Genomic DNA, 57,671 nt, shown 5'->3' on the forward strand with positions numbered 1-57,671 from the left:
CATCCCGATCTCGCCGCCTGACACACCGCCAAGCGAACAGCCTAGAACACCAGGATGAGGGGTCCCTTTTCGACGCCGATCACCCCGCTAACGGGGTCCCTTTTCCACGCCGATCCACATTCCTCGGCGCGCTTGCGCATCATCTTGTCGGTCATCGGCGTCGCGATGAAGGCGGGCGACACGGTGTTCACCAGCACGTTGTCGCAGCCATAGGCCTTGGACAGCCCCTTCGCGAGGCTGAGAATCCCGGCCTTGGACGCGCAATAGGCGAGCTCGTCGATATAGGGCTGCACCGCGTCCTCCGATGCGAACAGCACGATGCGGCCCCAACCCTTCGTGCGCATCGCCGGGATCGCCTCACGGCACATGCGCACCGCACCCATCAGGTTGATGTCCAGCGTCTCCAGCCAGCCCGCGTCGTCCACCTCCAGGAAATCCCCGGTCGCACCGGTGACGCCCGCGGCGTTGACGTAGATATCGGGATCGCCGAGTTTTTCGCGCACCTGGCGCCAGATCGCCGTCACCTCGTCCACCTTGGTCACGTCGCCCGTCACCGCTACGATCTCGCCGAGCGGGGACAGCTCGCGCACTGCATCGTCCAGCGTGCCGCCCGGCTTGTCGGTGACCGCGACGCGTACGCCCGCTTCCAGCAGCAGCCGCGCGGTTTCCTTGCCCATCCCCGAATCCGCGCCGCTGATCAGTGCGATCCGTCCTGTGATACCAAGATCCATGGTCTTCTCCTTAACGTCGGTTGGCGAGGAAACGGTCGGCCGTGCGCAGCGACAGCGCCATGATCGTCAGCGCCGGATTGGCGGCGAGCGCGCTCGGGAACACAGAATTGTCGCAGATGAACAGGTTCGCGATATCGAAGCTGCGGCCATCGGGATCGACCACCGCACGGTCTCCGCTGACGCCCATCCGGCACGTGCCGATCGTATGCGCGGAGCGATCCACCGCCAGAATGTCGCGGGCCCCTGCCGCTTCCCAGATCGCGGTCATCGTCGCGCGCGCATGGGCATCGATCGCACGTTCGTTCTCGCCATAGCTGAAATCGATCCGCGCCTTGCGCAGGCCATAAGCATCGGTCTCATCCGACAGCGTCAGACAATTGACGTCGGACGGCAGGCATTCGCCGTTGATGCCGATGCCGCCCAGCCGGTTGTAATCGTCGAGCAGATCGACCAGCGCCTGCCCCCACAGGCCGGCCCCGCGCGCCAGATTGGTCGCCACCGTCACGGGCAGCACGCCCAGGCTCTGCATCAGATACCCACCCGCGGCATCGAGGTCCGCGGGGCGCATCATATCCTCGCTGATCAGCGACGAAGGATAGCCGCGGTTCATCCGCATATCCGCGTCGAACCGACCCCACACCTGCGTCGCGACATGCGCCATGAAATTGCGCCCGACCTGCCCGCTGGAATTGGCGAGGCCGAGGTTCAGCAGCAGCCGCGGCGTTTCCACGCCGCCCGCGCACAGGAACACGGCGTCGCAGCGCTGACGGAGGCGCTGTCCACGGCGATCGTAGACGACCGCCGTCACGCGGCCGCGGCCGTCGCGCTCCAGATCGATCACCCGGCATTCCGCTCGCACTTCGGCACCATGCGCCACGGCGAGCGGCAGCCAGCTCGTATCCGCGCTGGCCTTGGCGGCGACGCGGCAACCCTGGTGGCAGGTGCCGCAATTGATGCACGCTTGCCGGATGCCCCAGTGCGGCTGGGCGCGGTCCTGCGACACGAGCGCAGCCGGCGCATCGGTCGCCACAATGCCCAGCGCCGCACAGCCACGCGCCATCGCGTCGGCGGACGCGTTGCGCAGCACGGGCGGCAATTCATACCGCCGCGCCGGGTCCCAGGGATAAGTCGCCGGGCCGGACACGCCGATGCACCGCTCGACCGCCTCGATATAATGGGTCAGCTCGGCATGCGCGATCGGCCAGTCCTCGCCGTGGCCACTCAGCGATCGCAGCCGAAGGTCCCGCGCATCGGGACGCGGGCAGAAGGCGCCCCAATGCAGCGTCGATCCGCCGACGCCCATGCCGCTGTTGTTGGCGCCGAACGCGGTGGCGTCGGCACCGCCGCTCAGCCGTTCCTCCATCCAGTAGATGTCAGCCGCCAGCTCGTCGGCGACATGCTCGTCCGGACGAAAGGCACGCCCCGCTTCCAGCACGACGACCGAGACGCCCGCCTGTGCCAGCCGGGCCGCCAGCGGCGCTCCGCCGGCTCCGCTGCCGATGACCACGACGTCGACCGGATCATTGCCGGTCCCGAGGGCAGCACTCACGCGCGCGTGCCCTCGAGCTGTTGCCAGGGTTCGATCGTATCCGCGGCGGTGCGGACATAGCCCTGCTTACGCGCGCCATCGCCGCCGATCGCAAATCCGTCGTAACCGATGCGCGCCATCGTTTGAGGCAGCGCCATCCATTGACGTGCGATCTCGCTGCGCGCCTCCGCGAACCACAATTGCATCTGATGGCGTGACAGCGTTCCGCCGGTTTCGGCCGCCTCGCCCGCGACCAAGCTCCGCAAGCAGTGCTCACGCGCCGCGGGGTCGGCATCCGCAAATCCGCCCCCCATCACGTCGAGCGTGTCGAGCGCCGCAGGCCAGCACGTGGCATCCGCGGGCAGCTCCGCACAGCGCCAGCCGTCACCCTGCCCCGCCGCCAGCATTGCATCGATCCGCCGGGCGAGCTCTGCCGGATCGCCCGCCCCCGGCAAGACGGCCTTGATCAACGCCGCCAACGTCGCCGCCTGCCGTTCCGACAGCAGCGTGATCGGGCCCGGCACCGCGTGACGCGCCGTCAAGACCGCGCGCGTGCGGGTACTGACGCGATCGGACGCCAGCAGCGCGATCATCGCCGGCGGCAATGCGTGGGCAAAGGCCGCGGACACGTGGTCCGCAATCGCCTCGGCAACCGCATCGGGCTGTTCATAGGGCAGCAGATGGGCCGCCCCCTCGATCACCCTAATGCGACCGGCGGGATAATGCGGCAGATTAAGGCGGCGCTGCGCATCCTCCCCCAGATCGCCGTCTTCCCCGCCTGCCATGATCAACGCGGGCACCGCAATCTGACCCGCGGCCTCCCGCCAGTCCTCGCGGCTGCCGCGTTCCAGCCAGCCCGTCCAAGCCTTGCGCCCGGAACAGCGGACATCGGCGATGGCCCGTTCGCGGAGTGGTTCGGGCAACCGTGCAGCGGTGTTGTCGTCCACGAATTGCGCAGCCTCGCCCGCATCGATCGCGCCATCGGCAAACCAGTCGAGCATCAGTTTGCGTCGATCCTCGTCCATCGGCTCCGGCGCGGGCGGGGACGCCGCCAGCAGAACCACAGCGGCGAGACCGGTGAAGCGCGCATCGCCATCTCGGGCACGCGCCGCGGCCAAGGTGGCGATCTTGCCGCCCATGCTGTGGCCGACCACCGCCCAGGACTGCGGCTGATGTCGGGCCACTTCGCCGCCGAACCAGTCGATCAGCCCCGCGACATCGCACTCGCTGTCCGCACTGCCACCAAAGCCCGGCAGGTTGAGCGGAATACACTCATAGTGTTCGCCAAGGGCGGCGATGACGCCATCCCATTCGCGCGCGCTCGCACCCAGCGCGTGGAGGAAAAACAAACGGGCCACGCGCGTCGACTTTCATGTAGATCAGCAACTTATATTGAAGTCGCGCGGCAAGCATTCGGTTCCAGAAACAGTCGAAATGATGCTTGCCGATTACCGGTCGCGGCCTCAGGTCCTTGCCTGCGGCCGCGACCGGACGATCATTCGCCGGTCGGCGATGCGGCGTTGACGGGATCGGGCACCGATACCGCCCGCAGCGTCTGCTCCTGCGCGTCCGGATCGATCCGGCGCGTGCGGCCGATATGCGGCACCTTCACAGACTGGCCGGTGTCCAGCGCCTTCACGATCGCCTCGATGATCAGCAGGTCGGCCAACCCCTCCTCGCCGTCCGGCTCCGGGCTCCGATCGTCGAGGATGCAGTCGGAGAAATATCTCAGCTCGCCGCCGAACTGGTCCGTCGCCTTGAACGTCTCGTGGCTTTCCTTGTCCCCGATGCGTCGCCGGTGCGCGAGGCCCTGACCGAAGCCAAAGGCGGGATCCATCTGGATCGATCCCTTCGTGCCCGCGATCGTCAGACTGTCGACCTGGTTCGCATAATAGCTGACCGTGAACTGGGCCAGGCGGCTACCCGGCATGCGCAACGTCACCGCGAAGGTATCGTCCAGATCACCAAAGCCCGATTCCGGGTGGCGCGTCGCGACCGCCGAGATGACCTCCAGCGGCTCCGCCTCGAACAGATAGCGGATCGCGTTGATCGGATAGGGCGCCATGTCGAACAGCGGCCCCGCCTCGATCCCGTTCTTCGCGCGATGATTGGCCGGATCGACCATCTGCGTGAAGCAGGCGGTGAAGGCGATCAGGTCACCCAATTCGCCCGCACGAATGCGTCGAATGGCATCCAGCGTCGCCGGTTCGAAATGCAGGCGATAGGCGGTCATCAGTTTCGCGTTCCCCTTGACCGCCACCGCCATGATCTCGCGCGCCTTGGCCGACGACACGTCGAGCGGCTTTTCGCTGAGGACATGGATACCCGCTTCCAGTGCCGGCACCGCGAATTCGGCATGCCGCCAGTTCGGCGTCGCCAGATAGATGGCATCGATCTCGCCCGATGCCAGCAAGGCCGGAAATTGTTCGTACCCGTACAAATGCTTGACGCCATATCGCTTGCCGAGCTTCGTCAGTTTCTCCGGGTCGCCCGAGACCAGAGCAGTGATCGTCGAATTACCGGTATGCGATACACCCGGCATCAACGCCTCCTGCGCAATGTCGCCCAGGCCAACGATAGCGTAGCGGACCTTGCGGCCACCAAAGCCGAGTGCCGAAGCGATGCTCATGCGAAACTCCTGATCGGGGAAAGTCAGGCGCAACCGCTCCAGCGTGGTATATGGTTCCCCCGACCGGACAGTGCGCCCCGGCCAGCGGACGGCCGCACTCGCCGCCCCCACTAGGTCTGGATCCCTCCCCTAAAGGCTCGTTTTGTCCGTTTGGTGGTTTGGTGGCGCAGTCGAATCGCAGGACACATCGAACGCATGAAGACAGGGAAACCCATGTATGCCGTTCTTGGAGCGGTAGCGGCGGTCGTGCTGGCTGCCCTGGTCGTAATCGGCTTCCTCGGCGATCGGATGCCGGAACGGTCAGACGGGAAGACTGCCCTCGGCAAACCGCTGTCCGAGCAACAGCAGATGGCACGACGTCGCGCCACGATTACAGCGGTGGGTGCCGTCACCGCGATGTGAAGGAGCCGCGCTTCACCATCATCTGACGCATTGGGCATTGACCGACGCGGCAACGTCCTCCAGTTCAATCCAAGCGTTGTAGAACTGCAAAAAACTCAAGCAGCTGAGCGGTTTACCAGCCGCCTCATAGCGTCGACGATTTCGTCGCGGTTTATGGGTTTGGGATAGAATTCGGTTCTTTCGGGGAGGAGGACGCTGTCTCGCGTGAAATAGGCGGCGGTGAGGATGATTTCGATCGGTGGCCAGCGCTTACGGATCGCCGCCGCGATCTCGATGCCCTTGCGGCTGCGCGGCATGTCGAGGTCCATATACACCAGACGGATGTCCAGCCGCTCTTCCAGCAGCCGGATCGCATCGGCGCTGCTCATCGCCTCGACGGCTTCGAACCCCGCCTTCTCGACCATGCCGATCGCGTCCATCCGCAGGATCGGTTCGTCTTCGACCACAAGGACGGGCCAACGGGTAAGGGGTTCGGACTGTCCCATGTCGTGTGCTGACGCGCTACGCCTCTTGAACCTGATAGAGCGGGGCCGTCGCAGTGACCGTCAGGCCCTGCGCCTCGTACCGGAGTTCAACGCCGCCGGAGCCGGTTAGACCCATGCGGATCAGCCGCGATCCGAATCCCTTGCGCGTCGGCTGCGTCGCCGGCGGCCCGCCCCGCTCCGTCCAGCACAGGTCAAGAATGTCCGTGTCGCCCTCACGCCGCACCACCCAATCCACCGCCACCCGGCCCGCCGGCGCCGTCAGCGCGCCATATTTGGCGGCGTTCGTCGCCAGTTCGTGCAGCATCAGCGACAGCGACAGCGTCGCCCTGGGCCCGATGATCACGTCGGGGCCGGACAGCACGAACCGATCCTCGCCAAAGGTCGCCAGCGCGCCGATCGCGACGTCGCCCAATTTGGCCGTGGACCATTGGTCGCGCGTCAGCACGTCGTTTGCCGCCGCCAGCGCGGACAGCCGCTTGCCGAAGGCGGTGACGGCCTCCTGATCCTCGACCTTGTCGAGCGTCTGATGCGCGATCGCCTGCACGACGCTCATCGTATTCTTGATCCGATGCGCCAGTTCCTCGTTGAGCAGCATCTGCTGCTCCGTGGCCGCGTCACGGTCCCGCCGGGCCACGACTTCCGAGGTGGTTTCAGTGACGACGAGGAAGATGCCCGCAACCCGGCCATCCGCATCCCAAAGCGGGCTGTGCGAGTGCGTGAAGAAGGCTTCCTTCGAAACGCCGTCGCGGTCCGGCGTGTAGCGGCCGTTTTCGATGAACACCGTTTCGCCCGCCAGCACGCGATCGAAGATCGGGGTCAGCTGGTCCCACATCTCCGACCACCATGCGCGCGCCGGCTGCCCCAGCATCCCAGGGTGCTTGCGGCCGAGGCTGCGCGCATAGGCATCGTTGTAGAAGGTGAACAGCTCCGCCCCCCAATGCACCATCATCGGGAAGGCGGAGGACAACACGATCTGTACGGCGGTCTTCAAGGGGGCCGGCCAGCCGAGCGGATCGCCGAGCGGATGCGCGATCCAGTCGATCGCCCGCAACGTCGCCGCGCAATCGCCCCCCGATGCCGGGAACGGTAAGCGGGGATCGTGGACGGCAGCGATGGTCACGGACCGGGTCTAGCCATCCCGCGGCCCTTTGGCAGCGTCTTTTTTTTGGAAACCCACGCATGACGGGGCCAGCAACATCCGGCGGCACCCACCCGAATGTAATCTCTCCGCTTCGGCTCCAATAGCGGCGTATCGGCGCCAAGCATCGACTACATCGCGCCATGAGCGGAAGGCAGGGGGCGGTTGCAGGATAGCAATCGCCCATCCCATCGCGGCTCTCCGCCAATATACATCCAGTTCAGACTATATTTCATTACATGACGAAGAGGTTTTGCCGTTTGCTTGCAATTGTCGATCAGCCCATAACCGACTTGCGGGTTAATTCGAGTGATGTATACTGCCGATACGGGTCTAACGGTGAGACAAATGCCAGCTGCACATTGCGTGTCTTCACTGGAGGGGATCATCCTTCAGGCCGACCAGGCCTTTCTTGATCTGCTCAAGCGCGGGGAGAGCGATGTCATCGGCGCCTCGTTTCGCGACATTACCGACCCGCGCGATTTGCAGCGCAGCGTCGATATGCTTGCGATGCTGGAGGACGGCGCCGCGCCGCTCCGGTTTCAGAAGCGCTATCTGCGCCCGGATGGCACGTCGATCGCGGCCAATCTGCTCGTCACGCGCTTCTCCGACCCCGATCGCCTGATCGCCACCTTGTTCTGGCGGGATAACGGGCGGCAATTGCCGCCGGCCCGGCTATGGGCTACCGCCCTCAGCATCCGCCATGTCCATGAGACGCGCGTCAGGCTGTTCGGACCCGATCTGAGCACGGACCCGATCGGATCGATCCTGATAGGCGTCTATCTGCCGGAAGCGGAAGGGCGCAGCATCGGCATCAGCCAGATCGCCGCCTATGCCGGCATCGCCCGCTCGACCACGCAGCGCTGGGTCGCGGTGCTGCAGCAACGCGGCATCATCGAACGGGACGGAGACCCGACGATCGACCTGTTATTGACCCAATCGGGGTTGCAGCGGGTCGAAGCGATGCTCGCGACCGTTTACGATGCGCCCGACGCTGCGGTGATGGTGGCCTGAACCATCTGCATCACGTGATCGAGCTGCGCCGCCGCAGCGGTTTGCCCCTCCGCATCCAAAATGGTCATCGCGGCCTCGAGGTGATCGAACGCCTTTTGCATGCTGCATTTGTCCACGGTACACCTCAATCCTAAACACCCGTGGTCGGGTACGTTTTCGCAAGTGTACGGGACATGACCGGGCGACACCACTGTCTTCGTGCGCGACTCGTCGCGTTCGCGCCGACCGTTCCCTCCCTGAAAGCCGGTCGTCGGATCGGTCACGCCCGGCGCGACGTCGCACGGGGATGCAGCGCGTCCAGCGCGTCCGCATTGTCCCGCCCCCAGGCGTAGAGCAGTTCGACGGGCTCCACGAAGCGCCGGCCCAAGTCGGTCAGGCGATATTCGACGGCGGGTGGTATGGCGCTCTGCACGTGCCGGCTCAGCAATCCGCTCGCCTCCAGATCGCGCAGCGTCTGGGTCAGCATCTTCTTCGATATGCCCGGCAGGCTTCGGTGCAGCACACCGGTGCGCGCGGCGCCGCCATGACGGGCCGACAGCGTGTGGAGCACCATGCTGGTCCACTTGGTCGCAAACAACTCCAGCACGCGGCGCGGCGCGCAATCCTCGCGCCATTCCTCATCGGGCGTTCCCGGCTGCATGGTGGTTACCTCCTGGTGCCTGGGTACGCGAATGGTGCCGTCTAGAAGCCCGTCGGGGCCGTGCCTAGCTTCCGCCTATCAAGGAGATAGCTATGGCGAAGACGGCATTGGTGGTTGGCGCGAGCGGGATCGTCGGCAGCGCGACGGCGGCATTGTTGGTCGAGCAGGGCTGGACGGTCCATGGCCTCGCCCGTCGTCCGTCCCGCCAGCCGGGCGTACAGCCGGTCGCCGCAGACCTGCTGGACGCGCGCGCCACGACCGCGGCGCTGCGCGGCATCGCCCCCGACGCCGTCTTCATCACGACGTGGCTGCGGCAGGACAGCGAGGCCGAGAACATCCGCGTCAACGCGGCCATGGTGCGCAATCTTCTCGACGGCCTCGCCAAGCCGACGGGCCCCCGCCATGTCGCGCTGGTCACCGGCCTGAAACATTATCTCGGGCCGTTCGAGGCCTATGGACAGGGCACGCTGCCGCAAACGCCGTTCCGCGAGGAGCAGGGACGGCTCGACGTCGAGAATTTCTACTACGCACAGGAGGACGAGGTGTTCGCCGCCGCCGCGCGCGACGGCTTCACCTGGAGCGTCCATCGCCCGCATACCGTGATCGGTCTCGCCGTCGGCAATGCTATGAACATGGGCACGACGCTCGCGGTCTATGCGACGCTGTGCCGCGAGACGGGGCGGCCGTTCACGTTTCCCGGATCGGCGGCGCAGTGGTCGGGCCTGACCGACATGACAGATGCGCGGCAGCTCGCCGGCCACCTCATTTGGGCGGCGGACACCGATGCGGCGCACGACGAGGCGTTCAACGTCGTCAACGGCGACGTCTTTCGCTGGCAGTGGATGTGGCACCGCATCGCCGACTGGTTCGGCATCGCGGCGGCGCCGTTCGATGGCATCGTGCGGCCGCTGGAACAACAGATGGCGGACGATGCCGCGCTGTGGCGTGCAATCGCGACGCGCGAGGGGCTGGCCGAGCCGGACCTCAACCGTCTCGCATCCCCCTGGCACACCGATGCCGACCTCGGCCGGCCGATCGAGGTGGTCACCGACATGAGCAAAAGCCGCCGGCTGGGGTTCACCGGATATCAGCCGACCGACGATGCCTTCTTCGCCTTGTTCGAACGCCTGCGCGCCGACCGGCTGATCCCGTAAAGCTGGATCGGCGCACGAGCCGGACACGCGACGATTCCCGGGTCGTCGCGACATCTCTGTCGCATGCCGTCCGTCACCGGATCGGCGGAGCGGCATCCCATATCGCCCCGCCTCTCCCGCCCGCCTCTCCCGCCTCGCCACCCCGCCCCGCCCCTGCGTCGCGACGGGGCGAAAGAGGGGTTGATCCTATGCCCCGGAGGCGTATCTGGCGCCATCGGTCGCGGCGGTCGCGACTCGATTCCACGGCGCGCGTCGGCGCGCCGAAGAAGGACAGCAATGAAACCTCGATCTACCCCCATGTCCAGCGAGGGCGACAGTAGGAGCTTTGCTCCGCTGATCGGCATCGCCGGACGTGACCCGGTCGCGGAGTTCGTGCCTACCGCCTGACGCGGTGCCGCGATCTCCTGGACCGGACAGCCACCGGAACCAAGGAGGTCGCCCATGACCATCTATCTCGCGCGTGTCGAACGGCACGTGGACACCACCCGCGTCGAAGCCTTCAGCCGACGCACCCGCCTCGCCGCGTCCCGCCCCCTGCACGCGACGGAAGATGACCCGCGCCGACGCGTGGCGGCGTTCCGCGCCGCCTGATCTGCCGCACCCCTGAAAGATTACCCGCACGCGGAGTTCGTGCCATGACCTTGCATGCCTTGGCCCTGACCGGCCCCGGCGGTGCGCGCCCGCCGGGCGCCACCGCTCATCTCGACAGCGCCCATACGGGCGACATCATCGGTGCGTTCGGCACCATCGCCGAAACCGACACCGGCGCGCGCCGTGGCTGGCGGCGCCGTCTGCTGACGCTGGCCGCGATCGTCGGCCCCGGCCTGATCGTCATGGTTGGCGACAATGATGCCGGCGCGTTCGGCACCTATACCGAAGCCGGCCAGAATTACGGCACCAGCCTTTTGTGGACGTTGCTGCTGCTCGTCCCCGTCATCTATGTGAACCAGGAAATGGTGCTGCGCCTCGGCGCGGTGACCGGGGTCGGCCATGCCCGGCTGATCTTCCAGCGCTTCGGCCGGTTCTGGGGGGCGTTCAGCGTCATCGACCTGTTCCTGCTCAATGCTTTGACGATCGTCACCGAATTCATCGGCATCGCGCTGGGCCTCGACTATCTCGGCGTGCCGCGGCTTGCCGGCGTGGCGATCGCGTCGATCCTGATCGTCGCCGCCGCCAGCACGGGCAGCTTCCGCCGGTTCGAACGCTTCATGATGGTGCTGGTGTTCGGATCGCTGTTGCTCGTCCCGATCGCCGTCGCGATCCACCCGCCGGTCGGGCAGATCGCGCGCGACATGGTGAAGCCGCACATGCCCGCGGGCGGGCAGCTTGCCGACGTCATGCTCCTGATCATCGCGATCGTCGGCACCACCGTCGCGCCCTGGCAGCTGTTCTTCCAGCAAAGCTATCTGATCGACAAGCGGATCGGACCGCGCTTCATGGCCTATAGCCGGATCGATCTGTGGGTTGGCATCGCCGTGGTGATCGTCGGCGCGGTCGCGATGATGGCGTTCACCGCCGCCGCGTTCGCCGGCACCGCGGGCGTGGGCCACTTCACCGATGCCGGCGCAATCGCCCACGGGATCGAGGCGCATGCCGGTCGGCTGATGGGCATCCTGTTCGCCATCGCGCTGATCGATGCCTCGATCATCGGCGCGGCGGCGGTGTCGCTCAGCACAGCCTATGCCATCGGCGACACGTTCGGCATCCGGCATTCGCTGCACCGCTCGCCGAAGGACTCGATCCCCTTCTACCTCGTCTTCGCCGGGTTGATCGGGGTTGCGGCGGCGCTGGTGCTGATCCCGGGCACACCGCTGGGTCTGCTTACCAATGCGGTGCAATCGCTCGCGGGCGTCCTGCTGCCCAGCGCGACCGTGTTCCTGCTGCTGCTGTGCAACGACACGGCGGTGCTGGGGCCATGGCGCAACGGGCGCTGGCTGAACCTGTTCACCGGCGCGGTGATCGCCGTGCTCGTCCTGCTGTCGGTCATCCTGACCGCCTCGGTGCTGTTCCCGACGATCGGCGCGGCGGCGATGCTGTGGATTTTGGGCGGGGGATCGGCGCTGGCGCTGATCGGCTGGGTCGGCCTGCGCCTGCTGACCGGCGGGACGGCGGAGGCGATCGACCGTCGCGGCCGCGCGGACTGGCGAATGCCGCCGCTCGATACCCTCGCGCCCGCCAAGCTGGCGCGCGGCGAGAAGGCCTGGCTCGGCATCCTGCGGCTCTATCTCGTCGTCGCCGGCGGCTTCGTGCTGGTGCGCATCATCCACCTCGCGCTGACACATCAGCTGTAACCGGCACCGTCCAAGGGGACTTATCATGACCCGGCTTTTCCCACTGGCGAGCGCCTGCGCGCTCGCCGGCCTCATCCCGCACGCGCCCGCTGCAGCGCAGACCGTCCAGGATCGCGCGCCGGCCGTCACCGCGCCCGCCACGCCGATCGCGCCCGACGCCATGCCGGACGATCAGCGATACGCGGTCCACGGCCAGGCGACCGTCGTCCTGCAAGCCACGCCCGGCTTCGCCTCGCCCTATGCGGGCGCCAACAGCCTGACGCCGCGTCAGGCGAAGGAAACCGTCGACGTCACGCTCTATGCCGGCGTGCGGCCCTGGGCGGGCGGCGAGCTGTGGGTGAACCCCGAGATCGATCAGGGCTTCGGCCTGTCCAACACCTTGGGCGTCGCCGGCTTCCCCAGCGCGGAAGCCTATAAGGTCGGCCGCTCCGCGCCCTACACGCGCCTGCAACGGCTGTTCCTGCGCCAGACCATCGACCTGGGCGGCGCGCGCGAGGCGGTGGCGGGCGTCGCCAACCAGCTCGCCGGATCGCGCACCGCCGATCGTCTGGTGCTGACCATCGGCAAGTTCGGCGTCGGCGACGTGTTCGACACCAACAGCTACGCCCACGATCCGCGTGCCGACTTCCTCAACTGGTCGGCGGTCGACACGGGCAGCTTCGATTATGCCGCCGACGCCTGGGGCTATAGCACCGGCATCGCCGCCGAATGGTATCGGGCCGCCTGGACGCTGCGCCTGGGCGCGTTCAACCTGTCGAAGGTCCCCAACGGCGAGACGCTCGAGACGGGCTTCGGCCAATATCAACTCGATGCCGAGGTGGAGAATCGCCACCAGCTGGCCGGCCGCCCCGGCGCGGTGCGCATCACGCTCTTTCGCAACCGCGGCCGGTTCGGGCGCTTCGACGACGCGCTGGCGCTGGCGAACCGAACCGGCGACGCCGCCGATACCGGCCTGGTGCGCAGCCGCCGCACGCGGGCGGGCATCGGCGTCAACGTCGAACAGGCGGCCACCGACACGCTCGGCCTCTTCGCCCGCGCCGGCATCGCGGACGGGCAGGTCGAGCCCTATGACTTCACCGACATCGACCGGACGGCGCAGGCCGGGCTGTCGCTGCGCGGGGCCGGTTGGGGACGGGGCGGCGATACGCTGGGGGCGGCCGTCATCGTCAACGCGATCAGCCGCGCGCATCAACGCTATCTCGATGCCGGGGGCCTGGGTGTCCTCGTCGGGGACGGCCGCCTGCCGAACCCCGGTGCCGAACGGATCGGCGAGGCCTATTACAAAGTCGCCGCTGCACGGGGGGTCGAGCTGACCGTCGATTATCAGTTTATCGCCAATCCCGGCTACAATCGGGATCGCGGGCCGGCCAACGTGTTCGCGTTCCGGGCCCACGGCGCCTTCTGACCAGGGACGCCGGCCGGAGCCGGATAGCGATGGCGGCGCGTCAGCCGCGCGCCGCGTCGCTCTTCGCGCGTTCGGCAGCGAACGGTTCGGAGGCGTTCCACGTCGGCCATGTCGCGCCGGCCGCGATCTCGCGGCCCAGCGCATAGGCGACGCTGCCCTCCTGCGCCGCGCCGGTCATGTCCCAGCCCGGTTTGAACGCGTCGCAGGTCTGGTGATAGCATTCGGCATTGTAGCGCGCCCGTTCCCGCTCGCCCGCAGCGGCACCCCCGCGCACCAGATCGCGCCCCGCACGGAAATAGACGCCCGGCACGCCCTTTTGCGCGAAGGCATAATGGTCGGAGCGGTAATACCAGCCCGCCTCGGTATTCTCCTCCGGCACGATCCGCAGCCCCTGCGCGGCGGCGACGCGGGCGAGGTCCTGCTCCAGCGGCGTACGGCCGACGCCGATCAGCTCCAGATCGCGCGTCCGCCCCAGCACGACATGCGGGTCGAGATTGAACTGCGCCGCCGTGGTCGCCAGCGGCAGCGCGGGGTGGTCGGCATACCAAGTCGCGCCGAGCAGGCCCTTTTCCTCCGCGGTCCACAGCGCGAATACGACCGAGCGGCGCAGGCGCGGCGCGGCCGCGAAGGCGCGCGCGATCTCCAGCAGGGTCGCGGTGCCCGTGCCATTGTCCACCGCACCGTTGCGGATACGGTCGGCGGGCGGATCGAACGCATTCTCGCCATAGGCATCCCAATGCGCGCCATACAGGATGCTGCCCGCAGCGGAATCGGTGCCCGGCAGGATGCCGACGATATTGTGGCTGACCGCCCGGTCGAGGCTGGTGCGGACATCGGCCGACAGGGCCACGCCCTGCAACGCGATGCCGCGAAAGTCCGCCCGCTGCGCCGCGCGCTTGGCGGCAGCGTAATCGAGGCCGCCCTGCCGCAGCAGCGCAACGCCGATGTCGTTGCGCAACGTGCCGCGAATGCCGAAGGCCGGCGGAACGCTGCCCGTATCCAGCGCATAGCCGGGCACCGCATCGCTGTTGGCGAGCTGCAGCCAAGGGTAGCTCGACGGGAAGGTATCGTGGATCTGGAAGAAGGCGGCGGCGCCATGCTTCTGCGCCTCGGCCAATTTGGTGCGCGCCGCGGGGCTGGAAGCGCGCCCGCCGAAGCCCAGATCGCGCCCCGCCTCGACATCGGGATCGCCGGCGAGCGCGACCACCACCTTGCCGCGCACGTCGACGCCGCGATACGGATCATAGCCGAGCCGCGGTTCGACCACGCCATAGCCGACGAAGACGACGCCCGCATGATCGAGCGTCGTCGTCCCGACGATCCGCGACGATGCCGCGATCTCGACGCCCGGCCGCAGCGCCTGGGTCTTGCCGCCCAGCGACAGGTCGAACCGCGCGGTTTCGCGCGTCCAGCGCAGCAGCGGGACGGTCTGGCGATATCCCGCATCCCCCGCCGGTCGCAGCCCGAGCGCCGCAAACCGTTTTTCGAGGAAGGCGAGCGTGATCACCTCGCCTGGCTGGGTCGGCCCGCGCCCGTGAAAATCGTCCGCGCTCAGCGTCTTCACATCGGCCTTGATCCGCGCGGGCGACAGGATGGGTGCGCGGGGATCGGCCGACGCCGTCGTGGCGGCGGTCAGCAACAGAAGGTGGAGCCAGCGGGTCATGCCGGCAGCGTGACCCAACCGATCGCGACGCGCAAGCGCTACACGCCCGCGTCGCGGATCGTTTCCATCGCGACGAAGGTGGAGGTGTTGGCGACATGCGGCAGCGCCGAGATACGCTCGCCCAGCACCTCGCGATAGCGGCGAATGTCGGGGGTGCGGACCTTCAGCAGATAATCGAAGCTGCTCGCGATCATATGGCATTCCTCCACCTCCGGAATGCGGAGCACGGCACGGCGGAACGCATCGAGCGCGGCTTCGCGCGTGTCGGACAGCTTCACCTCGGTGAAGGCGATGTGATCGAGGCCCAGGCGCACGGGATCGATGACCGCGCGGAAGCCGAGGATATAGCCCTGATCGATCAAGCGACGCAGACGCACCTGGCACGGCGTCTTCGACAGGCCGACCCGGCGGGCAAGCTCGGTGACGGACAGGCGCCCGTCGTCGCGCAATGCCTCGATGATGCGCCGGTCGAACGCGTCGATCGGCGCGTTCTGGGATGGTTTGCCGTCCATTTGGGCTGTGATACTCGCAAAATTCAGGTCGTTCGGCGCGATCCTGCGCGCATTTCGGACGGATCGCCAGCGCGAAAGTCGATATGGGCGGATCGCAGAGAGGACCTTCGCCCATGACCCGCCCGCCCTTCGCCGATTTCGCGCCGCCCGTCCGCCCGCAGACGCCGCTGCGCGCCGCGATCACCGCCGCCTATCGCCGGCCGGAGGCAGAGTGCCTCGCGCCGCTGCTCGATGCCGCGACGCTGCCCGACGCGATCGGCCGCGACGCCGCCGCGACGGCGACGGCGCTCGTCACCGCGCTACGCGCCAAGCACAAGGGCACCGGCGTCGAGGGGCTGGTGCAGGAATATGCGCTGTCCAGCCAGGAGGGCGTCGCGCTGATGTGCCTTGCCGAGGCGCTGCTGCGCATCCCCGATACGGCAACGCGCGACGCGCTGATCCGCGACAAGATCGCGGGCGGCGACTGGCGCAGCCACGTGGGCGATGGCCGCTCGCTGTTCGTCAATGCGGCGACCTGGGGCCTCGTCGTCACCGGCAAGCTGACCGGCAGCGTCAACGACAGCGGGCTGGGCGCCGCGCTCACCCGGCTGATCGCGCGCGCGGGCGAGCCGGTCATCCGCCGCGGCGTCGACATGGCGATGCGCATGATGGGCGAACAGTTCGTCACCGGCGAGACGATCGCCGAGGCGCTGAAGCGCGCCCGCCCACTGGAGGCGCGCGGCTTCCGCTACAGCTACGACATGCTGGGCGAAGCGGCGACCACGGCAGCGGATGCCGACCGTTATTATCGCGACTACGAAAACGCCGTGCGGGCGATCGGCGAGGCGTCGGCCGGCCGCGGCATCTTCGATGGGCCTGGCATCTCGATCAAGCTGTCGGCGCTCCACCCCCGCTACGTCCGCGCGCAGGCGGCGCGGGTGATGGGCGAGCTGCTGCCGCGCGTGAAGGCGCTCGCGGTGATGGCCAAGGGCTATGACATCGGCTTCAACATCGATGCCGAAGAGGCCGACCGGCTGGAGCTGTCGCTCGACCTGCTCGAAAGCCTCGCCACCGATCCCGATCTCGCCGGCTGGGATGGCCTTGGCTTCGTGGTGCAGGCCTATGGCAAGCGCTGCCCGTTCGTGATCGACTGGATCGTCGACCTCGCCCGTCGCGCCAACCGGCGGATTATGGTCCGGCTGGTCAAGGGCGCCTATTGGGATGCCGAGATCAAGCGGGCGCAGGTCGATGGCCTTGCCGACTTCCCGGTCTACACGCGCAAGATCCACACCGACGTCGCCTATATCGCCTGCGCGCGGAAACTGCTTGGCGCGCGCGATGCGGTGTTCCCGCAGTTCGCGACGCACAATGCGCAGACGCTCAGCACCATCTACCATCTGGCGGGCACCGACTTCACCGTCGGCGATTATGAATTCCAGTGCCTGCACGGCATGGGCGAACCGCTGTACGACGAAGTCGTCGGCGCGGAGAAGCTGAACCGCCCGTGCCGCATCTACGCGCCGGTCGGCACTCATGAGACGCTGCTCGCCTATCTCGTCCGCCGCCTGCTGGAAAATGGCGCGAACTCGTCCTTCGTCAATCGCATCGCCGATCCCGAAGTCTCGATCGCCGATCTGATCGCGGACCCCGTGGAGGCGGTGCGCGCGATGGCCGCGCCGGGGCAGAAGAACCCGCAGATCGCGCTGCCGCAGGACCTGTACGGCGCGCGCCGCAACTCCGCCGGGCTCGACCTCAGCGACGAAACCACGCTGGCGATGCTCAGCGAGACGATGGCGGGCGAAGGCCCGTGGGACGCCGGCGTCGTCGGCACCGCCCGCGCGGTGTTGAACCCCGCCGATCACCGCGACCGCGTCGGTACGGTGCTTGAGGTGTCGGTCGATCAGGCGCAGGCCGCCGCCCGCGCCGCGCAGGCCGCCGCGCCCGGCTGGGCCGCGACCACCCCGGCGGAACGCGCCGCGATGCTGGATCGCGCCGCCGACGCGATGCAGGCGCGCATGCCGCAGCTGCTGGCGCTGATCGTGCGCGAGGCGGGCAAGTCGCTGCCCAATGCCATCGCCGAGGTGCGCGAGGCGATCGACTTCCTGCGCTATTACGCCGAGCAGGCGCGCGCGACGCTCGGCACCGGCCATCGCCCGCTGGGGGTCGTCACCTGCATCAGCCCGTGGAATTTCCCGCTGGCGATCTTCATCGGACAGGTCGCCGCGGCGCTGGTCGCGGGCAATGCGGTGCTCGCCAAGCCCGCCGAGGAAACGCCGCTGATCGCCGCGCAGGGCGTCGGCCTGCTGCATGCGGCCGGCGTGCCGACCGACGTGCTGCACTTCGTGCCCGGCGATGGCGCGATCGGCGCGGCGTTGGTCGCGGCGCCCGAGACGATGGCGGTGATGTTCACCGGGTCGACCGAGGTCGCGCGGCTGATCCAGAAGGAACTCGCCAAGCGTTTGCTGCCCGATGGGTCTCCCATCCCCTTCATCGCCGAAACCGGCGGGCAGAATGCGATGATCGTCGATTCCTCCGCGCTCGCCGAACAGGTGGTGGCGGACGTCATCGCCTCCGCCTTCGACAGCGCGGGCCAGCGCTGTTCGGCGCTCCGCATCCTGTGCCTGCAAGAGGAGGTCGCCGACCGCACGCTCGCGATGATCAAGGGCGCGCTGCATGAGCTGTCGATCGGCCGCACCGATGCGCTGGCCACCGACATCGGCCCGGTCATCACCGCAGAGGCGAAGGCCAATATCGACGCGCATATCGCGAAGATGCGTGACGGCGGCCACCGCGTCGAACAGCTCGCGCTCGCGGGCGACACCGCGCACGGCACCTTCGTCGCGCCGACGATCGTCGAACTGTCCGACATCGCCGAGCTGGAGCGTGAGGTGTTCGGCCCGGTGCTGCACGTCGTCCGCTTCCGCCGCGCCGAACTGGACCGGCTGATCGACCGGATCAACGCCACCGGCTATGGCCTGACGTTCGGCCTGCACACGCGCCTCGACGAGACGATCGCGCATGTCACCAGCCGGGTGAAGGCGGGCAATCTCTACATCAACCGCAACGTCATCGGCGCGGTGGTGGGCGTGCAGCCGTTCGGCGGGCGCGGCCTGTCGGGCACGGGGCCCAAGGCGGGCGGGCCGCTGTACCTCGGCCGGCTGGTGTCGGGCGCGGATCTGCCGCCGGCAGTGGTATCGGACCATGCCGATCCTGCGGCGCGCGATCTGGCGCTGTGGCTGGAGGATCGGGGCGAGAGCGCGCTCGCCACGCGCGTTCGCGACGCGATCGCCACGTCGATGCTCGGCGCGGCGACCGAGCTGGCCGGCCCGGTCGGCGAGCGCAACCTCTACGCCCTCCATCCGCGCGGACGCGTGCTGCTGCTGCCACAGACGCGCGACGGCCTGATCGAACAGATCGGCGCCGCGCTCGCCTGCGGGAACGACGCGGTCGTCGGCGATGCAGGATCGCTGGCCACGGCGCTGGCCGTGCTGCCGCAGAGCGTCACCGCTCGCGTCCGCATCGCCGACGACTGGCGGCGTGCGCCGGCCTTCGCGGGCGCGCTGATCGAAGGCGAGGCCACGCACGTCTCCGCCGCGCTGGCCGCGCTCGCCGATCTGCCCGGCCCGATCGTACTGCCTCAGGCAGCGTGCGCGGGCTATCGCCTCGACTGGCTGGTCGAGGAGGTGTCGACCTCGATCAACACTACCGCGGCGGGTGGCAATGCCAGCCTGATGGCGATCGGCTGACCCACCGGCTGGGGCGCGTCGGTCAGACGCGCTCCAGCATCAGCGCGATCCCCTGCCCCACGCCAATGCACATGAAGGCCATCGCGTAGCGGCCGCCGCTGCGGTGCAGCTCCTCCACCGCGCTCATCACGATCCGCGCGCCCGACATGCCGAGCGGATGGCCCAAAGCGATCGCCCCGCCGTTGCGATTGACGCGCGGATCGTCCGCCGCGATGCCAAGGTCGCGCAGCGTCGCGATCGCCTGTGCGGCAAAGGCCTCGTTCAGCTCGATCACGTCGAGCTGGTCGAGGGCGATGCCGGTGATCCGGCACAGCTTGCGTGCCGCCTCGATCGGGCCGACGCCCATGATCCGCGGTGCGATCCCGGCCGCCGCCATGCCCAGCACCCGCGCGCGCGGCGTCAGGCCGTGCTGCGTCGCCGCCGCCTCGCTCGCCACCAGCATCGCCGCGGCGCCATCGTTCAGGCCCGAGGCATTGCCCGCGGTGACGGTGCCGTCCGCCCGCACGACGGGCTTCAGCTTCGCCAGCGCGTCGAGGCTGGTCGCGCGGGGATGCTCGTCGGTATCGAAGACGATCGGATCGCCCTTCCGCTGCGGGATCGTCACCGGCACGATTTCCGCCGCCAGCCGCCCGCTGGCGATCGCCGCCGCCGCCTTCTGCTGGCTGGCGAGGGCAAAGGCGTCCTGATCCTCGCGCGCCACGCGCCACTGGTCGGCGACATTCTCTGCGGTCTGCGGCATCGTATCGACGCCATAGGCCGCGTGCATCGCCGGGTTGATGAAGCGCCAGCCGAGCGTCGTATCCTCGATCTGCTGCGCCCGATCAAAGGCGCCGGCCGCCTTGCCCATCACATAGGGCGCGCGCGTCATGCTCTCGACGCCGCCCGCGATCCCCAACGTCGCATCGCCGCAGCGGATCGCCCGCGCGAGGCTGCCGACCGCGTTCAGCCCCGATCCGCACAGGCGGTTCACCGTCGCGCCCGGCACGCCATCGGGCAGGCCGGCGAGCAGCACCGCCATGCGCGCGACGTTGCGATTGTCCTCGCCCGCCTGATTGGCGCAGCCGAGCAGCACATCGTCCACCGCGCCCCAGTCGACCGACGGATTGCGCTCCATCAGCGCGCGCAACGGGATCGCGGCGAGGTCGTCGGCGCGCACGGTCGCGAGCGCGCCGTTCAATTTGCCGATCGGCGTGCGGATCGCGTCACAGATGAAGGCATCGGGCATCGGGCGTCCTCTCCAGCGTTTGCCGAAGGGCGTCGCCCCGAATGGCGTGCGTCGTCAAGCCGCTACGGGCCGGCGCGCGTTGCTTTGCCTAGGCGCGCCGCTCGATCAGCAGGCGGTACAGGCGCTGCGGGATATGCCAGCGCCGGCCGAGAAGGATCGCGCCGATCAGGACCGCGCCGGCATCGCGGAGCTGCGTCACCAACGTCCGCGCCACCGGGCGACGCGTCGCCTCCGCCTCGACCACGGGCACGACGACATCGACCGCCTGCGACAGCTCGATCCCCTCATACCCCACCGCCATCGGCGGCGCGGTGACGACGATATAGTCGAACCGCTCGCGCAGCTCGGCGAGCAGGCGCACGTCGCGCCGTTGCAGCGAACAGGCCGCAGTGCCGATGATCGTCGTCATCATGTCTTCGAACGGTTCGAGTTCCAGGCTCGCGGCCGTCTCCGGCACTGGCGCATCGCTGGCGAAGCGGACGAGCAGCACGCGCGCCCCGGCGCGGCGCGCCATTGCCCGGCCCAGGCCCAATGCGGCGGTTTGCAGGCTCATCCGCGAACTCGGCGCGACCAGCAGCACTGCCCGCCCGCTGCCCTGGTGGTGTGCGTCGACCGCCGCGATCAGCCGACTGTAATCGCGCGCCACGCCCTCGCCCTGTTCGGCGACCGGGGCGGCGAGCACGGGCAGGTGCAGCGCCCGCTCGACCTCCACCGGGGTCAGGAAGGTTTCGCGCAGGCTGCCAGCGATGAACACCGCCGCACCCGCGATCAGGATGCCGGCGAAGATGCTGCCCGCGATCAGCAGCAGCGGTGGGTTGGTGCGCCTGGTCGGGGGCGTCGGCGCCTCGATGACGCGGACGTTGGGGCTACCCGCCTCGGTCGTCTGGTTGAGCTGCACGCGCGCCTGTTCGACCTGCGACGACAGCGACTTGAAGCTGTCCGCCAGCACGTCGCGGTCGAGCTTCATCGTCGTCAGCCGGTCGCTGATCGCATTGAGTTGCGCCAGCCGCGCGCGCGACTGGCCGAGCTGCCCCGCCAGTTCGGCGCCGCGCGCCTCCGCGCCGGCCACCGTCGCGCGCGACTGGATCAACTTGTCCTTGGTCGAATCGAAATATTGGTTGCGGCCGGTGCGCTGCGTCATGACCAGCGACGATTTCTGCTGTGTGATCGTCGCCTGCAATGCGGCGATCTGCTTGTCGAGCTGCGTCACCTGCGGCGACGTCGCCATGAAGCGCGACGCCAGATCGGCGCGCTTGGCCTGAAGCCCCAGCAGCTGCGCCTGCATCTCGCCTAGCGCCCGCGCCGCCTCGGTATTGTCATTGTACAGGCGGATATCGGCGGGCACCGATTTGGCCTGACTGCTGAGGCTCGACAGGCTGCGGCGCCCGTCGGCCAGCTCCGCATCGCTTTCCAGCTTGCTCTTGCGCAGCAGGTCGTCCTGCGCGACCGCACCCGCCACCTGCGCGGCGATATCGACGATGCCGTTCTGCTGCTGATAGGCGGTGATCCGCGCGCTCGCTTCGTCCAGCTGGCGCTTGATCGCGTTACGCTGCTGTTCGAGGAAGGCGACGCGACCCGAGGTCAGCACCGTCGCGCGGCTTTCGAAATAGCGGCGGATCAGCTGGCGCAGCGCATCGGCGGCCTGTTGCGGATCGCGCGCCGTATAGGTCAGCTGAATGACGTTCGCTTCGTTCGCCTTGGTGACGTGCAGGTGCGACTGGAATTTCTCCAGCGCCGCGTTGATCTCCGCCGGCGAGGCGGCGGGGCCGAGCTGCGCGCGCACCACGTCGCGGTGCAGTTCCAGGCTGTCGAGCATCTGAAGTTCGACATTGGCGACCGCCCCCGGGTCGAGCACCTGCCCCGGCAAGGGCGCGCGCCCGGCGTCCTGCATGTCGTAGATGCCGGCGCTCAGCGGCAGCAGTCGCGCCTCGGCACTATAGCTCGGCGGCAACAGCAACGCGACGAGGATGCCCAGCCCGATGATCGATCCCGCGACGATCAGCGCGAGTCGGCGATAATAGAAAATGCCGTTCAGCAGGTCGCGCAGTGCGAATTGCCCGTGGCGCGTCTCCGTTTCCTGCTGCTCGGACGAAGACGTGAAATCAAGCATCTGGTGGATTGTCCAAGGCTGCTGGAAAGGGCTGGTGCGCCTTATGGTCGGTTCCTCTTACCTTTCCATTAAGCCTTCCGCTATATCGACTTAGCGGAAGCGACCCGTCCCGTGTCTTGCAGTGGGACGGCCGGGTGGCGCGCGGGCAACGGGACGGTGACGATGGGCAGATACGGCTTGGCGACCATGGCGGCGGTGCTGGCGCTGGTTGCGCCGACGATGGACGCGCTGGCGCAGGTGGCGCCGGTCGGGCGGACGCCCGTGCGTAGGACGATGGCATCGACGCCAGCCCCCGCCCCCGCTCCCGCCCCTGCCCCGGTGATCGATCGCACCGCCTATCGGATCGCGCCCGGCGACGAGCTGGCGATCAGCTTCCCCTACAACGCCGAACTGGATCACGCCGGGCCGGTCGGTCCCGATGGCCGCATCGCGATTCCACTCGTTGGGAACGTCCCCGTCGGCGGCCGCACGATCGATGAGGTCGCGGCGCTCATCTCGGCCGATCTGCGCCGGCAGGGCGTGGTGGAGGATGCCCGCCCGACGGTGGCGGTGCGGCAATATGGCGGCGTCGTCTATGTCGGTGGCGAGGTCCGCCAGCCCGGCCCGGTAAAACTCACCGCGACGATGGACCCGATGCAGGCGGTGATCGGCGCCGGTGGTCTGCTCGACACCGCGCGCACGCGCAAGGTGGTGGTGATCCACCGCAATGCCGACGGCACGATCGCGCAGCGTCAGGTCGATCTGAAGGCCTATACGAAGAACGGCATCGCGACCGGCATCGACCTGCAATCGCAGGATATCGTGTTCGTCCCGCGCTCGTCGATCGCCGAGGCCAATCTGTGGATCGACCAGCATATCAACAAGCTGCTGCCGTTCAGCCGCAGCCTGAACTACAATCTGGGCGGCGGAGCCGTTTTCGGCCGCTGACATGACCGCCGCGACGCGCGCCCTGCCTTTTCCGCGACGCAGCCTGCGCGGCTGGATGCAGGCGGCCGACGTCCGCTGGGCCTATGTCGCGCTTCTCGTCGCGCTCTGCCGCTGTTCGGGCAGAGCTTCCATTATGTGAAGCTGCTCAAGCCCGCCTGGGCCCTGTCCAAGGCATTTCCGCTGCTGTCGCTGCCGCTGTGCCTGATCCTGTTCGCCGGGCGCCGGCCGGAAGGGTCGCGGCAGATGGTCGTGACGATCCTGTGGCTGGTGCTCGTCCCCACCTTCATCTCGCTCTTCACCTTCCAGCAGACCTTCTTCATCGCGCTGGCATCGCAGCTCAAGTTGTTGCCGCTGCTCTACATCTTCTCGCTGCTCGGGCTTTTGCGCTGGCTGCGGCCGACGCTGCGCGAGATCGCCGCCGCCTTCCTGATCTGTGCGGTCGTCACCTTCGTCCTGTTGCTCGCGATCTGGCGGCTGGCGCCGCAATCGGCCTATGCCGAACATTATGTGGCGGGCGATTCCCCGCTTCTGTCGGCGGACGCCCGCGGCAATCGCATCCGCATGCCAATGTACTTCGGCCTGATCGGCATCCTCTACGCCTGGCGCCGCTGCACCGCGCGCTGGCAACCGCGCTGGTTCGCGGCCTGGGGGGCGGGCTTTGCCATGGTGTTCGGCCTCGTCCGCATGCGCACCTTCGTGCTCGGCCTGACGCTGATGGCGGCGATCAACGGCTTTCTCGCGGCGGGCCCGCGCCTGCGGCTGCTGATGCTGGCGCTCATTCCCTTCGCGCTCGCCGCGCTGTTTTCGGTGCCGTTCATGGCGTCGATCTTCAGCACCGACAAAGCCTTCGCGTTCGACGTCCGCTATATCTCGACGATGAAGGCGATCGGTTTTCTTGGCACCGATCCGTTTCGCTGGATTTTTGGCGTCGGCACGATCAGCCCGATCGATCCCGCCGGGTTGATGACCTATTTCAATCACTTCTTCTTTCTGGGTGACATCACCTGGATGGGGATCATCTTCGAATATGGCATCATCGGCGCGCTGCTGATCGCGGCCGTCCCCTTGCGCGGCGTGCTGCTGATGGATAGCGGCCGCCGCCTGCATGACACGCCCTTCCTCGCCGCGCTGCGCGACTATCTCGTCTATTCGCTGCTGATATCGGAAATGCTTCCCATGACCCTCGCCCCTGGGGAGATTACGTCGATCATGGCGATCGCCCTCTACGCCCGCGAGCTGCCTAGGGCGGGGGGGCGCCGTCGATGAGCAGCGCGGCCGATCACTCGCTGCTGCGTCGCCTGCACCAGCGCTATGGCGGGTCGCTGGTGACGGTCGGCACGCGGCTGATCGACATTCCATGCCGATACGGCATGCACCTGATGATCGCGCTGCGCCTGTCGCTGGATCAGGTCGGTGCCTTCTACATCGTGTTCGGCGCGCTCATGATCGCATCGGGCCTTGGCCGCCTGGGGATCGACCGCGCGCTGACGCGCGAGATGGCACGGCTGCTCGCCGCGGAGGATGCGGCGGGCGCACGGGCGGCGATGCGGCGGGCGGCGATCATGGTGCTGCTGTTGTCGCTCACGCTGACCGCCCTGGCGTTGCTCGCGGCCTGGCCCCTCGCCGCCTATGTGATGCGCAAGCCCGACATGGCACCGCTGTTCGTCATCGGCGCGCTGGCCATCCTGCCGCAGAATTTCGCCAATCTCGTCGCGGGTGCGCTCGCCGGGCTGCACCGGGTCACGCAGAGCCAGATCGTCTATACCTGGCTGTGGCCGGGGCTGTTCTGCGTCCTGGTGTTCGCGCTGCCGATGTCGGATGCGCATGCGCTGGCAGCCGTGGCGGCGAGTATGACGCTCGCGACGCTGATCGGCGGCGTGATGCTGCTGCGCGATCTGCCGGCGGTGACGCCGGGCCGGCCGTCCAATCCGCCCGAACCCCTGCTCGGCACCGGCCTGTCGCTGTTCAGCCTGGAACTGGTGCAGCTTCTCATCAGCGCGGCACCGCCCTTCATCCTCGGCATCATGGCCTCTACGGATGAGGTGGGCCTGTACGCCATCGCCTGGCGGGTCGTGCTGGTGATCTACATGTTCGTCAGCGGCGTCGCGTCGATGGTCGCGCCGCGCTTCGCCCGGCTCTATATGATCGGCGACCTCGCCGGCCTGCGGCAAGAGGCCGCGCGCGCCATCGCCCTGGCGCTGACGCTCGCGATCCCGCCGATCCTCGCCGTCATCGTGTTCCCGGACCGGATTCTCGCTCTGTTCGGCCAGCAATTCCTGCCCGCCGCCACCGCGCTTCATGTCCTAATCATTGGCCAATTAGCCGCCGCGCTCACCACCACTACGCCGGAACTGCTCGGCATGACCGGCTATGCGCGCGCGCTGCTGCGCGTCAACGGCCTGGCGACGCTCGTCCTGATCGGCGGGCTGGTGCTGCTGTCGGCGCCTTTGGGCGCGCAGGGCGCGGCGATCGCGACGAGTGCGACGATGCTGGTCAACGCGATCGGATGCAGCCTGATCGCGCGCGACACATTGGGCTTCACGCCGCTGGGTGCCGTCTACGCGATGTGGCAGAACCGCCGGACAGCGTTACCGCAATGAGCGACCGGCTCGACGTGGCCGATAAATGCCCGCTATGTTGTCATAAATTCCTTGGCGGCTGGGGCCGGAAAACGCAATGTTAAGCCTTTGTGGCCTAAGGAGTTTTCAAGCCCGTTTCCGGAGTCCGTGGTCTTGACGTCCGACACTACGACCGATCCGAACCACGGCGAACCCTATCAGGGAGTGGAACGCCGCCTGCGTAAGCCGGTTCTGGGCATGCGCATCCGCGATCTCGATGAAAACGGCGCGGCGCAATACATGCTGCAGACGCCGCGCAGCGCCGACGAAGGCTTGGGAGTGTTCGTCACGCCCAACATCCAGCACATCGCGCTGGCGCGGAAGGACGACGAGTTCCATCGCGCGCTACAAAGCGCCCAGATCATCGTCGCGGACGGGTTTCCGGTCTATCGCTTCGCAAAGCTGCGCGGCCTCTCGCTGCCGGGCCGCGTTGCCGGGCGCGCCGTGATCGAGCGGATGTTCGCCGACCCCGCCGCGCTGGCGGGCCACAGAGGGTTCTTCGTCGTCGACAGCCGCGCCACGGCGGAGGGCATCGAATGCTGGCTGAAGGACTTTGCACCCGCCTTCGCGGTCAAGACGCTGGTGCCGCCGTTCGGCTTTGAGAAAGACGCCGCCTATTGCCGCTCGCTCGCCGATGCGATCTCGACCTTCGATGCGACCCTGATCTTCCTGTGCGTCGGCGCGCCCAAGAGCGAATTGTTCGCCTATCGCTATCGCGCGCTGCTGCCGCCGGCATGGGCGTTGTGCGTCGGTCAGTCGTTCCGATTGCTGCTCGGCATGAATGCCCCCCCACCCGACCTGATGGTGCGCCTCAACCTGGAATGGCTGTGGCGCATCGTCCTAGAGCCGCGACGCATGCTACAGCGCTATGGGCCCAGTACGATCGGCTTTCTGCGTGCAGCGGTCGCAGACCTGCGTCAGTCGCGTTAAATCCATCTCATCTTGCTGAGGATATTTTCGTGGAAGACCAATTGCGCAACATCCTCGACGACGCCGGCGGGCTGTTGAAGCCGGCAGCGTCGCTGTCGCCGCGCGACGACCTGTTCGCCGCCGGTCTCACCTCGTTCAAAACCGTGGGCGTGATGCTCGCGATCGAAGAGGAATTCGACGTGGTGTTTCCGGACCAGCTGCTCACGCGTGCGACCTTCAGCAGCATCGCCGCGCTGACGGCTGCGATCGAGAGCATTCGGGGGGATGCCGATGCTGCATGATCCGTCCGCGACCGGACGTGCGATGGCCGCCGCGATGGAGCGGGTCGTCGCTGTCGCCGCCGCGCATGCCGACGCGGTGGATCGGGAAGGCCGTTTTCCCGTCGAGGCCGTCGCGGCGTTAAGGCAGGAAGGGCTACTCGGCGCGCTGGTGCCGGTCGCGCTGGGTGGCAGCGGTGCGACGATGGCGGAGATCGTCGGCCAATGCCAACGATTGGGCCGCGTCTGCGCATCGACCGCGATGGTCTATGCGATGCACCACAGCCAGCTTGCCTGCCTGATAATGCATGCGCTGGACGAACCCTGGCAGCGCGATTTCGCGCGCCGGATCGCGACCGAGAATTTGCTGATCGCCTCGATCACGTCGGAAGTCGGCATCGGCGGCGACATGCGGTCGAGCCGGTGCGCGGTCGATATACAGGATGGCCGCTTCACGATGGAAAAGCAGGCGCCCACCGTCTCCTACGGCGATTACGCCGATGTCTTCTTCGTGACCGCGCGCACCCATGCCGAGGCGCCGCCGTCCGATCAGGTGCTCGTCGTCGTGCCGCGCGAGGACGCCTCGTTCGAATCGACGGGCGGCTGGGACGCGCTGGGCATGCGCGGCACCAGCACGGTCGGCTTCACCTTCCGCGCCGAAGGCGTGGCCGCGCAGATCATGGCCGTACCCTTCGCCGATATCGCCGCCGAGGCGATGGTGCCCGCATCGCACCTAATGTGGGGCGGCGTCTGGACCGGCATCGCGGTCGAGGCGCTGACCCGCGCGCGCACCTTCCTGCGCACCGCCGCGCGCCGCCAGCCCGGCCAGACGCAGCCCGGCGCGCATCGCCTGATGCACGCCGCCGGCCTGCTCGACGGCATGCAGGCGCGGCTGCGCACGCTGATCGACCGGTTTGACGCCACCTATGCGCTCGGCAGCGACCGCGCCGTGGCCGATCCGCAAGAGACGGGCTGGCCGCAAGGGATGGCGCGCGCGACCGTACTCAACATGCTGAAGCACGACGTATCGACGCAATGCCATGAGGTGGTGCTGGAGGCGCTGCGCATCTGCGGCATGGCCGGATATCGCAACGGCACCGAATTCAGCATCGGCCGTCATCTGCGCGACATCCTGTCGGCGCAGCTGATGATCAACAACGACCGCATCGCCAGCGGCACCGGCGCCATGCTGTTCGCACAGCGCGCTGAACTGGGAACGCTCTGAACCATGGACATGCCCACCAGTTTCCGCACCCGCCTGATCGAGGCCGGCCTTGTCTTCCCGACCGGCATCGACGGCCTGTGGGGTCGCAGCGGCACGTTCGAGGCGGTGTTCGACGGCCTGGAGCGCGCGATCACCGCGGCGGGGCTGAAGGACAAGCCCGAAGTCATGCGCTTTCCGCCCGCGATGGCGCAGAAGACGTTCGAAAAGAGCGGCTATATGAAGAATTTCCCGCACTTCGCGGGAACGGTGCATTGCTTCTGCGGGGACGACCGCGCGCATCACAAGCTGATGAGTCAGATGGAGCGCGGCGAGGATTGGATGGGGAACCAGCAACCCGCCGATCTCGTGCTGACGCCCGCCGCCTGTTACGCGGTCTACCCGATCGTCGCCGAACGCGGCGTGCTGGCCGAGGACGGTCATCTGGTCGACGTGGCCTCATACTGCTTCCGCCACGAACCCTCGCTGGAGCCGACACGCCTGCAGCTGTTCCGCATGCGCGAATATGTGCGGATCGGCACGCCCGAACAGGTGCTCGCCTTCCGCGCCGACTGGATGGAGCGCGGGCAGGACTTCGTCCGCACGCTGGAGCTGCCGTTCGAGGTCGACGTCGCCAACGATCCGTTCTTCGGCCGTGCGGGCAAATTGCTCGCCGACAATCAGCGGATGCAGAATCTGAAGTTCGAGCTGCTGGTGCCGGTCAATGACGGCGCCGGACCCACGGCCTGCCTCAGCTTCAACTATCACATGACCTATTTCGGCGATACCTGGAACATCCGGACGCCCGATGGCGCGCCGGCGCAGACCGCCTGTTGCGCGTTCGGCATGGAGCGGCTGGTGCTGGCGTTGCTGCGTCATCACGGCTTCGACCTTACCGCCTGGCCCGCGGGCGTGCGCGCGACGCTGGGCCTCGACTGAGCGCATCCGATGGCGATGACCCCGATCTATATCGATGGCCGGTTCGGCTGGCTGCATGCGCCGGCCGACGGCGCACACGCGCCGGTCGGTGTCGTGCTGTGCCCCGCCTTCGCGCAGGAAGAGGTGTGTACACATTACGGCCTGATGGCGCTGGGCGAGGCGCTTGCCGCGCGCGGGGTCGCGGCGGTCCGTTTCGATTATGGCGGGACCGGGGATTCGATCGACGGGCCAGTGACGCTGGACGGGCTGATCGCCGATGCCGAAGCGGCGGCGGCCTGGCTCCGCGGCCATGCCCACGTCGATCGCGTGATGCTGGCCGGCGTGCGATTGGGCGCGGCGATCGCTATGCTGGCGGCGAAGCGGCTGAATGATGTCAGCGCCCTCGTCCTGCTCGCGCCGGTACTGTCAGGTCAGGCGTTCCTGCGGGAAACCCGTGCCTCGGCGGCGGTGGCGAGCCTCTCCGGCCTCGACCCCGTCCCGCCTCTGGAGAGCGATCAGCCGCTCAACACCAACGGCTTCCGCTGGACTGCCGCCTTCCAGCGCGAAGTGGCGGCGATCGACCTGACGGCCGTAGAGGCGCCCGTCGAGACGGCGCTGTTCGTGCCGCCGCGGACGGACCGGCGTTCGGGCAAGCTGGCGCAACGCTGGCGCGACGCGGGCGGTGCGGCCACCGAACTGTCCTTCGCCGACTATGACGGCTGGATGCAGGATCCCACGACCAACGAGACGCCGGTCGACACCTTCGCCGCCGTCGCCGATTGGGTGGCCCGGCACGCCGGAACGCCCGCGGGCGCCCCCATCGCGCCACTGCGTGACGACCCAATGCTCGCCACCGACACCTATATCGAAGAGCCGCTACGCTTCGGTCCGGACGACGCGCTGTTCGGCATGCTGTGCCGGCCCGCCAGCCGCCGGGCGGCGCCGGTCGCGGCATTGTTGATGCACGAGGGCAGCACCCATCACATCGGCAACGGGCGCGCCTATGTGCGCCTCGCCCGCCGGCTGGCGGCAGAGGGCTTCGCCTCGCTGCGAATGGACCTGACCGGCATGGGCGACAGCCCCGCGGGCGACAATCCGCGCCACCCGCATTACGACCCCGAACGCATTCCCGAAGGCGTCGCCAGCCTCGATTGCCTGGAGGCCCATGGCTTCCCCCGCGCGATCGTCGCCGGCCTGTGTTCGGGCGCGCACACCGCCTTGCAGGTGACGCTCGCCGACGAACGCGCGGTGGGTAGCGTGGTGCTCAACCTGCAAAAGTTCATCTGGCATTATGGCGACGATATCCGCGTCGCGGTGCGCGACAACAAACGGTCGCTGAAGGGCTATATCCGCGCGATGCGCAATCCGGGCGAATGGCGCCGGATGCTGAAGGGCGAGGCCGACCTGCCCGGTATCGCCCGCGTTCTCGCCAAGCGGAGCGCCGTCCGCCTGCGTCACGCGGCGACCAGCCTGCTGCCGCCCAAGCCCGGATCGGAAGCTGCGCAGGTTCGCGAACAGCTCCAGACGCTGTCGGCGCGCGGTGCCCACGTCCACCTCGTCTTCAGCGACGAGGACCCCGGCCTTGCCGACATGGGCATGAAGCTCGGCCGTGGCGCGCGCCTGCTCCGCCAATATCCGCCTGTCCGGATGGTCACGCTCGACCGCGCCGACCATCACTTCAACGGCACACTGGCGCGCGATCGGCATATCGAGATGATGATCGCCGCGATGACCGACACGGTCGCCGCGCATGGTGCCGGCCTGCCCTCCGCCTCGCCGCGGACGGAGCTGCCGGCGGCGGCCGAGTGACCCAGGCCGCTTCGGTGCGGCCCGAAGCGGCCAGCGGCACGATAGCCGGGCGCGGATTTCGCCTCGGCATCTATGCGGCGCTGATCACGCTGGATCTCACCGCGCTGCTCGCGTCCTTCACCTTGGCCGGCGCGGTCACGTTGAACGACGCACTCGACGTCTGGGTGGTCAACGATCTCGCGGTGCTGCTGCCGATCTATTGCGGCATCGTGCTGCAGCGGAAGCCGTACAGCGGCCGGTTCTTCCAGAACTGGCGGCGGACGACGCGCGATGCGGTGACGGCGCTGCTGACCGCGACGGGAACGGCGCTGCTGCTGGTGTCGTATTTGCATGCCGAAGTCGATGTGTCGTTCCGCCTGCTGCTGGCCGGGGTCGTGATCGCCGCCGCGCTGATGGTGGCGGGCCGCTGGGCCCTGCACGAACTCGCCGAAGCGCATACCGGCGGCTGGCATATCGCCACGATGGTCGTCATCGACGGCATTCAGCCCGCCGCGCTGCACGATCCATCGATCGCGCGGCTGCCGGCGATCGACATGACCGGCATCGACATCACGGCACCCGCGCTGCCCCACCATATCCTCGCGACCTTCAGCGAACGGACCGCCGACGCCGAGCGCGTCATCGTCGCCTGCGCGGCGGACCGGCGCGAGGCCTGGGCGCGACTGCTCCGCGGTGCCAACGTCCAAGGCGAAGTGCTGCTGCCCGAATGGCAGAGCTTGGCGCCCGTCCGCCTCTCGCACCTTGCCGACATGCCGAGCGCGGTCGTGTCGCTAGGGCCGCTCGATACGCGCAGCCGCCTGCTCAAGCGCGCCTTCGACCTGTCGGTCGCGGGGGGCGCATTGGTGCTGCTCTCCCCGATCCTGTTCCTCACCGCGCTGGCGATCAAGCTCGACAGCCGCGGGCCGGTGCTGTTCCGCCAGCCACGCGTCGGGCGCGGCAATCGGCTGTTCCGCGTCCTGAAGTTCCGCAGCATGCGCGTCGATGGCGCCGATCTGGCGGGCGATCGGTCGACGCAGCGCGGCGACCCGCGCGTCACCCGCGTCGGCCGCTTCATCCGCGCGACCAGCATCGACGAGCTGCCGCAGGTGTTCAACGTGTTGCGGGGCGAGATGAGCATCGTCGGCCCGCGGCCCCACGCGCTCGGCAGCCTGGCGGGCGACCGGTTGTTCTGGGATGTCGAGCCCCGCTATTGGCAGCGGCACGCGATCAAGCCCGGCATCACCGGCCTTGCGCAGGTCCGCGGCTATCGCGGCGCGACCGAACATGCCGACGACCTGCATGGCCGCGTCGACCACGATTTGGCCTATCTGCGCGGCTGGACGCTGTTCCGCGACCTGCGTATCATCCTGATGACGCTACGGGTGCTGGTTCATCGCAACGCCTTTTGACGCGTCAGTCCTTCGGCGCTTCGCGCACGTCGCCCTCGCCCGCCGTGCCGGCGCTGCCGATCGAACGGTCGATCAGGCCCGACCGGCTCATCCACCAGAACAGCAGCACGCCCGGCAGCGCGGCAAAGGTCGTGCCCCAATAGAAGGCGACATAGCCGAACCGGTCGACCAATTGCCCCGTCGTCGTCGCGGTCAGGATACGGCCGACGATGCTCGCCGCCGCCGAGATCAACGCATATTGCGACGCGGTGAAGCGCAGGTCGCACAGCGCCGAGAAATAGGCGACGACGGTGACGCCGCCGATGCCGCTCGCCATATTCTCGAACGCCATCGCGCCCGCGAGGCCGAGGTTCGAATGCCCCGATGCCGCCAGCAGCGCGAAGCTGGCGTTGGACACCATCATCAGGATCAGGCTGAGCATCACCGATCGCTTCAGGCCCAGCCGCGCATACAGCACGCCGCCGAGCGCCAGACCGATCCAGAACGCCCAGAAGCCGATGACCACGTCGTACAGCGCGATCTCGTCATTGGTGAAGCCCAGGTCGTCGAGCAGCAGCCGCAGCGCCTGCTGCCCCAGCGTATCGCCGATCTTGTGGAGCAGGATGAACGCGAGGATCAGCCACGCGCCATGGCGGCGGAAGAATTCCAGGAACGGGCCGACGATCGACGCTTGCACCTCGGCAAGCCCGCGCCGCTGCGCCGGTTCGCGCCGCCGCGCCGGCTCGCCGCGGGTCAGCGCGACAATCATCGCCGGCAACGCGAACAGCACGCAGGCCAGATAGGCGACGTGCCAGTTCGATCGTGCCGCGATCACCAACGCCAGCGATCCGGCCAGCACCGACCCGATCTTCCAGCCATATTGCGTCATGCCCGATCCGACGCCCATCTGTTCGGGCTCCAGCGTCTCGATGCGATAGGCGTCGATGACGATGTCGTAGGTGGCGCCGGCAAAGCCGACCAGCACGACCGCGATGATCGTCGCCTGCAAATTCGCCGCCGGATCGACCAGCGCCAGATTGGTGACCGCCGCCATCACCATCACGCCCGCCAGCAGGATCCACGACACGCGCTGCCCCAGCGCGCCGATCAGCGGCAACCGGACCCCGTCGACCATCCACGCCCATAACGGCTTCAGATTGTAGACGAGGAAGCCCAGCGTGAAGGCGGTGATCGTCGCCTTGTCCAGCCCGTCCTGCTTAAGCCGCGTCGTCAGCGTCGCGCCGATCATCGTAAAGGCGAGGCCCGACGAAATGCCCATGAAGAACACCGCGATCGGCCCGCGTTCCGCATAGGGCGCCAGCGGCGTCAGCCGCGCCCGGATCGCCGGCGAACGGCGCATGATCGCGATGACGAGTGCGGCGAGGGCCGCGACGATGAGGAAGTAGAGATTGTTGCCGGTCAACATGGCGGCAACACTAACGGCTTATTCGCCGCCGACCAGCGGGATTACGCGGCGGGCGCTTCCCCCGGCGGCACGGCGAACAGCGCGAAGCCCGTGGGCAGCTTGCGCGGGCGCTTGCCGGCGAGCGCGGCGTCGATCGCCTCAATCGATCCGATCAGGTCGCGCTGCTGATAGGGTTTGACGAGGCGCCCGGTCGCCAGCGCCTCCGCCTCGGGCGGGAAGCGGCCGGTGACGAACAGCACCGGCACCGCGGCGGCACGGGCACTGCGCGCGACGTCCAGCCCCGATCCGTCCGCTAGGTTCACGTCGACCAGCACCAGGTCGAGCGCCTCGCCCGATTCCAGCACCGACACCGCCTCTGCCACGCGGTCCACCGTCGCGATGATCGTGTAGCCCGCCTCCCGCAGGATATGTTCGGTATCGAAGGCGATGAGTGGCTCGTCCTCGACCACCAGCAGCCGTTCGATCAGCCGCTTCTTCCGCCCGAACAACATATGCCGCTATGCCCCTTGGTTGACGGCGTTATCCCCATGTCACGCCCGATTCGGTTAACGCGCATCTGGCGGCAAGTGACGCAAATTTTTTCACGTCCGGCACAATTGCGCGTATGGGGCGACGATGGCCGACCCCAAAGACCCCCGCACCCCTGCAGCCGCGGGCAAGACTCCCGGCGACCGGATCGCGAAACTGCTAGCCCGCGCGGGCGTCGCCAGCCGGCGCGAGATCGAACGGATGATCGCCGAAGGGCGCGTCGCGCTCGACGGCACGGTGCTCGACACGCCCGCCACCGTGCTGACGTCGCTGCGCGGCGTGACCGTCGACGGCCAGCCCGTCGGCTCGCCCGAACCGACGCGGTTGTTCCTGTATCACAAGCCGACCGGGCTGCTGGTCACCGAACGCGACCCCAAGGGGCGGCCGACGATCTACGATCGCCTGCCCCACGACCTGCCGCGGCTGGTGCCGGTCGGGCGGCTCGACCTCAATACCGAGGGGCTGCTGCTGCTGACCACCGACGGCGGCTTCAAGCGCCAGCTCGAGCTGCCCGCGACCGGTGTCGAGCGCAGCTATCGCGCGCGCGCCTATGGCAACGTCACGCAGCAGCAGCTCGAGGAGCTGGCCGAGGGCGTCGAGATCGAGGGCATTCGCTATGGCTCGATCGACGCCAATATCGAGCGGCGCACCGGCGCCAATGTGTGGATCGAGATCACGATCACCGAAGGCAAGAACCGCGAGGTGCGCCGCGTCCTCGAATATCTCGGGCTGCAGGTCAGCCGCCTGATCCGTACCCGTTACGGCCCGTTCGTGCTCGGCGACCTGCCGGTCGGCGGGATCGGCGAGGTGAAGCAGCATGAGATCGTCGGATTCCGCAAGACGCTGAAGGGCGGCGCGCCGGACGAGCCGATCGCGGCCGCCCCCCGTGCCGGCTTCCGCACCGCGCCCAGCGTCGATCGCACCACCCGCACGCGCCGCGGCGCCGAGCGTGGCGTGGAGCGGCCGGCAACCGTACGGCCGACCACGCCAGGCGAGCGCCCGACGCGATCGCGCCCGCGTTCCGAGGGTAGCGCGGACCGTCCCGCTGCGGCCCGTACGGCGAACCCGCGCGCCGCCGCCACCGGCGAAGCGCCCCGCCCCGGCTTCCGCACACCCGCAACGACCGATCGCGGCGCCCGTACGCGGACCCGAACCGACACGCGCGCCCGCGACGACGCCCGCGACGGCAAGGCCAACGTCCCCACCGGCGGCTCGGCGATGAAGCCGTGGGAGCGTCATGATGAGCGCGGCGCCGATCGCAGCGGCGACCGCAACCGCTCAGGCGCTCCCCGCGTCGGCCAAGGCAAGCCCGGCGCATCCCGCACCGGCCAACGACCTCCCCGCGGTGACGCCCCGACGCGCAGCGGCCCCGCAGGCGGCGGCGGCTCGCCGCGCCCATCGGGCGGGCGTCCGCCCAGCGGTGGCTTCAAGGGCGGGCCCAAGGGCGGGCCGCGCGGAGGTCGCTCGTGAGGGTAATCGCCGGCCAGTGGCGCGGGCGTCCGCTCGTCGCGCCCAAGGGCGACGCGACGCGCCCCACCGCCGACCGCACGCGCGAGGCCTTGTTCTCAATGCTCACCAGCCGCCTCGGCAGCTTCGAAGGGCTCGCCGTCGCCGATCTGTTCGCCGGATCGGGCGCGCTGGGGATCGAGGCGCTGTCGCGTGGCGCGGCGTCCTGCCTATTCGTCGAACAGGACGGCGCGGCGCTGGATGCGCTGAAGGCCAACCTCGCCAAGCTCGGCACGCGCGGCGACGTGCGCAGCGGGTCGGTAATGGCGCTGGGGCCGGCGCGCGCGCCGCTCGACCTCATCATGATGGACCCGCCCTACGGCACCGGTGCAGGCTTGGTAGCCTTGGATAAATTGGCGCGGCTGGGCTGGACGAACGCCGCGACCTGGGTCAGCATAGAGACCGCACGCGACGAGGCGGTCGAGGTCGCCGGGTTCGCCATCGACACCAGCCGCGTGCATGGGAAGGCCCGTGTGACACTCTTGCGGGCCGCCTGATCGCAACAGGAGGGAGCCATGGCGACGCAGTTCATTCCCCACCATTACGATGCCCCGCGGCGGTCGGGGCCGCAGGCGGTGGTCGGATGGGTGCATCATCCCTTGCCCAAGGGCATCGAGCTGGAGGTGCAGACGACGCCGTCCGCACAGGCGCTCGACAATCAGCAGATCGCGACGACGCGGCTGGTGCTGAGCCGCAACCAAGCGTTGCTGCTCGCCAGCTTCCTGCTCAACGCGACCGGCTATTCCGAGGCCGATGTCCCGAAACGCAGCGTGTCGCGCTGGCCGCGCTGGTTCAGTCGGCGGTCCTGACCCGCGGCAACAGTGCGAGGCCGGCGAGGCTCACGAGGCCCGCCGCGACCAGATACAGCCCGATCCACCACAGCCCGCGCGCAGCGAGCGCCTGCGCCGCGATCGGCGCGAGTGCCCCGCCCAAGATACCGCCGACGTTGAACGTCATCGACACGCCGGTGTAGCGCACGCCCGCCGGAAACAGCGTCGGCAGCCAGCCGCCGAGCGGACCATAGGCAAAGCCCATGACGAACAAGGCGAAGGCCAGCCACGCGAACACCACGACCAGCGATCCGGCGCCCAGCATCGGCCCCATCAGTGCGCCGGCGACGATGCAGCCCAGAAAGCCGATTACCAGCATCCGCTCCGCCCCCGTCCGGTCTGCCAGAACGCTCGCGACGATCACGCCTGCGGCGAGAAACAGGATCGCGACCAGCTCGACGCCGAGCAGCGCCGTCTTGTCATAGCCCAGCGTCGTCGTGCCGTAGCTCAGCGTAAAGGCGGTCGCGAGGTAGAAGAGCGCGAAGCACGCCACCACCCCGCCGGTGCCGGCCAGCAGCGCGCGGCCATGACCGGCAAACAGCGTCGCGAGCGGCACCTTGGGCAGCGCCTCCGCCTTGGCCGCTTCGACGAAGGCGGGCGTCTCGGTCAGCTTCAGTCGGATCCACAGGCCGAGCGCGACCAGCACCGCGCTCACCAGGAACGGCAGGCGCCACCCCCAGGCGCGGAACTGATCGTCGCTCAGCACCAGCCCCAGCAGCAGGAACAATCCGTTCGCCAGGATGAAGCCGACCGGCGCCCCCAGCGGGGGGAACATGCCCCACGTGTTGCGCCGATGCGGCGGTGCGTTCTCGACTGCGAGCAGCGCCGCGCCGCCCCATTCGCCGCCCAGCCCCAGCCCCTGGCCCAATCGCATCAGGCACAATAGCAGCGGCGCCCAGATGCCGAATTGTCGATAGGTCGGCAGGAAGGCGATCGCGACGGTCGACCCGCCCATGAGCAACAGGCTGGCGACGAGGGTCGACTTGCGCCCGATCCGGTCGCCGAAATGCCCGAACACCGCCGCACCGATCGGCCGCGCGAAGAAGGCCACGGCGAAGCTCGCGAAGCTCATCATCTGCCGCGCCGATGCACTTTCCCCCGGAAAGAACAGCGCCGGAAACACCAGCGCCGCGGCGGTGGCGTAAATGTAGAAATCGTAGAATTCCACCGCCGTACCGACGAGGCTCGCGGTCAGGATCCGGCGCGGCGAGGCTGGCGTGACGGCGGCGTCCGGGACTTCGGCGGCAGGGGTTTGGCTCATGCCGCCTTTCTAACCCCCAAATAAAGGCATCTGGCAACAAAGTTGCCATCCCTTCGCAACATTCCGCCGCTACCGCGATGCCACCGCGGCTCCCCTCCCCCTGTGGGTCGCGATGTATCGGTCGCCTTTCTGTCGACTGGTGCTCCCTGAACTACGGGGCGGCCGCACCGGTGGCTGCCCCGATTTTTCCGGGCTTGCCGCGCTCGCAGCTTGCCGAGCCAAGCGCCGTTCCCTACCTGTTCGCCGGTGACCGACACCGCCTCCCCCGCCGCCCTGCAGGATCCGCCGTATCTCAAGGGGTTGAACCCGCCGCAGCGCGACGCAGTGCTCACCACCGAAGGCCCGGTGCTGATGCTGGCCGGCGCCGGTACGGGCAAGACCGCGGCGCTGACCGCGCGGCTCGCGCATCTGCTGTGGACGCGCAAGGCGTGGCCGTCCGAAATCCTCGCCGTCACCTTCACCAACAAAGCCGCGCGCGAGATGCGCGAGCGTGTCGGCCGGATGGTCGGCGACGCGGTGGAGGGCATGCCGTGGCTCGGCACCTTCCACGCGATCGGCGCCAAGATGCTCCGCCGCCATGCCGAACTGGTCGGATTGCAGTCGAACTTCACCATTCTCGACACCGACGATCAGTTGCGGCTGCTGAAACAGCTGATCGTCGCCGCGGACATCGACGAAAAGCGCTTCCCCGCGCGCAGCCTCGCCGGCCTGATCGACGATTGGAAAAACAGGGGTCTGGTCCCCGCCGATATCGATGCCGGCGAGAGCGAACGCTACGCCAACGGGCGCGGCGGCGACCTGTACGCGCAATATCAGGCGCGGCTGCGCAGCGTGAACGCCTGCGACTTCGGCGACCTGCTGCTCCACATGCTCACCATCCTGAAGACGCACGCCGATGTGCTGCGCACCTATCAGGAGCGCTTCAAATACATCATGGTGGACGAATATCAGGACACCAACATCGTCCAGTATCTCTGGCTGCGGCTGCTGGCTCAGACGCGCAAGAACATCGCCTGTGTCGGCGACGACGATCAGTCCATCTATTCGTGGCGCGGCGCGCAGGTCGAAAACATCCTGAAGTTCGAGAAGGATTTTCCCGGCGCCAAGGTGATCCGCCTCGAACAGAATTACCGATCGACGCCGCATATCCTCGGCGCCGCGTCGGGCGTGATCGCGCATAACGGCGGTCGGCTCGGCAAGACGCTGTGGACCGAACTCGATGTGGGCGAGAAGGTGCGCGTGCTGGGGGTGTGGGACGGGCCGGAAGAAGCGCGCCGGGTTAGCGACGAGATTGAGGCCGCGCAGCGGAACGGCACCCCGCTCGACCATATCGCCATCCTCGTCCGCGCGCAGCATCAGACGCGCGAATTCGAAGACCGCTTCATCTCGATCGGCATGCCGTACCGCATCGTCGGCGGCTATCGCTTCTACGAACGCGCCGAAATCCGCGACGCGCTCGCCTATCTGCGCATCGTCAACCAGCCGTCGGACGATCTGGCCTTCGAACGCATCGTCAACGTCCCCAAGCGCGGCCTTGGCGACAAGGCGATCGCCAAGATCCACCAGCTCGCCCGCGCCGAGGGCGTGCCGCTCACCATCGCCGCGGCGCGCATTCTCGACACCGACGAACTGACCCCGCAGGCGCGCCGCGCGCTCGGCAATTTCGTCGGCGACATCGCGCGCTGGCGCGACCGGGCACGCGATCTGCCGCATGCCGAACTGGCGCGGCAGATGCTCGACGAATCGGGCTATACCGCGATGTGGCAGGCCGAAAAGTCGGTCGAGGCATCCGGGCGGCTCGAAAACCTGTCCGAACTCGTCCGCGCGATGGAAGAATATGAGTCGCTCGGCGCATTCCTCGAACACGTCAGCCTCGTCATGGACAAGGAAGGCGCGGTGCAGGCGCCCGAGGTCACGATCATGACGATCCACGCCGCCAAGGGCCTCGAATTCGACACCGTGTTTCTCGTCGGCTGGGAAGAAGGCCTGTTCCCCTCACAACGTGCGATCGACGAAGGCGGCACGCGCAGCCTGGAGGAGGAGCGCCGCCTCGCCTATGTCGCGATCACGCGTGCGCGCCGCCGCGCGACGATCCTCCACGCCGCCAACCGCCGCATCTACGGCCAGTGGACCTCCAGCATCCCGAGCCGCTTCGTCGGCGAATTGCCGCCCGAACATACCGACAGCGACACCACCATGTCGGGCGGCGAAAGCCTGTGGCGCGCCAATTGGAGCGAGCGCGCCGATCCCTTCGCCAATGTCGCGCGCGGCACCGGCCGCGGTCCGGGCTGGCAGCGCGCGGCGGGGTCTGGCTCCGGCTTCACCACCCAGCCGACGCGGATCGTCGAGAGCCGGGCGAGCGCGGTCAGCATCGGCAACAAGGGGCGCAGCGACCTCAGCGTCGGCATGCGCGTCTTCCACCAGAAGTTCGGCTATGGCGCGATTGCCGAGATCGAAGGCAACAAGCTGGAGATCGACTTCGAGGCCGCCGGCCGCAAGCGGGTGATGGACAGCTTCGTCACGATCGGGTGATCGGGGCGCTCCCGCCCGAGTACCACCCTCCTCGTCATGGCGAGCGCAGCGACAGACTGAGGCGACGGACTGAGGCGGCCGATCCCACCTTGGCGTCGTCCGGCAACCGCGCCCCGCCGACACGCCGCCTACCATCCGTTCAGGAACCGGCAGGGTAGGTTCCGCGTATGGCCGTTACGGTTCCGAATCAACGGACTAAGAAGCTCAGGACGATCGCCATGCTCAAGTCGCTGTCCCTCGCCGCTGCCGCGGCCGCTGCGCTCACCGCCGCCACTCCGGTCGTTGCCCAGTCGGCGCAGGATGAGGCGCGCTTCACCGCCGCGCAGCAGCGGTTCGACGCCGAGCTCGCCCGCTATCGCGCCGAAGTGGATCGCTATCGCGCGTCGCGCGGCGGCTACACCGGCACTGGCGGCTATCGCGAGGCGCCGGCCGCGAACTATTACAATAACAACACCTACCCCGGCGATCGCGACGAGAACGGCTACGACCCGTCGCGCTATTATCGCAGCGGCGACAATTATCGCGAGCGCGTGCTGAGCGCTGACGAGCGTGTCTATGCCGGCAATGACGGTCGCTATTATTGCAAGCGCAGCGACGGCACGACCGGCCTCGTCATCGGCGGCGCCGCGGGCGGCATTCTGGGCAATGTGATCGATGGCGGCCGCAGCCGCATCGTCGGCACCCTGCTCGGCGGTGCGGCCGGTGCGCTCGCCGGCAAGGCGATCGACCAAAACCAGTCGCAGGTCCGCTGCCGTTGAGGTAACGGGGCGCGCCGGCGACGGTGCGCCCCGGCCCGTCTTCCGTCACCCCGGACACGTTCCGAGGTCCAGCGGGCCGCTAGGGGGCGGCAGGAGGCTCAAACCATCCCCCTCGCCGCAGAGTGGACCCCGGAACGAGTCCGGGGTGACGGGGGATTGGGCGACAGCCGTAAGCGTGCCGAGCCTTACCCCAGCTCCACCGCCATCAGCGTCACGCCGACATATTTCTCCGCCTCGGGCTCGAACAGCGCACTCGGACGGAAGGTGTTCGCGGTCAGCGTCGGATCGCCCAGGCCGTCGAGCTTGAACGTGCCCAGTTTCTCCTCGCGCGGTGGCTTTCCGTCGCGCTCGACCGTGGTCGCATCGACGTAGATCTCGCCGTGCCGTGTGTAGAGGATGTGGGGGGCGATCGTGACCGCACCCTTGTTGTAGGTGGCGGTGACGGTCATCTGGCGGACGATGGCTTCGAACATCGTCGGCACCGGTCCGGTCGGCGCAGAGGGCTGGTTCATCCTCGCATCCATAATAGCTGATGCTGCATCGCAGCAAGACGCTTTACGCGCCCGTCATAGCGCAGTCAGCGATTCTGCGCGAGCAATCTGTCGAAGACGTCGATTTCCAACGGCTTCTTGAACTGGCAGCCGGCGAGATAATCGTCGGACCACATCACGTCGGCCGCGATCGTGCCCGCTTCGGGCAAGGTCAGCCAGATCGTGCTGCCCTTGGTCAGCGCGGAATAGGTTTGCAGGCGAACGCCGTGGATCGAGAGATCGACCACCTTGCACAAGGTGCGCGCGGCCTTGCCGATATGCGCATCCAACGAAACCGGCGCACGCGGGGAGCGGCGCCGGCCATTGGGTTCTGCAGGTTCGAACTCGGCGGCAAACATCGATCAAGAGTATCGCGTCGATGGTTAACGCCGAGTCAACGATCCGATCAGTTCTTGCGGAGCGTGAGACCGCCACCGAAGCGCTTGTTGAAGCGCGCGACCTGGCCGCCCGCGTCGAGCAGCTGACCACGACCACCGGTCCAGGCGGGGTGCGCCAGCGGATCGATGTCGAGCTGCATCGTGTCGCCTTCCTTGCCCCAGGTGGAGCGGGTTTCGAACACGGTGCCGTCCGTCATCTGGACCTTGATCATGTGGTAGTCGGGGTGGGTATCTTTCTTCACGTCACACGCTCCGTATGCGGCTGGTTCCGACCAGCCTGAAAGGGAAGCGGCGCCCGTAACGGAGCGCCGCCGAAAAGTCAAAAGTCAGCGAAAGTCACACGCGTTACGCCTTGGGCGGATCGGCGATCATCGCAGTAAAGTTAGCTTCTGCAACGACTTGCCCGTCGACCTTCGCAACACCTGCGAACTTGCAGACGCTGGACCGCTTCTGGACGAATTCGACCTCCAGCCGCAGCAGCACGCCGGGTTCGACGGGCTTGCGGAACTTCGCGCCTTCGATCGCCATGAAATAGACGAGCTTGCCCGATCCGGCGAGGCCCAGGCTTTCGACCGCGAGCACGCCCGCGGCCTGCGCCAGCGCCTCGACGATCAGCACGCCCGGCATGATCGGACGACCGGGGAAATGCCCCTGGAAGAAGCCTTCGTTGATCGTCACCGCCTTGATCGCTGCGATCGACCGGTCGAGGACGATTTCCTCGACGCGGTCGACCAGCAGCATCGGATAGCGATGCGGCAGCGCCGCCATGACCCGCCCGATATCGAGCGGCCCCATGGTCTGTGCGTCTTCGCTCACCGACGCGGGCCCTTAACGGCCCTGCGGGGTGCCGGCGGCCGGCGCAGCGGCCGGAGCCGGAGCGCCCGCCTGCTGACGGCGCTGGGCGTTCGCGTAGACGATCTGGCGATACTGCTGCAGCAGTTCGACGGTCTGCTGCTGCGGCTGCCAGTTGGCCGGCGGCGTGATCGAGACGGTCGGCGTCGTGCGATCGATCTCGGCGATGATGTCGCGCGTGATGTCGGTCGCCGGCGGTGCGTACTGGATCGCGTTCGGCGACAGCACCAGGTTGATCTTCTTGGCCGTCACGACCGCACGCAGCGCCGGGTCATACTTGGCGACGATCTGTTCCAGCGCATAGGCCTGCGCCTTGATCGCGGGGTTCTGCGCGGCTTCGATGCCGGGCTGCGCGGCAGCCTGGGCATCGCGCACCTGCTTGGCGATCGTCGGGTTCGATTCGGCCGCAGCGGCTTCCGCCTGGCTGATCTGGCCGTCCTTGTTGGCGTCGAGGATGCCGCGCAGCTTCGTGTTCAGCGCGTTCTGCGCCGCAGCGGCCTGATCCAGCTGCGCCTTGTAGGTCGTGCCGATCTGCGTGTTGGCGGTTTCGAACGCCTTCGCGCTGAAGATCGCCGCGTCGGGCTGCGCCGTGGCGAGGCCGGCGGTCTGCGCCGAGGCGCCACCGGCGAGCAGGGCGACCGAAGCCGAGGCGATCGCCACGGCGCACGTCTTGGTAATCGTCTTCATTAGAACTGCGTCCCTACGTTGAAGGTAATGAGCTTGGGATCGTCGCCCTTCTGGGTGACGAGCGCCTTGGCGAGGTCGATACGCAGCGGGCCGAACGGCGACGTCCAGTTCACGCCGATGCCGATGCTGACGCGCGGCGTCGGGCTGCTGCCGTAATAGGTTTCCTTGAACGGCGAGATCGCCTGATCGAACGCGATCGTGTTCGTCTCGCTGCCCGAACATGCGCCGCCCGCAACCGCCGAATAGCCGATCGAACAGGTCGTCGCACGCAGCGCCGGCGCGGTCGCGCCGTCCGGCGTGTAGGTGTTGTAATAGAGCTGGCGCCCCGCCGAATCGGTCAGCAGCCGCTGGATCGGCAGCACCGTCACGTTGCCAGCCGAATCGGTGATCGTCGGGAAGCTCGCGGTCGGCAGCGGCTTGGTCAGGCCCCACAGACTGCCCGCCTGGACGTAGACCGACGGACGCAGGCCCAGTTCGCGCGCGCCGGAGCCCAACGGGATCTCCAGCTCGGCGCGGACGAGGTAGTAGGCACGGCCGCCCAGCGCGTCGTCGACGATCTGGTCGCGATCGGTGACGAGGATCTGCTTGCCGTTCGCGTCCGTCGTATAGGCCTGACGCTGCACGCGCGGGCCGACGCCACGGATGTCGAAGCCGCGGAACTGCGGTTCGCCGAGGTAGAAGCGATCGGTGATGCGGACGCTGTCGATGCCGGGGCCACGGCTCTTTTCCAGCGAATGGATGTAGCCGCCCTCACCGACGATCGAGCCGATGAAGCCGCTGCCGACGTTCCAGAACTTCGACCCTTCGACGCGCGTACGGATATACTTCACGTCACCGCCCAGGCCGGCGAAGTCCTGGTTGAAGGCGAAGCGCTGGCCCGCGGTCGGACGCAGGCGGCTGTTGAGGCTGTCGTAGATCAGCGAATAGCCGACGGTCGACGTCCAGCGGTTGCCGATCGCTTCGCAGAGGTAGCGGCCCGCCTTCAGCGGATCGCAGACGCCGTTGGTGAAATAGGTCGCCGAATCGAGACCGACCTGATCGTAGGACAGGCCGTAGCGGCCGGCGAGCGACCAATATTCGGTCAGCGGCACGCCCGCGCGCACCTGGAAACCGGTCGACACCTGCGAATAGGTCGTCTGACGCTGCGTGCCGATATAGTTGAACGAGTTGAAGTCGCGGCGGAACACGTCGACGCCGATCGCGACGTTCTTGTCGAACAGGTACGGCTCGGTGAAGCCCAGTTCGACCGACTTCGAATAGGTCGAATAGTTCACGCCCGCGCGCAGCACCTGCCCCTTCCCGCGGAAGTTGTTCTGCGTGATGTTCGCCTGGATGATGAAGCGTTCGAGGCTGGAATAGCCGACCGACAGCTGCAATTCGCCGGTGCTGCGTTCTTCCAGCGTCGTTTCCAGGACGACGCGATCGGGTGCCGAACCGGGGTTCTGCTTGATCTCCATCTTGTCCTGGAAGAATCCCAGGCTGTTGATGCGATCCTGGCTGCGCTTCACCTGGAAGCTGTTGAACGCATCGCCTTCCGCCAGACGGATTTCGCGGCGCACGACCTTGTCCTGCGTCTGCGTGTTACCGTTGATGTCGATCCGCTCGACATAGGTGCGCTGCGCCTGGCCGATGTGGAAGTTCATCCCCATGGTCAGCGTTTCGGGATCGCGGCTGTAATCCGGCTGCACGTCGGTGAAGGCATAGCCGAACAGGCCCGCCGACTGGCTCAGCTGATCGATCGAATCCTCGACCAGCTTGGCGTTGTACCAGTCGCCCTTCTTGACCGGCAGCGACGCGGCGAGCTTCTTGTTGTCGAAGTCGCGGATTTCGCTGTCGACGGTGATGTCGCCGAACTTGTAGCGCTTACCCTCTTCGACGACATAGGTGATGATGAAGTCGCGCTTGTCGGGCGTCAGCTCGGCGACGGCGCTGGTGACGCGGAAATCGGCATAGCCCTGCGTCAGATAGAATTGGCGCAGCTTCTGCTGGTCATAATTCAGGCGATCCTGATCGTAGGACGTGTTGGACGACAGCAGGCGGAACCAGCGCGATTCCTTCGTCGCCATCTCGCCGCGCAGCTTGCCGTCGCTGAACACCTCGTTGCCGATGATGTTGATCTGGCGGACCTTGGACTTCGGCCCTTCGTTGATCTCGAACACCACATCGACGCGATTCTGGTCGAGGTTGACCATCTTCGGATTGACGACCGCGGCGAATCGGCCCTGGCGGCGATACAGTTCCAGGATGCGGCTGACGTCCTGCCGCACCGCGGTGCGGGTGAAGATCTGCCGCGGCGCGAGCTTGATTTCCTTGGTAATCTTGTCGCTCTTCAGCGCCTTGTTACCTTCCAGGATCACGCGGTTGATGATCGGGTTTTCGCGCACCTTCAGCACGATGTCGCCGGTCTCGACGCCCTCGATCTGATATTGGACGAACAGGTCCGACGCCTGCAGATCCTTCAGCGCCTGGTCCAGCGTTTCCGCGGTATACGGAATGCCGACGCGCAGCTTGGTGTACGACAGCACCGTTTCCGGCTCGATGCGCTGCGATCCCTCGACGCGCAGCGACTTGATCGTGCGCACGGGCGCCGGCGTGGCGGCGGGCGCCGTTGCCGCCTGTGCGCCGGTCGCGGGTGTCGTTGCCGGCGCTTGGGCCGGAGCGGCCGCCGTCTGCGCCATGGCGGGCACACCCGACAGCATGGTGCCGGCGAGCAGCGCGGCACCCAGGCCGGCGAACTTGGAACTTGTCATCGCTGTCACTCAACCCACCCCAAAAACGTCAGGATACCCACGTAACGTCGGGAACCGCAGCGCAACGCCCTGCCCCAACCCGGTCAGCCGATCAACCCGGCCAACCGCTGCCACAGACCAACCGCGCCCAAATCGTTGAACGTGACGATCAGCATCAACGCCAATACCGCAGCCAATCCGCCGCGAAATGCCCATTCCTGTACCTGAGGTTCGAGGGGACGACGCCGCACCGCTTCGATCGCGTAGAAGAAGAGGTGTCCGCCATCCAGCATCGGCACTGGCAGCAGGTTGATGAACCCCAGATTGATGGAGAGCATCGCGACCAGCCAGACGAAGGCCGAAACGCCCAGCGCCATCTGCTCGCCGGAGATTTTGGCGATGCGGATCGGGCCGCCCAGTTCGTCGATCGAGCGACGACCGCTGATGATCTGGCCGATCGTTTCCAACGTGCCGCCGATGATCTCGCCCGTCATCCGCACGCCGGCGATCGGCGCCTCCGCAAGGCTGACGGGGGCGAGCACGGGATCGCCGCTCTGCAGGCCCAGCCGGCCGATGCGATATTCGTTGCCGAACCGGTCGCGCTGGTGGACCGTGCCGATCGTCAGCGGCGTCTCGATATCACGGCCGGCGCGCGCCACCGTCACCGTGACCTGCTGGCCCGGCCGGATCAGCGCGTAGCGCGCGAGATCGGAAAAGGTGTCGACCCCGCGGCCGTCGAGCGCGACGATCCGGTCGCCTGCGCGCAGGCCCGCCTTCGCCGCGGCGCCGCCCTCCACCACCGCACCGACGACCGCGGGGGTGCGATCGACGCCATAGCTATAGGCGAAACCGGCGAGGATCAGCACCGCCAGGATCAGGTTCACCACCGGCCCCGCCGCGACGATGATCGCGCGCTGCCACAGGGGTTTGGCCTGGAAGGTTCGCATCCGCTCTTCGGCGGGCAGCGACAGCCATGCCGCATCGGGCTGGCTCGCGGGATTCATGTCGCCGGCGAAGCGGACGTAGCCGCCCAGCGGCAGCCAGCCGAATTTCCAGCGCGTGCCGCGGGAATCGGTGAAGCCCGCGATCTCGCGCCCGAAGCCGATCGAAAACGCCTCCGCCTTCACGCCGAAGACGCGGCCGGCGAGATAATGGCCCATCTCATGAATGAACACGAGCGGCCCGATGGCGCACAGAAAGGCGAGGACCGCCATCAGGATACCGGGGGACTGGATCAAGCTGCGCAATCCTTCACGCGTGAACCTCTACACGCCCCCCAGTCCGGCCCGTGCTTCGGCCCCGAACCTGCTCGTCCGCTATCCGCCGTGCCTCGGCATCGACCGCCAGGACCGATTCCACCGTGGCGGGCGCCTGCGGGTCGTAACGCTCCAGCGTATCGGCGACGATTGCGGCAATTTCGAGGAAGCCGATCCGTCGCGCCAGAAAGGCGGCGACCGCCACTTCGTTCGCCGCGTTGAGGATCGCCGGGCGCGCACCGCCTGCCTCCAGCGCCGCGCGCGCCAGCGCCAGCGCAGGAAAGCGCACCGGATCGCACGCCTCGAAATCGAGCCGGCCGATCTTCACGAGATCCAGCGGCTCCATCGGCGTCGCCATCCGATCGGGCCAGGCCAGCGTATGCGCGATCGGCACGCGCATGTCGCTGGGGCCGAGCTGCGCCAGCATCGATCCGTCGACATAATCGACCATCGAATGGATCACCGACTGGCGGTGCATCACCACCTCGATCCGGTCGTTGTCGACCGGGAACAGCCGGGCCGCCTCGATCAGCTCGAGGCCCTTGTTCATCATCGTCGCGCTGTCGACGCTGATCTTCGCGCCCATCGACCAATTGGGATGCGCGACCGCCTGTTCGACCGTCACGTCCGCCATCCGCTCCAGCGACCAGTCGCGGAACGGCCCACCGCTGGCGGTCAGGATGATCCGCCGCACCCGCTCGGGCCGTGCGAAATCGAAACATTGGTGGATCGCATTATGCTCACTGTCCGCGGGCAGCAGCGTCGCGCCGGACGCCGCGGCGGCGGCGAGGATCACCTCGCCCGCCGACACCAACGGCTCCTTGTTGGCGATGACGACGGTGCCGCCATGCGCGATCGCCGCCATCACCGGCTCCAGGCCGGCACAGCCGACGATGGCGCCCATCGTCCAATCCGCGCCCGCCGCAGCGTCGCAGATCGCCTGCCGCCCGCCCGCGGCTTGCGTACCCGTCCCCGCCAGCGCCGCGCGCAGATCGGGCAGGCAGCTTTCGTCCGCGACGACAGCCACCTCCGCCTTCGTGCGGATCGCGGCGGCGGCAAGGTTGGCGACATCGCAATTGGCGGTCAGCGCGCGGACGCGGAACCGGTCCGGCTCGCGCTCGACCAGATCGAGCGTCGACGTGCCCACCGATCCGGTGGCGCCCAAAATGGTGACGGTCTTCATGCAGGAAACCCCAGCGGCACCACGACGAGCAGCGCCGCGATCGGCAGCACCGGCACCACGCCATCCAGCCGGTCGAGCACGCCGCCATGGCCCGGAATGACGCTGCCCGAATCCTTCACGCCCGCGCGGCGCTTCAGATGGCTTTCATACAGGTCGCCCGCCTGCGCCAGGATCGCGAGCACCGGCGTCGCCGCCACGAAGCGCAGCGGCAGCAGATAGACGCGGCTCATCACGAGCGCGAGCACGGTCGCCGCGACGATCCCGCCGATCAGCCCGGCCCAGGTCTTGTTGGGGCTGATCGCGGGCGCCAGCTTCGGCCCGCCGATCGTCCGTCCGGCGAAATAGGCGCCGATATCGGTCGCCCAGACGAGGCTCAGTGCCCATAAGGCGTTGCGCAGGCCGTCGGGCTCATGCCGGATCAGCAGCAGCGCATAGATGGGCAGTCCGCAATAGAGGACGCCGAGTGCCAGCGCCGGGCGCCGCGTGACGATGCCGAGGAAGAAGAAGGCACCGGCCAACAGCCCGAGCGCGAAGAAATTGGGACCGGCCGCGATCGGGCACATGATCGCCAGCGGCACGAACAGGACATATTGACCCAGCCGCTTGGTCTGCGGCGGCGCGCCGTTCAGCTCGCTCCATTCGGCCATCATGAACACGCCGATCACCGCAGCGAGCAACCAGAGCGCAAAGCCGCCGAACGCCAGCGCGACCAGTGCGACGGCGATCATGCCGACACCGGTCACCGCGCGTACGGCCAGATCCGACGGGCGCTTGCCCGGGGCGGCGTCGCTCACAGGCCGCCGTAACGCCGCTGGCGCTGCCCGAATGCGGTTACCGCATCGGCCAGCGTGTCGCCGTTGAAATCGGGCCACAGGGTCTCGACGAACAGCAGCTCGGCATAGGCCGCCTGCCACAATAGGAAGTTCGACAGCCGTTGCTCGCCCGACGATCGGATGACGAGGTCGAGCGGCGGCAGGTCGGCGGTCTGCAACTCCGCCTCGATATGCTCGGGCGTGATCGATGCAGGGTCGATCTCTCCCGCCGCCGCTCGCGCCGCCAGTGTCTGCGCCGCCGCGACCAGTTCGGCCTGCGATCCGTAATTGAGGGCGATCACCAGCACGGGGCCGGTGTTGCCTGCGGTCTTGGCGACCGCATCGTCGACCAGTGCGACGAGATCGGGCGCGAACCGGCGGTAGTCGCCGATGATGCGCAGCCGGACATTCTCTTCGACCAGTTCGGCGAGATCGCTGCGAATGAACAGCCGCAGCAGGCCCATCAGCGCGCCCACCTCTTCCTCAGGCCGGCGCCAGTTTTCCGAGCTGAACGCATAGAGCGTCAGCGCCTCGATCCCCATCGCGCGCGCGGCGCGGGTAACGCGGCGCACCGCCTCCACCCCCGCCTTGTGCCCGGCGACGCGCGGCAGGTGCCGGGCCTTCGCCCAGCGGCCGTTGCCATCCATGATGATCGCAACATGGCGCGGCACGAGGCCGGTATTCGGAACCGCCGAGAGGAGGGGTGCGCTGCTCATGCAGACCCCCGTTCGTGCTGCGCCTGTCGGAGCACGTGCCGCAAACGATGCGCTCGGGACACGCCCTTCGACAAGCTCAGGGCGAACGGAACCTTGGTCACTTACCCAGGATTTCCTTTTCCTTCGCCGCCGCCGCCGCATCGACATCGGCGATCGTCGCATCGGTCAGCTTCTGCACCTCGGTTTCGTGGCGCTTGCGCTCGTCCTCGCTGAACACGCCCTTCTTCTCGTCGGTCTTGAGGTTGTCCATGCCGTCGCGGCGGACGTTGCGTACCGCGATGCGCGCGCCCTCGGCATATTTGCCGGCGAGCTTGGCGAGTTCCTTGCGGCGCTCTTCGGTGAGGTCCGGGATCGGCAGACGCAGCGTCTGGCCGTCGTTGATCGGGTTAAGGCCCAGGCCCGCCGAGCGGATCGCCTTTTCCACCGGCCCGACGTTCGACTTGTCCCACACCTGAACCGAGATCATGCGCGGCTCCGGCACGGAGACGGTGGCGACCTGCGTCAGCGGCATGTGGCTGCCATAGACCTCCACGGTGACGGGATCGAGCAGCGCGGTCGATGCGCGGCCGGTGCGCAGACCGGCCAGGTCGTGCTTCAGCGCTTCGACGGCACCCGCCATGCGGCGCTCGAGATCGGACTTGTCATAGGCAGCCATGGGTTACTCCACTTCCTTCTGCACGACCGTCGAGACGCCCTCACCGCGCAGCACCGCGGCGAAATTGCCGTGTTCGCGGATGTTGAAGACGACGATCGGGATGTTCGAATCACGGCACAGCGCGACGGCGCTGGCATCCATGACCTTGAGATTCTGCGCGAGCACCGTGTCGTAACTGACGGTCGCGAACCGCGTGGCGCTCGTATCCTTCTTGGGGTCGGCGTTGTAGACGCCATCGACGCTGGTGCCCTTGAACAGCGCGTCGCAATTCATCTCGGCCGCGCGCAACGCCGCGCCCGAATCGGTGGTGAAGAACGGCGATCCGACGCCGGCGGCGAAGATCACGATCCGCCCCTTTTCCAGGTGCCGCATCGCGCGGCGGCGGATGAAGGGTTCGCACACCGACGACATCGGGATCGCCGACTGCACGCGCGTTTCGACGCCGATCTGCTCCAGCGCATTCTGCACCGCGAGCGCGTTCATGACGGTCGCGAGCATGCCCATATAATCGCCGGTCGCGCGTTCCATGCCGCGCGCCGCACCGGAAATGCCGCGGAAGATGTTGCCGCCGCCGACGACGATGCACAGCTCATAGCCCTGTGCCTTCACGTCGGCGATTTCCTCGGCGACGCGTGCGGTGACGGTGGGGTCGATCGACAGGCCACCGCCCTCCCCCATCAGCACTTCGCCGGACAATTTCAACAAGATGCGTTTGTAGCGCGGCGCGGGGCTCATGGGGTCCTATCGCATGGGGGAGAAAGCGGCCGGACCTTAGGCGCACATCCGCGCCGGAGCAACCGTCGCCGCGCGGCCCCCGCGTGAGGACATGGTGCAGAGGCACATACGGACCGACGGATGGTGCAAAGGCTGAACCTGCGTTGACGAAGGGGTTCAGCAGATTTCAGGCTCTGCTCGCGTATCGCCGGAACCATGGACAGGCTGACCCACTGGCTGAAGACGATGTGGCGCCGTTTCCGACGTGCGTCGGATGCCGCGTCCGAATCCCCACGCCGTCCTCCGCCGAAACCCGCGCGCCGCGCACCGCGTCGCTTGCGACGACGGCGCCCCCGCTCGCGATAGGAGCGCCATTCTTCGTGACGATATGCCGTAGCAAACCCCTCAACCTTTAAACGAGGCTGCGCTTCGGCACCCGAGCGGCCGCCCCCTCCCGTCCATATTTGACTCACCTTTCGATGTTGCTATTGCGAATCGTAGTCAATTGGGGGCGGTAATGAAGTATCTGTATCTGACCATCGTGGGCGCGCTGTTGGGCACGACGGCCGCGACCGCGCAAACCGCTCCGCCTCGACAGGATGAGGCCAATGTCGACGACATCGTGGTCACGGCACAACGGTCGCGCAGCGATATCGTCGCGTCGGGCCATCAGGTGACTACGATCGACCAGAGCCAGATCGAACTCGCCCGTTCGGCATCCGATACGCTGGCGACCATCCTCGCCAAGACCGTGCCGGGCCTCGCCGATTCCAGCCGCACGATCACCGATTTCGGCCAGACGTTGCGCGGGCGCGGCGCGCTGATCCTGGTCGATGGCGTGCCGTACAACACGAACCGCGACAGCGCCCGCGGCCTCATCGGCCTCGAACCCTCCGACATCGCGCAGGTGCAGGTGTTGCGCGGCAGCAGCGCGATGTACGGCAGCGGGGCGACCGGGGGCATCATCTCGATCAACACCCGCCCTGCCGGCGGGCCACTCCGGGCGGAAACGGTGCTGGCGGGCACCGGATCGCTCTCCAACCTGACCACGGACAGTCTGGGGGGCCGGGTGCAGCAATTCGTCTCGGGCTCGGCGGGCAGCTTCGACTTCATCGTAAACGGCGGCTATCAGCGGATCGGCGGCGGGTTCGACGGTAACGGCAATCGCCGCGCGCCCGAACCCAGCCAGGGCGACCTGTTCGACAGCAATGTGTGGAACGTCGGCGGCAAGGCCGGGCTGCGCCTCGGCGGAGCCTATGTCCAGCTGTCCGCCAGCCATTATCGCGCCGATCAACATACCGATTTCGTATCCGACCCGGCGGTCGACCGCCTGCCCGCCGGCACCGCCGCCGCCCGCCCCTTGCGCGGGATTCAGCTCGCCAACCAGAACCAGCTCTACAGCACGGTGGTGACGGCCAACCTCGCGGCGCGCGACGTCCTCGGCAGCCGGCTGACTGCGCTCGGCTATTACCGCGACTTCTTCTCGCGCTACACGCCATTCGATGCGCGCGGCATCGCGACGCGTGGGCGCAACGTCGATCAGGTGACGCAGAACAGCCGGGTCTTCGGCGGCCGGCTGACGATCGAAACGCCGCTTGGGGACCGCAGCTCGCTCACCTGGGGCGGCGACCTTACCCACGAACAGAGCGACATGCCGCTCGATGTGTTCGACCCCGTTGCGTATGATGCGAGCCGGGGGCTCGTGTTCAACCGGATCGCGACGCTCCTCTACATGCCGAAATTGACGACGCTGACCTATGGCGGCTTCGTCCAGGCGCAGCACCGGTTCGCCGACTGGCTCGCGGTTGAAGGGGGCGCCCGCTACGACCGCGCCCGCGCCCGCTTCGATGCCTTCATCCCGCTCTCGCAATCGCGTGCGGCACGGCCGGGCACGATCCCCGGCGGCACCATTTCCTATGGCGCCTGGACCTTCAACGGCAGCGCGACGGTGACCCCGGTCGCGGGCCAGGATTTTTTCGCGACCTTTTCGCAAGGCTTCCAATTGCCCGATATCGGGCTGCAATTGCGCAACGCCAACCTCGGCTTCAACATCCGCAACTCCGACCTGCAGCCGGTCCGGATCGACAGCTATGAAGTCGGCTGGCGTGGCCGGTTCGGAAAGGCGCGCATGACCGCGTCCGCATTCCGCACCACGTCCGAACTGGGCGATGTGCAGAGCCTCAACAACGGCCTGATCCTGGTGCGCACCGCCGAGCGCATCCGAGGCCTCGAGGGATCGATCGACGTCGGCGACCCGACCGACCGTGTCCGGGCCGGCGCGACCGCGACCTGGATCCGCGGCCGCGAACGCCCCGCCACCGCCGCCGCGTCGCGCCCGATGACCGGCTATCGCATCCCCCCGCTCAAGGTCACCGCCTATGTCGAGGTCACACCGATCGACCGGCTCGACATCCGGTTGCAGGGGCTGCTGTCGGGCGACCGCGACTATCGGCTGAACGGCGTGCAGAGCTTCGGCCGCCGCAAGGTCGAACAATATGCGGTGTTCGACCTGACCAGCCGCTGGCGCCCGACCGACCGGGACACGATCACGGCGGGGATCGAGAATCTGTTCAACACCCAATATTTCCCGGTCTACAGCCAGCTGCTGCGCAGCAACCTCAACAGCAGCCGCGTGCCCGCCAACGGTGCCACGCTGACGATCGGGTACCGCCGCAACTGGTGAGCGTGTCGCCTGACGGACCTGGCAGCGGGCATCCGGCGACGCGCGCACCGACGACGCCCGCGTCGCCGCTCCGCCGGCGTCAGAAGCCGACGATCAAATCCGCACTGGCAAGCCACTGACCGCGCCGCGTCCCGCCATCATAGGGGCGCGTCCCGTTCAGGGATCGGTCGTAGCGGATCTCCGGTCGAACCGTCACCGCGACACGGCGGCTGTTGAGCGCCGCGGGGCGGTACGAGACGCCGGCGGTCACCGCGCCATAGGTCGTCGGCGGCGCGGTGTAGATCAGCGCCGGCACGCCACGGATCGCGTCGGCGAAGGCCGTGTCGGACCCGTATGTGACGACGAACGCGCCCTGCGGATCGCGCAGCGCATCGAGGCGCAGATTGGCCGACCATTGCGGGTTGATCGAGTGCAGCACATAGGCCGTCGCGCCATAGGCTTCCGCGTTCAGCCCGTCGTCGCGCAGGTAATTCGCCTCCCCCGCCACCGTCGTGCGGTCGTCGATCTTGTAGGTTGCCGTGACGTCGTTCCACCAGCGCATCGCCCGGTTCGCATTGGGCAGGGCCAGCCGCGAATTTTCCGGTCCGAAGCGCGTCATCGCCAGGACCGTCAGGCGATCGCCGGCCAGATGGCTCAGGCTGACCCCCAGATAGCCCGCTGCGGCGCCGTTGTTGTCCGACCTGCCGGGAAGCACCTCGTTCCCCGCATCGATGCCGGCGATGACGTCCAGCTGCGGGCTGACATGCACCGTCGCGATCGCCCCCACCGTCTGGAACGCCAGCAGGTAATTGGTGACGTAGGACAAGGTGTAGAACGGGCGCGTAGAGGGATCGAGCCCTTCATATCCCATCAGCCCCGGCGACAGCCCCAGTTTGAAATCGACGCCGCCCGGCGTCAGCACCGGCGTGTGGACCACGACATTGGCCTGCGTCAGGATGAACTGATAGCGGCCGGTGAACGTCCGATCGAACAGGCCGATGGTCGGCGAATAGCGCGCGTCGGTCCCGAACAGCCCCTGCAGATTGAAGCCCACGTCCACCCGCGGACCACCCGCAACCGGGCGCGCGATCGTTCCCAGCACCTGGTTGAGCAAGGGGCGGTTCGCGCGGTCGGCAAATTCCTGTCCGAAGTTCACGCCGTTCGCCGGATGGGCGGGATTGACCGCGATGCTCCCTTCGACCTGCAACGCATAGGTGATCGCGGAATTCCCGCGCGACGATAGCGTGTCCGCCGGTGCGTCGGGCGCCACCGGATCGGCATTCGGCACCCGCCCCAGCGGTTGCGACGTCTGCGGCGCGCCGACGCCATCGGCGGCTTGGGCGAGCGCCGGCGTCGGCGCGATCAGTGCCGTGCTGGCACACAGGCTGAGGAAATGGATCGTCTTCATCGCTCGTTTCACAAGGCAGGGGCAGCCGGATGGCGCGCCGGCGCGCGGCTCTCCTCGCGTCGCCAGCGACGGCGCGATGGGGGCGCGACCGGCCGCCGTACCGGCTGCCGTGGTCGTCGGATCGGATGATGGGAAGCGGAGGCCCGGCAGAACCTCCGCCGCCCCAGGCAGCGGTTCAGCTGGCGAGACGCAACGGAACCGAGGCGCGCGCGGCCCCTGCCGCCGCATAGCCGCCATGCGCCAACCGGAAGTGTGCGATCAGCTCGCCCAGCTCGTCGGCCTGCCCGGCCAGGCTGCGCGCGGCGGCGGTCGCTTCCTCCACCATCGCGGCATTCTGCTGCGTCGTGGCGTCCATCTCGCTCACCGCGATATTGATCTGCGACAGACCCATCGCCTGCTGCTCGGCCGCCGTCGCGATCTCGCTGGCGAGACGGCTGATCTCGATGATCCGCCCGGTCAGGCGATCGAGCACCTTGCGCATCTCGCCGACCGCATCCACGCCGGTGCCGACCTGTGCCGTGCTCGTGGTGATCCGCGCCTTGACGTCGCCCGCCGCATCCGCCGATCGCTGAGCCAGCGCGCGCACCTCACTCGCCACCACCGCGAACCCCTTGCCGGCCTCGCCTGCGCGGGCGGCTTCCACCCCGGCATTCAGCGCCAGCAGGTTGGTCTGGAACGCGATGCCGTCGATCACGCTGATGATCTCGGCGATCTCGTCGGACGATTTCTCGATATCGCTCATCGCGATCACCGCCCGACCGACGACCGTATCGCTCAGCGTCACGTCGGCGCGGGCCGCCTCGACGACGCTGTTGGTCTCGCGCGCCGCCGCCGCGGTGGTACGGACCTGCGAGGTGATCTCGTCCATCGCCGCCGCGGTTTCCTCCAGGCTCGCGGCCTGCTGCTCGGTCCGGCGCGACAAATCGTCCGAGGCGGTGCTGATCTCGCCCGAGCCCGTCCGCACCTCCACCGCATTGCTCGCGACCGCGGACAGCGTCGTGCCGAGCTTGTCGATGGCGGCGTTGAAGTCGACGCGCACCCGATCATAGTCCCCGTTGAACGGCTGATCGATCTGCGCGGTGAGATCCCCCGCCGCGACCTTCTTCAGATGGGCGCCCAATGTGGAGACGACGAACGCCTGATCCTGTTCCGACCGGCGCTGCGCGATGGCGTTCGCCCGGAACACCGCCACCGCCTTGGCCATCCGATCGATTTCGGACGACACGATCGCGCGGACCGGCGGCTCCTCCAGATTGCCGTTGGCCAATTCGTTCATCTCGCCAGCGATCGCATCCAGCGGTTCGCCGACGATCCGGTTCGCGGTCCGCCGCAGCACGATGATCAGTCCGCCGATGATCGCGATCGCCGCGATCAGCAGCGTCAGTTCCGCCTGGCGCGCATCCGCCATCACCGCGCTCATCGGCAGGTCGACGCGGACGAACCACGCGCCCTTGATACCCTTGAAGTGGATCGGCGTCTCGATGCGCAGCACGTCGCCCAGCGCCGGGTCCGACGTCCGGCCGATGCTCCCCATGCTGGCCGGCGCGGG

51 protein-coding genes and 1 pseudogene (1 of these 52 running past the window's edge) are annotated in these 57,671 nt (G+C 67.8%); 23 read left to right on the top strand and 29 right to left on the bottom strand.

The window, feature by feature from the left end:
• Positions 1-112 precede the first annotated feature (112 nt).
• The 4 genes and pseudogenes from ACP690_RS04535 to ACP690_RS04550 all read right to left on the bottom strand — a co-directional run.
• Positions 113-731: pseudogene (locus ACP690_RS04535) on the bottom strand (SDR family NAD(P)-dependent oxidoreductase); the annotation flags it as partial.
• A 10-nt stretch (positions 732-741) separates the two neighbouring features.
• Positions 742-2,280: a GMC family oxidoreductase gene (locus tag ACP690_RS04540; protein ID WP_426260517.1), complete on the bottom strand. Its 1,539-nt coding sequence runs from the start codon at positions 2,278-2,280 to the stop codon at positions 742-744.
• A complete protein-coding gene (locus ACP690_RS04545) occupies positions 2,277-3,617 on the bottom strand; it encodes an alpha/beta fold hydrolase (RefSeq protein WP_426260516.1) in 1,341 nt (446 codons plus the stop codon). Before ACP690_RS04545 ends, ACP690_RS04540 begins: the two co-directional genes overlap by 4 nt.
• Positions 3,618-3,754: 137 nt before the next feature.
• The gene (locus ACP690_RS04550) at positions 3,755-4,888 is read right to left on the bottom strand and encodes a Gfo/Idh/MocA family protein (protein WP_426260515.1); all 1,134 of its coding nucleotides are present in this window, start codon (positions 4,886-4,888) and stop codon (positions 3,755-3,757) included.
• 213 nt (positions 4,889-5,101) lie between these two features.
• Here ACP690_RS04550 and ACP690_RS04555 point away from each other — a divergent pair, with 213 nt between their 5' ends.
• Complete coding sequence (locus ACP690_RS04555; RefSeq protein ID WP_426260514.1) at positions 5,102-5,290, top strand: hypothetical protein; 189 nt, start codon at positions 5,102-5,104, stop codon at positions 5,288-5,290.
• Between the two features lie 95 nt (positions 5,291-5,385).
• Here ACP690_RS04555 and ACP690_RS04560 read toward each other — a convergent pair whose 3' ends face one another.
• Positions 5,386-5,736, bottom strand: a complete 351-nt coding sequence (locus ACP690_RS04560; protein WP_426260513.1) for a response regulator — start codon at positions 5,734-5,736, stop codon at positions 5,386-5,388.
• A gap of 55 nt (positions 5,737-5,791) precedes the next feature.
• Positions 5,792-6,895 carry a sensor histidine kinase gene (locus tag ACP690_RS04565; protein ID WP_426260512.1) on the bottom strand — a complete coding sequence of 368 codons (1,104 nt, stop codon included), beginning with the start codon at positions 6,893-6,895 and terminating at the stop codon, positions 5,792-5,794.
• Between the two features lie 366 nt (positions 6,896-7,261).
• Here ACP690_RS04565 and ACP690_RS04570 point away from each other — a divergent pair, with 366 nt between their 5' ends.
• Positions 7,262-7,927: a helix-turn-helix domain-containing protein gene (locus ACP690_RS04570; RefSeq protein WP_426260511.1), complete on the top strand. Its 666-nt coding sequence runs from the start codon at positions 7,262-7,264 to the stop codon at positions 7,925-7,927.
• Here the strand turns inward: ACP690_RS04570 and ACP690_RS04575 are convergent.
• The gene (locus tag ACP690_RS04575) at positions 7,891-8,190 is read right to left on the bottom strand and encodes a hypothetical protein (protein ID WP_147036487.1); all 300 of its coding nucleotides are present in this window, start codon (positions 8,188-8,190) and stop codon (positions 7,891-7,893) included. The genes ACP690_RS04570 and ACP690_RS04575 overlap by 37 nt on opposite strands.
• A complete protein-coding gene (locus ACP690_RS04580; protein ID WP_017978453.1) occupies positions 8,187-8,567 on the bottom strand; it encodes a winged helix-turn-helix transcriptional regulator in 381 nt (126 codons plus the stop codon). Before ACP690_RS04580 ends, ACP690_RS04575 begins: the two co-directional genes overlap by 4 nt.
• A 92-nt stretch (positions 8,568-8,659) precedes the next feature.
• On the opposite strand from ACP690_RS04580, the gene ACP690_RS04585 reads away from it, so the two are divergent.
• From ACP690_RS04585 to ACP690_RS04600, 4 genes are all read left to right on the top strand, one after another.
• Positions 8,660-9,721 (top strand): SDR family oxidoreductase, encoded by a 1,062-nt coding sequence (locus ACP690_RS04585; RefSeq protein ID WP_426260510.1) that lies wholly within the window; start codon positions 8,660-8,662, stop codon positions 9,719-9,721.
• 441 nt (positions 9,722-10,162) lie between these two features.
• The gene (locus tag ACP690_RS04590) at positions 10,163-10,312 is read left to right on the top strand and encodes a hypothetical protein (RefSeq protein ID WP_426260509.1); all 150 of its coding nucleotides are present in this window, start codon (positions 10,163-10,165) and stop codon (positions 10,310-10,312) included.
• 44 nt (positions 10,313-10,356) lie between these two features.
• Entirely contained in the window at positions 10,357-12,012 is a 1,656-nt protein-coding gene (locus ACP690_RS04595; protein WP_426260508.1) for an NRAMP family divalent metal transporter, read from the top strand.
• A gap of 25 nt (positions 12,013-12,037) precedes the next feature.
• Positions 12,038-13,417, top strand: a complete 1,380-nt coding sequence (locus tag ACP690_RS04600) for a carbohydrate porin (RefSeq protein WP_426260507.1) — start codon at positions 12,038-12,040, stop codon at positions 13,415-13,417.
• Between the two features lie 40 nt (positions 13,418-13,457).
• Here ACP690_RS04600 and ACP690_RS04605 read toward each other — a convergent pair whose 3' ends face one another.
• Both ACP690_RS04605 and ACP690_RS04610 read right to left on the bottom strand, forming a co-directional pair.
• The gene (locus ACP690_RS04605) at positions 13,458-15,080 is read right to left on the bottom strand and encodes a M28 family peptidase (RefSeq protein WP_426260506.1); all 1,623 of its coding nucleotides are present in this window, start codon (positions 15,078-15,080) and stop codon (positions 13,458-13,460) included.
• Between the two features lie 38 nt (positions 15,081-15,118).
• The gene (locus tag ACP690_RS04610; RefSeq protein ID WP_241891908.1) at positions 15,119-15,592 is read right to left on the bottom strand and encodes an Lrp/AsnC family transcriptional regulator; all 474 of its coding nucleotides are present in this window, start codon (positions 15,590-15,592) and stop codon (positions 15,119-15,121) included.
• 113 nt (positions 15,593-15,705) lie between these two features.
• Here ACP690_RS04610 and putA point away from each other — a divergent pair, with 113 nt between their 5' ends.
• On the top strand, positions 15,706-19,317 hold the full coding sequence (gene putA, locus ACP690_RS04615) for a trifunctional transcriptional regulator/proline dehydrogenase/L-glutamate gamma-semialdehyde dehydrogenase (protein ID WP_426260505.1): 3,612 nt from the start codon (positions 15,706-15,708) through the stop codon (positions 19,315-19,317).
• 22 nt (positions 19,318-19,339) lie between these two features.
• Here the strand turns inward: putA and pcaF are convergent, their stop codons facing one another.
• Together pcaF and ACP690_RS04625 are read right to left on the bottom strand one after the other, a co-directional pair.
• A complete protein-coding gene (gene pcaF, locus ACP690_RS04620; RefSeq protein WP_426260504.1) occupies positions 19,340-20,542 on the bottom strand; it encodes a 3-oxoadipyl-CoA thiolase in 1,203 nt (400 codons plus the stop codon).
• An 88-nt stretch (positions 20,543-20,630) separates the two neighbouring features.
• Entirely contained in the window at positions 20,631-22,652 is a 2,022-nt protein-coding gene (locus tag ACP690_RS04625) for an exopolysaccharide transport family protein (RefSeq protein ID WP_426260503.1), read from the bottom strand.
• 162 nt (positions 22,653-22,814) lie between these two features.
• Between ACP690_RS04625 and ACP690_RS04630 the strand changes: the two genes are divergently transcribed.
• The 10 genes from ACP690_RS04630 to ACP690_RS04675 all read left to right on the top strand — a co-directional run bounded on the left by ACP690_RS04630 (position 22,815) and on the right by ACP690_RS04675 (position 32,700).
• A complete protein-coding gene (locus tag ACP690_RS04630) occupies positions 22,815-23,579 on the top strand; it encodes a polysaccharide biosynthesis/export family protein (protein WP_426260502.1) in 765 nt (254 codons plus the stop codon).
• A 1-nt stretch (position 23,580) separates the two neighbouring features.
• Positions 23,581-23,718: a hypothetical protein gene (locus ACP690_RS04635; RefSeq protein ID WP_426260501.1), complete on the top strand. Its 138-nt coding sequence runs from the start codon at positions 23,581-23,583 to the stop codon at positions 23,716-23,718.
• Entirely contained in the window at positions 23,715-24,845 is a 1,131-nt protein-coding gene (locus ACP690_RS04640; RefSeq protein WP_426260500.1) for a hypothetical protein, read from the top strand. The genes ACP690_RS04635 and ACP690_RS04640 overlap by 4 nt, the downstream gene beginning before the upstream one ends.
• Complete coding sequence (locus ACP690_RS04645; RefSeq protein WP_426260499.1) at positions 24,842-26,179, top strand: lipopolysaccharide biosynthesis protein; 1,338 nt, start codon at positions 24,842-24,844, stop codon at positions 26,177-26,179. Before ACP690_RS04640 ends, ACP690_RS04645 begins: the two co-directional genes overlap by 4 nt.
• Before the next feature lie 126 nt (positions 26,180-26,305).
• Positions 26,306-27,127: a WecB/TagA/CpsF family glycosyltransferase gene (locus tag ACP690_RS04650; RefSeq protein WP_426260498.1), complete on the top strand. Its 822-nt coding sequence runs from the start codon at positions 26,306-26,308 to the stop codon at positions 27,125-27,127.
• 41 nt (positions 27,128-27,168) lie between these two features.
• The gene (locus ACP690_RS04655) at positions 27,169-27,408 is read left to right on the top strand and encodes an acyl carrier protein (RefSeq protein ID WP_221204590.1); all 240 of its coding nucleotides are present in this window, start codon (positions 27,169-27,171) and stop codon (positions 27,406-27,408) included.
• The gene (locus ACP690_RS04660; protein WP_426260497.1) at positions 27,398-28,609 is read left to right on the top strand and encodes an acyl-CoA dehydrogenase family protein; all 1,212 of its coding nucleotides are present in this window, start codon (positions 27,398-27,400) and stop codon (positions 28,607-28,609) included. The genes ACP690_RS04655 and ACP690_RS04660 overlap by 11 nt, the downstream gene beginning before the upstream one ends.
• Before the next feature lie 9 nt (positions 28,610-28,618).
• Positions 28,619-29,524, top strand: coding sequence for an amino acid--[acyl-carrier-protein] ligase (locus tag ACP690_RS04665; protein ID WP_426260496.1), 906 nt, complete (start codon positions 28,619-28,621; stop codon positions 29,522-29,524).
• A gap of 15 nt (positions 29,525-29,539) precedes the next feature.
• Positions 29,540-31,312, top strand: coding sequence for a serine aminopeptidase domain-containing protein (locus ACP690_RS04670; RefSeq protein WP_426260495.1), 1,773 nt, complete (start codon positions 29,540-29,542; stop codon positions 31,310-31,312).
• Positions 31,309-32,700, top strand: coding sequence for an exopolysaccharide biosynthesis polyprenyl glycosylphosphotransferase (locus ACP690_RS04675; RefSeq protein ID WP_426260494.1), 1,392 nt, complete (start codon positions 31,309-31,311; stop codon positions 32,698-32,700). Before ACP690_RS04670 ends, ACP690_RS04675 begins: the two co-directional genes overlap by 4 nt.
• Positions 32,701-32,704: 4 nt before the next feature.
• On the opposite strand, the gene ACP690_RS04680 is transcribed toward ACP690_RS04675, so the two are convergent.
• Together ACP690_RS04680 and ACP690_RS04685 are read right to left on the bottom strand one after the other, a co-directional pair.
• The gene (locus ACP690_RS04680) at positions 32,705-34,105 is read right to left on the bottom strand and encodes an AmpG family muropeptide MFS transporter (protein WP_426260493.1); all 1,401 of its coding nucleotides are present in this window, start codon (positions 34,103-34,105) and stop codon (positions 32,705-32,707) included.
• A 41-nt stretch (positions 34,106-34,146) separates the two neighbouring features.
• Positions 34,147-34,596: a response regulator gene (locus ACP690_RS04685; protein WP_017978433.1), complete on the bottom strand. Its 450-nt coding sequence runs from the start codon at positions 34,594-34,596 to the stop codon at positions 34,147-34,149.
• A gap of 124 nt (positions 34,597-34,720) precedes the next feature.
• Here ACP690_RS04685 and ACP690_RS04690 point away from each other — a divergent pair, with 124 nt between their 5' ends.
• From ACP690_RS04690 to ACP690_RS04700, 3 genes are read left to right on the top strand one after another with little or no spacing between them, the layout of a single operon-like run.
• Entirely contained in the window at positions 34,721-36,103 is a 1,383-nt protein-coding gene (locus ACP690_RS04690) for a pseudouridine synthase (protein WP_426260492.1), read from the top strand.
• Entirely contained in the window at positions 36,100-36,636 is a 537-nt protein-coding gene (gene rsmD, locus ACP690_RS04695) for a 16S rRNA (guanine(966)-N(2))-methyltransferase RsmD (RefSeq protein WP_024310514.1), read from the top strand. Before ACP690_RS04690 ends, rsmD begins: the two co-directional genes overlap by 4 nt.
• Positions 36,637-36,654: 18 nt before the next feature.
• The gene (locus ACP690_RS04700; RefSeq protein ID WP_017978430.1) at positions 36,655-36,948 is read left to right on the top strand and encodes a hypothetical protein; all 294 of its coding nucleotides are present in this window, start codon (positions 36,655-36,657) and stop codon (positions 36,946-36,948) included.
• On the opposite strand, the gene ACP690_RS04705 is transcribed toward ACP690_RS04700, so the two are convergent.
• Positions 36,932-38,230, bottom strand: a complete 1,299-nt coding sequence (locus tag ACP690_RS04705) for an MFS transporter (RefSeq protein ID WP_426254891.1) — start codon at positions 38,228-38,230, stop codon at positions 36,932-36,934. The two genes, ACP690_RS04700 and ACP690_RS04705, sit on opposite strands and share 17 nt — an antisense overlap.
• A gap of 246 nt (positions 38,231-38,476) precedes the next feature.
• On the opposite strand from ACP690_RS04705, the gene ACP690_RS04710 reads away from it, so the two are divergent.
• Positions 38,477-40,762: an ATP-dependent helicase gene (locus ACP690_RS04710; protein WP_426260491.1), complete on the top strand. Its 2,286-nt coding sequence runs from the start codon at positions 38,477-38,479 to the stop codon at positions 40,760-40,762.
• A gap of 218 nt (positions 40,763-40,980) precedes the next feature.
• Entirely contained in the window at positions 40,981-41,520 is a 540-nt protein-coding gene (locus ACP690_RS04715) for a glycine zipper 2TM domain-containing protein (protein ID WP_063688687.1), read from the top strand.
• Positions 41,521-41,705: 185 nt separating this feature from the next.
• Here ACP690_RS04715 and ACP690_RS04720 read toward each other — a convergent pair whose 3' ends face one another.
• From ACP690_RS04720 to pyrH, 12 genes are all read right to left on the bottom strand, one after another.
• The gene (locus ACP690_RS04720) at positions 41,706-42,032 is read right to left on the bottom strand and encodes a hypothetical protein (RefSeq protein WP_017978426.1); all 327 of its coding nucleotides are present in this window, start codon (positions 42,030-42,032) and stop codon (positions 41,706-41,708) included.
• Positions 42,033-42,097: 65 nt separating this feature from the next.
• Positions 42,098-42,409 carry a PilZ domain-containing protein gene (locus ACP690_RS04725; RefSeq protein WP_426260490.1) on the bottom strand — a complete coding sequence of 104 codons (312 nt, stop codon included), beginning with the start codon at positions 42,407-42,409 and terminating at the stop codon, positions 42,098-42,100.
• Positions 42,410-42,456: 47 nt separating this feature from the next.
• Positions 42,457-42,690 carry a 50S ribosomal protein L31 gene (rpmE, locus tag ACP690_RS04730; protein WP_024310513.1) on the bottom strand — a complete coding sequence of 78 codons (234 nt, stop codon included), beginning with the start codon at positions 42,688-42,690 and terminating at the stop codon, positions 42,457-42,459.
• A gap of 103 nt (positions 42,691-42,793) precedes the next feature.
• Positions 42,794-43,243, bottom strand: coding sequence for a 3-hydroxyacyl-ACP dehydratase FabZ (gene fabZ, locus ACP690_RS04735; protein WP_063688681.1), 450 nt, complete (start codon positions 43,241-43,243; stop codon positions 42,794-42,796).
• Between the two features lie 33 nt (positions 43,244-43,276).
• Entirely contained in the window at positions 43,277-43,987 is a 711-nt protein-coding gene (locus ACP690_RS04740) for an OmpH family outer membrane protein (protein WP_331361153.1), read from the bottom strand.
• Positions 43,987-46,737, bottom strand: a complete 2,751-nt coding sequence (gene bamA / locus ACP690_RS04745) for an outer membrane protein assembly factor BamA (RefSeq protein ID WP_295562745.1) — start codon at positions 46,735-46,737, stop codon at positions 43,987-43,989. Before bamA ends, ACP690_RS04740 begins: the two co-directional genes overlap by 1 nt.
• An 83-nt stretch (positions 46,738-46,820) precedes the next feature.
• Positions 46,821-47,954 carry a M50 family metallopeptidase gene (locus ACP690_RS04750; RefSeq protein ID WP_426260489.1) on the bottom strand — a complete coding sequence of 378 codons (1,134 nt, stop codon included), beginning with the start codon at positions 47,952-47,954 and terminating at the stop codon, positions 46,821-46,823.
• Between the two features lie 13 nt (positions 47,955-47,967).
• A complete protein-coding gene (locus tag ACP690_RS04755; protein WP_017978419.1) occupies positions 47,968-49,155 on the bottom strand; it encodes a 1-deoxy-D-xylulose-5-phosphate reductoisomerase in 1,188 nt (395 codons plus the stop codon).
• Positions 49,152-49,949, bottom strand: a complete 798-nt coding sequence (locus tag ACP690_RS04760) for a phosphatidate cytidylyltransferase (RefSeq protein ID WP_017978418.1) — start codon at positions 49,947-49,949, stop codon at positions 49,152-49,154. Before ACP690_RS04760 ends, ACP690_RS04755 begins: the two co-directional genes overlap by 4 nt.
• Positions 49,946-50,683, bottom strand: coding sequence for an isoprenyl transferase (locus ACP690_RS04765; protein ID WP_082049222.1), 738 nt, complete (start codon positions 50,681-50,683; stop codon positions 49,946-49,948). Before ACP690_RS04765 ends, ACP690_RS04760 begins: the two co-directional genes overlap by 4 nt.
• Positions 50,684-50,780: 97 nt before the next feature.
• Positions 50,781-51,338, bottom strand: coding sequence for a ribosome recycling factor (frr, locus tag ACP690_RS04770; RefSeq protein WP_017978416.1), 558 nt, complete (start codon positions 51,336-51,338; stop codon positions 50,781-50,783).
• A 3-nt stretch (positions 51,339-51,341) separates the two neighbouring features.
• Positions 51,342-52,073: a UMP kinase gene (pyrH, locus tag ACP690_RS04775; RefSeq protein WP_017978415.1), complete on the bottom strand. Its 732-nt coding sequence runs from the start codon at positions 52,071-52,073 to the stop codon at positions 51,342-51,344.
• A gap of 496 nt (positions 52,074-52,569) precedes the next feature.
• On the opposite strand from pyrH, the gene ACP690_RS04780 reads away from it, so the two are divergent.
• Positions 52,570-54,735 carry a TonB-dependent receptor gene (locus ACP690_RS04780; RefSeq protein ID WP_426260488.1) on the top strand — a complete coding sequence of 722 codons (2,166 nt, stop codon included), beginning with the start codon at positions 52,570-52,572 and terminating at the stop codon, positions 54,733-54,735.
• Between the two features lie 79 nt (positions 54,736-54,814).
• Here ACP690_RS04780 and ACP690_RS04785 read toward each other — a convergent pair whose 3' ends face one another.
• Positions 54,815-56,122 (bottom strand): outer membrane beta-barrel protein, encoded by a 1,308-nt coding sequence (locus ACP690_RS04785; protein ID WP_426260487.1) that lies wholly within the window; start codon positions 56,120-56,122, stop codon positions 54,815-54,817.
• A gap of 175 nt (positions 56,123-56,297) precedes the next feature.
• Positions 56,298-57,671: the 3' portion of a methyl-accepting chemotaxis protein gene (locus ACP690_RS04790; RefSeq protein WP_331361158.1), read on the bottom strand. 720 nt of this gene lie beyond the right edge of the window; only the last 1,374 of its 2,094 coding nucleotides appear in the window; its start codon lies beyond the right edge, outside the window — the gene reads right to left on this strand; it ends in the stop codon at positions 56,298-56,300.

Source organism: Sphingomonas sp. DC4900 (assembly GCF_049896485.1).
GTDB lineage: Bacteria > Pseudomonadota > Alphaproteobacteria > Sphingomonadales > Sphingomonadaceae > Sphingomonas > Sphingomonas aquatilis.

Coding starts and splice junctions, on each gene's coding strand:
- ACP690_RS04705 (WP_426254891.1), bottom strand. CDS start 38,230: ATGAGCCAAACCCCTGCCGCCGAAGTCCCGGACGCCGCCGTCACGCCA.
- pyrH (WP_017978415.1), bottom strand. CDS start 52,073: ATGAGCCCCGCGCCGCGCTACAAACGCATCTTGTTGAAATTGTCCGGC.
- ACP690_RS04725 (WP_426260490.1), bottom strand. CDS start 42,409: ATGTTTGCCGCCGAGTTCGAACCTGCAGAACCCAATGGCCGGCGCCGC.
- putA (WP_426260505.1), top strand. CDS start 15,706: ATGACCCGCCCGCCCTTCGCCGATTTCGCGCCGCCCGTCCGCCCGCAG.
- ACP690_RS04635 (WP_426260501.1), top strand. CDS start 23,581: ATGACCGCCGCGACGCGCGCCCTGCCTTTTCCGCGACGCAGCCTGCGC.
- pcaF (WP_426260504.1), bottom strand. CDS start 20,542: ATGCCCGATGCCTTCATCTGTGACGCGATCCGCACGCCGATCGGCAAA.
- fabZ (WP_063688681.1), bottom strand. CDS start 43,243: ATGGGGCCGCTCGATATCGGGCGGGTCATGGCGGCGCTGCCGCATCGC.
- ACP690_RS04590 (WP_426260509.1), top strand. CDS start 10,163: ATGACCATCTATCTCGCGCGTGTCGAACGGCACGTGGACACCACCCGC.
- ACP690_RS04605 (WP_426260506.1), bottom strand. CDS start 15,080: ATGACCCGCTGGCTCCACCTTCTGTTGCTGACCGCCGCCACGACGGCG.
- bamA (WP_295562745.1), bottom strand. CDS start 46,737: ATGACAAGTTCCAAGTTCGCCGGCCTGGGTGCCGCGCTGCTCGCCGGC.
- ACP690_RS04630 (WP_426260502.1), top strand. CDS start 22,815: ATGGGCAGATACGGCTTGGCGACCATGGCGGCGGTGCTGGCGCTGGTT.
- ACP690_RS04570 (WP_426260511.1), top strand. CDS start 7,262: ATGCCAGCTGCACATTGCGTGTCTTCACTGGAGGGGATCATCCTTCAG.
- ACP690_RS04785 (WP_426260487.1), bottom strand. CDS start 56,122: ATGAAGACGATCCATTTCCTCAGCCTGTGTGCCAGCACGGCACTGATC.
- ACP690_RS04580 (WP_017978453.1), bottom strand. CDS start 8,567: ATGCAGCCGGGAACGCCCGATGAGGAATGGCGCGAGGATTGCGCGCCG.
- ACP690_RS04720 (WP_017978426.1), bottom strand. CDS start 42,032: ATGAACCAGCCCTCTGCGCCGACCGGACCGGTGCCGACGATGTTCGAA.
- ACP690_RS04680 (WP_426260493.1), bottom strand. CDS start 34,105: ATGTTGACCGGCAACAATCTCTACTTCCTCATCGTCGCGGCCCTCGCC.
- ACP690_RS04780 (WP_426260488.1), top strand. CDS start 52,570: ATGAAGTATCTGTATCTGACCATCGTGGGCGCGCTGTTGGGCACGACG.
- ACP690_RS04740 (WP_331361153.1), bottom strand. CDS start 43,987: ATGAAGACGATTACCAAGACGTGCGCCGTGGCGATCGCCTCGGCTTCG.
- ACP690_RS04685 (WP_017978433.1), bottom strand. CDS start 34,596: ATGTTGTTCGGGCGGAAGAAGCGGCTGATCGAACGGCTGCTGGTGGTC.
- ACP690_RS04765 (WP_082049222.1), bottom strand. CDS start 50,683: ATGAGCAGCGCACCCCTCCTCTCGGCGGTTCCGAATACCGGCCTCGTG.
- ACP690_RS04660 (WP_426260497.1), top strand. CDS start 27,398: ATGCTGCATGATCCGTCCGCGACCGGACGTGCGATGGCCGCCGCGATG.
- ACP690_RS04555 (WP_426260514.1), top strand. CDS start 5,102: ATGTATGCCGTTCTTGGAGCGGTAGCGGCGGTCGTGCTGGCTGCCCTG.
- ACP690_RS04690 (WP_426260492.1), top strand. CDS start 34,721: ATGGCCGACCCCAAAGACCCCCGCACCCCTGCAGCCGCGGGCAAGACT.
- ACP690_RS04595 (WP_426260508.1), top strand. CDS start 10,357: ATGACCTTGCATGCCTTGGCCCTGACCGGCCCCGGCGGTGCGCGCCCG.
- ACP690_RS04610 (WP_241891908.1), bottom strand. CDS start 15,592: ATGGACGGCAAACCATCCCAGAACGCGCCGATCGACGCGTTCGACCGG.
- ACP690_RS04625 (WP_426260503.1), bottom strand. CDS start 22,652: ATGCTTGATTTCACGTCTTCGTCCGAGCAGCAGGAAACGGAGACGCGC.
- ACP690_RS04700 (WP_017978430.1), top strand. CDS start 36,655: ATGGCGACGCAGTTCATTCCCCACCATTACGATGCCCCGCGGCGGTCG.
- ACP690_RS04715 (WP_063688687.1), top strand. CDS start 40,981: ATGCTCAAGTCGCTGTCCCTCGCCGCTGCCGCGGCCGCTGCGCTCACC.
- ACP690_RS04670 (WP_426260495.1), top strand. CDS start 29,540: ATGACCCCGATCTATATCGATGGCCGGTTCGGCTGGCTGCATGCGCCG.
- ACP690_RS04645 (WP_426260499.1), top strand. CDS start 24,842: ATGAGCAGCGCGGCCGATCACTCGCTGCTGCGTCGCCTGCACCAGCGC.
- ACP690_RS04755 (WP_017978419.1), bottom strand. CDS start 49,155: ATGAAGACCGTCACCATTTTGGGCGCCACCGGATCGGTGGGCACGTCG.
- ACP690_RS04585 (WP_426260510.1), top strand. CDS start 8,660: ATGGCGAAGACGGCATTGGTGGTTGGCGCGAGCGGGATCGTCGGCAGC.
- ACP690_RS04550 (WP_426260515.1), bottom strand. CDS start 4,888: ATGAGCATCGCTTCGGCACTCGGCTTTGGTGGCCGCAAGGTCCGCTAC.
- ACP690_RS04600 (WP_426260507.1), top strand. CDS start 12,038: ATGACCCGGCTTTTCCCACTGGCGAGCGCCTGCGCGCTCGCCGGCCTC.
- frr (WP_017978416.1), bottom strand. CDS start 51,338: ATGGCTGCCTATGACAAGTCCGATCTCGAGCGCCGCATGGCGGGTGCC.
- ACP690_RS04665 (WP_426260496.1), top strand. CDS start 28,619: ATGCCCACCAGTTTCCGCACCCGCCTGATCGAGGCCGGCCTTGTCTTC.